We start from the raw sequence: 51,790 nt of genomic DNA, 5'->3' as shown, positions 1-51,790 counted from the left end.
CGATGATAGTGTGGCAGTTGCCATGTGAAAGTAGAACATCGCCAGGCACCTATTAAGAGAAAGCCCGATTCGAAAGAGTCGGGCTTTTTTGTTGTGTGCAAAATTGTCTCGTTGTCGTTAACCCTTTGCAACTATAAACCTTTTCATAAAAATAAATCTATCATATATGATATGAAACAATACGCTGGTTTCGGTTAAAAGGAATTGTAGTTTTGAAGGATGTTACAGTCACAATAGATTGGGTGCTAATTACAGGAAAGTTAATCGTATTATTTATTCTCTTACTTTGCTCTCAAGTTGGTATTAAAGAAATGTTGAGGGGAACAAGGTCAGCAAACTACATTGGGCAAACAGAGTTTTCAGTATTTGTCGTTGTTTTGATAAGTTTTTGTTTTGATTTTTTGGGCCGTTTTCTCTCTGAGGGGTTATTAACCGCAGATCTTAGTGCTGGGGCAAAACGTCAGTTATATTATCTGTTGTTTGCTGTACATGAGTTGTTGTGCTTAGTTTTGATCATTCATCTACATGAGAGACAAAAGCTCTCTTTGACACGCCACACAAGGATTATTTGCTATTTGATCGCAACAACCATCACTATGGTTGCGATGAGGTTTCTAGACCGCGTCATATTTGAAACTAATTTTCTTGGTTCAGTTTATACCTATTTCATAGTACTAATAAACACAAGCGTTGTACTGGTTATGATGAGTTATGCGCTGAGCAAAGCCATTAGACGGGTTTCCAAAAAATAATGACCTGACAGTGCGTATATTTGGGCACTATCTTTAATTATTTATGTTTACATTTAACCAATAGACTCGTCATGGCTTCTTTTTTTAGTTGCTTAGATTGCTCGTATTCTTCACGAGTGCACTTTACTTTACCGTAAACATCCTTTCTCAGCAGCGTTTCAGCCATTTGCATTTTAGGCTGGTAAATTTTCTTATAGGCGTTAAATACGCCTTTGCCATCTCTGCCGAGTTTAGCAATGAGTATGCTGATGTCTTGCTCGGTGATTAATTCACCTTTCATAAGGGCTTGTCTAATGGGTTCAATCGCTTCATTAAACTCGTTGCGTCTATCTCGACCTATGTTAAGTGAATAACCTAGCCAGGCACCTACAATCATTCCAATAAAGCCGCCAACAAGTAATCCGACTATCATTTTGGACATAGGAAAACCTCATGAGCCTTAGTTATGACTATCCACTCTTACCTAACAGTGTAATTGATAATGGGAATATTGCCCGAGCTTAATGTATTAGGCAGAATTATATCTTCTAAAGTACCAGTACATCTGGAAGTAAAGGTAGGTGCGTTAACTTTAAATACCAGTGCGTCAGAGTTCGCATGATGGACTCTTGATAGGGGGAAAGCATATATAAAGAAGCTGCAACAATACACACCTGTATCAAGCTTGCCAATGGGGAGTTGAGAGATAACGGTTTTAAGGCTGTGCCAAATGATGCCTTTAGCTCATTATTATTAATGTCGACGCTATAGCATTCATCCAGCGTCAAATGAATTAGCATACCAAGCGTTACACTGAGTGAAACGAGCAGTGCGAATTGAATTGTGCGACCAGCGATTAACGCCAGATTAGCAGCTAACAATGCACACATGAGTACATTGAGTAATGAATGACTTGCGCCCCTGTGTATGGTGAATTTTTCAAATAGAGGCTTTAGTAAATACATCACACCAACATAAACACTTATCGCGCCTAGCCAAATGCCGATTAGAGATTCAAACTCGATAAGCCTAGGAAGTGATATTGCGCCACATAATGCAAATATTGAGAACAAACTATTTAATGACTTTGAATTGTCGGCATCTAAATCAGGCAAAAGGCCTGCTAGACTGCCGATAATGAAAATGGTCAACGTGTCAGTCGTGCTGGCAATTGATGTTGCAAGGACTACTGAGCACAAGGCCGCGCTCGTGATCACAGATGCTTGCAAATGCGTTGAAAAATTTGCCATAGCTACTCCTTAATGCTGGCAATAAATATGCGGGTTAGGTCGAGTATTTGAAGTTAGTTTTGCGATGGATTTATTATGTTGTTGAAGAGAAAAGTTGGTAATTCTATTCCTTTATATCTTCAACAACATTGTTAAATGGGCTAAGCTTTATTTAGGTTGGGCGTCTAAAGATTGACCATTAATGCCAATTGAATCATCGCTCATTAGATACAAGTAGGTTGGCATAATGTCTTCAGGTGTTTTTAAAGAATCTTTATCTTCACCAGGAAATGCGGCGGAACGCATGCTTGTGTTGGTTGCACCTGGATTGATACAGTTAATGCGGATCCCTGTTTTGCCTACTTCTTCAGACCAAGTTTGCATCATACCTTCAGTAGCAAACTTAGATATTGCATATGGCCCCCAAAACTCACGTCCCTTCCTACCAACGCCAGAAGAGGTGAATACAACTGACGCGTTTTCAGCCTTTCTAAGAAGAGGAAACATGTACTTCGTGATCATAGCTTGCGCTGTTACGTTTACTTTCATAATATTTTCAAACGTTGATACACAAAAGTGTTCAAGCGGGCCCAATGAGCCTAATATAGAAGCGTTGTTGAGCAAACCATCTAATTTACCAAATTGCTGTTCGATTGTGGCTGCTAAATCGCGATAGTTTTGCTTGCTTGCTCCACGCATATCAAGCGGAACGATGGCCGGTTGTGGGTAGCCTGCGTTAACTATTTCATCATAGACGCATTCGAGTTTTTTAGTGGTTTTACCTAATAAAATTACGGTTGCACCGTGTTTTGCATAGGTGATTGCGGCAACACGGCCTATGCCGTCACCTGCACCAGTTATTAAAATTGTTTTATTCTCTAGGGCATTAGCCGGGGCATTATAATCGTGCATTTTTAACCTCAACTGGTAAATTTTGCACATTTTACCACAGGTTATCGCATTTATTGTAAATATAGGTGGCGAAAGGCTACACTTTACGTTAACTTTAACTGGTCTAATGTCTTATTAAAAACACTATTACATAGATTTAACGAATTAGAACATAAATAATAATAAGATTATGTCGGAGCCTAAAAAATGAAAAAAATGCTACTCTCACTCGCGATTTCTTCAGTCCTTGTTGGCTGTGGTGGCGGTGAAACTTTAGAAGATGTAAAAAAAGAAACAGCACCCGTATTACCTACAGCCGCAATTAAATTCGATCCGTCAAATAGCGTAATCTCCGTTCCAAATGACTTATTACTCAGTGGTACAAAAGATGGCACCCTTAACCTGCCTGGTGAGCTGGATGAAAATGGCAGCCCAGCAGTAACGCGTGCCCATTATGCTTCTCCATCATTAGCACTAGGTGCATTGGATGGTTGGTCTACACAAATGCCTTATGTCATTGATCTAAGTATACCAGCTGGCTATGCGATTGACGCTCAGTCTGTGAGTGACCCATCATCTGTACGCATTTTTGAAGTGGTTATGGGCGCGGATCAAAGTGATGAGCAGTGTAAAGATGAAGCCGCAGGTACTGCGTGTCGCTTGGTCGCTGAGTTAGAAAATGGCCCAACGGGTGATTTTATCGCGGCGCTCAACAGCACGGGCGATGGCATTGCTGTACAGCCTCTTAAGCCTTTTAAAGCAGGCAAAACTTACATTACTGTGTTGACTGACTCTTTGAAAATGGAAGATGGTCGTTCCATAAAGGCATCCTCAACGTATACATTACTTCGACAGACTGACAACTTAGTGACTGATACACAATTAGCGCTTCAAGCGGTAGTTAGAAGTTATGAAAAGGCGGTTACTTCTAATGGCAGCCTTTCGAAAGAAAACATTATTTACACTGCTGCTGCGACGATGCAATCAGTTGGGCCTGTAGTTGGCACAATTAAGAAGCTGATGGCAGCAAGCATAGCAACAGGGGCTAATCCTAAACTGACAGTGCCAGAGCAGCCTGTGATGACTGTATCGGACGCACTTGAAGCTACGATCCCAGACCCTACAGCACGGGCTCCTTTCCAAGCTGTTCAATATATGCGTGGTAGTATTCAATTGCCCATGTATTCTGCAAAACCGGCTTCTAAAGACCCTGCAAGTGCTGCTGATACATATTGGCGCGCACAGTGCGATAGCGCAGTTGCTGTTCAAGGTTATCAAGCTTTTGTAGGTGGTGTGTTGCCAGAGCCTCAAGCTGATACAAACGACGCAGCGTGTGCCGCAATGTCTGGTGGTGTTTTACGCGACTTTGGTTTAGATAGCACACGTTTCTTGACAAAATATAATACCATTCCACAAGTACAATGGTTGGCTAATGTACCTGTTCAAATTACAAAACCAATTCCAGCTTTGTTGGGAATAGAGCAACCTGCAACGGGCTGGCCTGTGGTTATTTTGCAGCACGGTATTACTACAAGCAAAGAAGCCATGCTTGGTTTAACGCTTGCGTTAAGTGCGCAAGGTTTTGCAACCGTAGCAATTGACCATCCTATGCATGGTGAACGTGGTCTAGATATTGACGGCGATGGTATTGATGATTTCAATGCGACAGATGGCAAAGGCTCGGTACTTTCATACATGAATCTATCGTCACTGTTAGTTGCTCGTGACAATCTACGTCAATCAGCAGTTGATTTGCTTGGTTTGCGTTTAGGTCTTAATTTTGTAAGCCCAACAGTTGGTTTAAATCCAACTCAAGTCAGTTTTGTTGGCCATTCATTAGGCTCGGTAGTAGCACCAAACTTTATCGCTCACGCAAACATGCCGCTTGATGCAAACGTTGATCCGTTATTTAAAGTTGAAGCTGCTGGTTTAGCGAGCGGTGGTAGCGGTATTGCTAGCTTCTTGGCAGAATCTGAAGAGTTTGGTCCATTTGTGCAAGGTTCGGTATTACTTGCTGCAAACAACCTTGCTTCTAAAGCATTTATCACTTATATCGCGACAGATGCTGCGTCTCTTTGTCCAGTTGAAGGCGTTGAAGTTAACCCAACGGATGCTCGTTATTTAGCGGCAGTGGCGCCATGTGCTTATAGCTATTACATTAAGCATTTAACTGAAACAAGTGATACTCAATCTCTTGCCGCTGTGAAAAGCATCATTCAGCAATTTGTTTATGCTGCTCAAACGGCATTAGATAGTGGTGATCCACTCAACTACGCAAGTGCCGTACAACAGCTACAAACACCTATTTACATGAGTGTTGTGACAGGCGGTGTAGATGGTAACAAGGCTGATACAGTAATTCCTCCAACGACAGCTAATCCATTATCTGGTAGTACTCCATTAGCACGTATGATGGGATTACAAACGGTATCAGCGACTCAAACGTCGGCTGCACCTATGAGCTATGTTGTAAACTTCAGCCAAGGTAATCATGGCTCAATTATTACAACATCGTTCCGTGAAAAAGCACTTGGCACACCACAAGGTCATGAAATGGCAACGGTTGAAATGCAAACACAGCTAGTTTCATTCTTGAAATCTAAAGGTTTGTATCTGCAAATAACTAACCCTGCAGTTATTGCTAATTAAGTGTAATTGATTCACTATGACAAGCCGCTGTTTAGCGGCTTTTTTTATGATTCACTGTTTATTTCTAGGAGTCTGCATTGGCATTTTTATATGAATATGGCTTGTTTTTAGCTAAAGCTCTCACCATCGTTGTGGCAGTTGGCGCGCTTATTGTGATTGCGGTGGCGGGTGCGAGCCAAAAGCCGAAAGGGGAGCAAGGTGAAATTGAACTCAAAGACCTTTCTGAGCAAATGCTTGAACGTAAAAACAGCTTTATTGAGCAAACGTTGGATAAAAAGGCACTTAAAGCCTACCGTAAAGCTCAGAAAAAGAGCGATGATGAAGAGCCTGAAGGTAAGGTGTTTGTGATTGACTTTATTGGCAGTATGGATGCGCATGAGGTTAAAAACCTCAGAGAAGAGGTCAGCGCTATTCTCAATATTGCTGATAAGAGCAAGGATCAAGTTTTAGTTAATCTAGAAAGTGGCGGAGGTGTTGTGCATGGTTACGGGTTAGCTGCATCGCAATTAGATCGAGTAAAAGGGTTTGGTTTGCCCCTGACGGTATGTATCGATAAAGTGGCCGCTAGCGGTGGATATATGATGGCCTGTGTAGCAGATAAGATCATTGCTGCGCCGTTTGCAATTGTTGGCTCTATCGGTGTGATTGCTCAGATACCTAACTTCAATAAAATTTTAAAGAAAAATGATGTCGACTTTGAGCAAATTACTGCAGGGGAATACAAACGTACGCTGACCATGTTTGGTGAAAACACTGATAAAGGTCGCGAGAAATTTAAAGAAGAGATTGAGCATACGCATGGTCTTTTTAAAACGTTTGTATCGGAGCACAGGCCCAAGCTTGATATTGCAAAGGTTGCTACCGGTGAGCATTGGTTTGCGACACATGCAAAAACCTTTGATCTAGTAGATGAAATTAGCACAAGCGATGACGTACTTATGTCTTTAGACAAAACGCACCAGCTTTATAAAGTAACTTATCGAAGCAAGAAGAAACTTTCTGAAAAAGTGGGGCTGGGTATGAGTACTGCATTTGAAAAACTAGGTTTATCAATTTGGTCAAAAATTAATGAAGCACGTTTTTAATTAAAGCACCGGAATAAAAAAGAGCGGTAAAAGCCGCTCTTTTTTATGCTTAAAGTACTACAGGGCGTACGTACTAATGATGCGGTATACATCATTAATGTTATCTCCCGCTTTAAACTCTTTACAGATTGGTTCGGGATCTGAGCCAACCCATATTTTTAGCTCTGAATCTAAGTCAAAATGGCCTGCACTTTCTTTACTGAATTTCGTTATCTTATTGTAAGGAATAGTTAGTATCTCTACTTTTGAACCGGTTACTCCTTGTTTATCAATAAGTAATAATCGCTTATTTGTGAACACGAACATATCTCTGATAACCTGATAGGCTTTTTCTACGTGTTCGTTTTCGGTGAGTGTGTTTTCGAGTAGTTCATCTAACTTGTCGTGATCTACTTCGCTTGCATTTCCTAAAATACCGCTTAAAAGTCCCATGGTTTAATCCTTCTCAAATAATTGATTTTCAAGAGTATGGCCATTTATTAACTGACGATATTGCCAGTGACGTTTGTAACAATACTTGAGTAAGTGTATATCAAATTGTTCAAACGAGGCTTGATACTCAATGATGAACTCTTTATTTTGGCTTTGCTTCACATAAAGTACGCCACTGAGTTGCTTGAGCAGCTCAAGCACATCCCGGTAGTTTTCGTTAAGCTGTAAGGTAATGAACTTACTCTGGGCGTTATCTGTGTTCCTGTTATGCGTCGTTAAACGGCCTTTTTCAAGATACAACACATGCGTACATAAGCGTTCTAACTCAGCCAAGTCGTGGGAACTTAAAATAAAACAAATGTCTTCACTCAATGAGGAGATGAGCGCTCGTATTTCTCGAGCGTTGATTGGATCAAGCCCTGCTGTTGCTTCATCGAGCAAGACGATTTTGGGCGAGCCAAGTAATGCTTGTGCAATGCTGACTCGTTTTCTCATACCGTGAGACAGCTCGGTAATATTTGAGCTGTGATTGTCTGCAAGGCCTACTAGCTCCAATACTCGGGATGTTTCTTTTTGTGCTTGTTGCTTACTATGGCCTTGTAGTGCAGCGTAAAAACTGAGTTGTTTGTTAATTGAGAAGCGAGGGTCAAGCATCGCATCTTGTGGAAGTGCGCTCAACTTTCCAAACAAAGAAGGGTGTCCTAGAGGTTGCCCCATAATCTTAACTGAGCCGCTGTCAGGTGTGAGATAACCACACAGTATGCTCATAAGAGTCGTTTTTCCTGCGCCATTGGGGCCAACAAGTGCTGTGGTGCTTTTATCCTCAATTGTAAAGCTTACGTTGTTTAACGCTGTGTTGCCAGAGAATGATTTAGATAACTGATTGACTTCTATTAATGTGCTCATAATGCGCGTCTCCTAAACAACCATAAACCAGTAGCTAAGAATGCGAATGTTTGTAATATGGGTATTAGCCAGTTGAAAAGTGAGACATTAACTTGCGGCGCGATGTCCATTAATTGCACGCCTGGAAAGACGTAAAACAGATAATCTAGAAGCGGCACATAGTATGAAAAGTACGAGAGCATAGCGCTACCTAAAGTGAAGACCAAAGTAGCAAGCACGATAGAAAGCCTTGAGGAGCTTGTAACGATATTGAGTATTGCCATCAATGCGACAAAGGGAGTACTAATAATACTGAGCTGAGCAATAAGCTTTAGTGCTAATGTAAATCCTGATAAGGTGAGTGCGGGATCTCGATACGCCATCACCAGTACAGTCGCCAAAGCCGTTAGCAATATCAAGCTTGTGACGATGATAAGCTGACCAAGAAAACGGCCAATAAATATTTCATCTCGGGTACAGCGTAGGCTGATAAATCGCAATGTTCCACGCATTCTATCCCCTACCGTTTGATCAGAGCATACGGATAGGGCAAAAACAGGAAAGCTGTACAGTGCAATTAGCCAGTAAATAACCAGTTCGGCTTGTGGCCAGCTGACTAATTCTCTCAAGCCGATATTGCCAGCGAGCTCTTGTGCTACTTCTGAAAACTCAGGGCTGCTCAAAAAGGGCACTGCTTGCCCGATGGGGTAGCGTAGTATGAGTAACCATACCATTGCAAAGGCGGCTAGCGCCAATAAACCACGCTTGGTGGCGAATAAACGAGTTAGCTCAAATTGCGCTAACTGCCACACTCTATTTAAATTCATAAGCTCTCCTTTGCACATACAGTAGCTTGTTATGCAAAGGAGATAAACAGCAAATGTGTTTCAGAGTGTGGCTGTTTGTTACATTTAGAGTATTAACACATTACCAGCCGCACTGACGGCCTTTATTTTGCTCATCTAAATATTTCTTTAATGGTGCAAAGTAATCTAGGATTGCAGTTGCATCCATTTCTTCTTTGCCAGTAACACTTTTCAGCGCTTCTTGCCAAGGACGACTGCTACCCATTTCAAGCATTGCATTTAGCGTTTCGCCTGCTTCTTTTGATTTGTAAATAGAGCAGCGGTGTATCGCTTCTTTATTGTCTGCCGCTTCACATAATGCGCGGTGGAAATCAAATTGTAGAATATGGGCTAAAAAGTAGCGTGTGTAAGGTACATTGCCAGGTACGTGATATTTTGCACCAGCGTCGAAGTCTGCTTCAGTACGTTCAATAGGTGCTTGAATACCTTGATACTTTTCACGTAAATCCCACCATGCTTGGTTGTATTGCTCTGGGCTGATCTCGCCAGAGAATACCTTCCAACGCCATTGGTCAACTAATAAGCCAAATGGAATAAATGCCACTTTGTCTAGTGCCATTTTCATTAATAAACCAATGTCTTTTGATTCATCAGGCACGTTATCCAATAGGCCAATTTCCTTAAGATAACCTGGTGTTACAGAAAGGGCGATAGTGTCACCAATTGCTTCATGGAACCCATCATTTGCACTGTCTTGATAAAAGATAGGTTGGTTTTTGTAAGCACGCTGATAGAAGTTGTGCCCTAGTTCATGGTGGATAGTTGAGAAATCATCGCCGGTGCGTTGAATACACATCTTGATACGAATATCATCTTTGTTATCCAGATCCCAAGCCGATGCATGGCATTGTACGTCACGATCACGAGGTTTCACAAAAAGTGAGCGCTCATAGAAAGTGTCTGGTAGTGGAGCAAAGCCCATTGAAGTGAAGAACTTTTCGGCACCGCGTACCATGTCTAATTCTGAATAGTCGTGCTCTTCTAGTAATTCAGTTACGTCATAGCCAGGATCAGCATTGTCTGGTGCGACTACATCATAGATGTTGGCCCACTGTTGTGCCCACATATTACCTAATAAATGTGCTGGAATAGGCTGGTTCTGAGGCACTTTATCTTCGCCGTATTGCTCACCTAATTTTGCTCTAACATGGCAGTGTAGGGCGTTATATAAAGGCTTGACTTGACCCCAAAGTCTATCTAGCTCTTTGCCAAAATCATCAGCAGGCATATCGTATTTACTACGCCACATTGCACCAGTGTCTTTATATCCTAGTTCTTGTGCCCCTTCATTTGCGAGTACCACTTGCTGTTCAAATAAGGGACGCATTGGTTTTGATACTTCTCTCCAGCCTTGCCAAATGTCGAGTAACTCGTTGTAATCTCGGCTAGTTGCCATTTTTGCAGTCAGATCGCCTAAGCTTTGGCACTGGCCTTCTTTACAGTAGGTTCCTTTTGCGTAGATGCCGTCAAGCTCAGCAAGTAAAGAAGCAAGTTCTTCCGATTTCTTTGGATCGGCAGGCGCCGCCATAGTTAGTTGTAACTTCAGCTTATTCATTTTACGACGGTTGTCATCGCTCAAATTCAATGAATCAAAACGCGCCGCTTCTGTCGCTAAGCGAACGATTGTATCCGTTGATTCTTGGCTTACGCTTGCAGCGAGTGATGCTGTGTCTTCAGTTACAAAATTTGCGTAGATCCATTGAGCTCGATTACCTTTGATACTGAGTTCTTCTAATGTTGCTTGTGCATTCGCGAGGAAAGTCTCTGCGTCTTTTTCTGTAAGCTTAGGCGTATTATTTGATGTGCTGTTACAGCCTGATAGTGAAAGCGCAGCGGCTACTACGCAAGCACCTAGACTTAGCTTAAATAGTGGTTTCATGGAGTTGTCACTTGTTGTTATATGAGCGCCGAATAATAGCAGCGCAGTGGCTTTGGAACAAATGTCTTGAGATCAAACAATCAGTTTAATTGAGTTTGAGCAAATCTTAAGCATACTTAGAGAACGAAGAACAGGAGGTTAGCATGAGTATTGTCGTATTATTGATTGTTATAGTGTGTATTATCTTTGCTATTCAGCCCTTGCGCTACAAAGTGATTACTTTGCCAGTTATGCGCTATTTTACGCGTTCTTTACCAGCGCTTACTCAGACAGAACAAGAGGCGATGGAAGCGGGGGGCACCTGGTGGGATGCTGAGCTTTTTTCAGGCAATCCAAATTGGCACAAATGGCACAATGTTGAAGCACCTAAATTGAGTCCTAGTGAGCGCTCTTTTGTCGACAATGAACTGAATACTTTGCTAAATATGCTGGATGAAGAAAATATACGCGCCAATAAAGACTTGCCGAAAGAGGTCTGGGCGTATTTAAAAGAGCAAGGTTTCTTTGCGTTCATAATTCCCAAAAAATATGGTGGAAGGGCGTTTAGTGCGCAAGCTAATTCGACCATAGTTGCAAAAATTGCGAGTAAGAGCATTTCTACAGCGGTAACGGTTATGGTGCCAAATAGCCTTGGTCCAGCGGAGTTGCTGCTGCATTACGGTACACCCGAACAACGCGAGGAGTGGCTACCCAAATTAGCCAGTGGAGATGCTCTACCATGTTTTGCATTGACATCATTGGATGCGGGATCGGATGCCGGCTCAATTCAAGATTTCGGGGTGGTATGTGAAAAAACCTTTAAAGGAAAGAAGGTACTCGGACTAAAAGTTTCTTGGTCTAAACGTTACATTACGCTAGCGCCTGTTGCCTCTGTACTTGGGTTAGCTTTTAAAGTGTATGATCCAGATGGACTGCTTGGAGAAAAGAGTGAGCTTGGCATTACCTGTGCGCTTATCCCGACAGAACATAAAGGGGTGAAAACTGGCCAACGTCACAATCCACTCGATCAGGGCTTTATGAATGGCACGACCGAGGGTAAAGATGTGTTTATACCACTCGATTGGGTGATCGGTGGGCAATCTGGTATTGGAAAAGGTTGGCGCATGCTTGTATCTTGTTTAAGTGTAGGGCGAGGGATATCACTTCCTGCACTGAGCGCAGGCACCGCTCATCTATGCACCCGGACGACATCAGCGTACTCATTTGTAAGAGAACAGTTTGGTTTGTCGCTGTGTGAGTTTGAAGGGGTTCAACAAAGTTTGGCCCGTATACTTGGTTTGACTTATAGCGTTGAAGCGTGTCGACAAACTACGGCGCAAGCAATTGATATGAACAAGAGCCCAGCGGTTATCACCGCGATTGCTAAATATCACCTTACTGAAATGTCTCGTATCGTCATGAATGATGCGTTAGATATTCATGGTGGTAAAGGGATTCAAAAAGGGCCAAATAATTACTTAGCAAATAATTATACGGCTATCCCAATATCAATTACGGTTGAAGGCGCTAATATCTTGACCCGAAATTTGATGATTTTTGGTCAAGGCGCAACGCGCTGTCACCCATACATTCTAAAAGAGATGCAAAATATCCAAAATCATGAAGGCGATGATGGGTTGCGAGAATTTGACAAGTTGCTTATGACACACCTTCAGCACTCAACAATGAATGGGCTAAAAGCGTTTTGGTTAGGGATAACTCGGGGGCATGGTACACGTGTTTCTATCTCTGGTTCTACACAAAGCTATTATAAAAAGTTGACTTGGTTGAGCACCTGCTTGGCCGTGAGTGCTGATATGGCGATGTTACTGTTGGGTGGTTCTTTAAAGCGCAGAGAAATGCTATCTGCGCGTTTAGGTGATGTGCTGAGTCACTTATATTTAGCATCTTGTGTATTAAAAAAATATGAGCATGACGGACGCCAGCAAGGAGATTTATGTGCTGTTGAGTATGCGTTGGCTCATCATCTAGATGCGGGCTTTAACGCTTTGGATGGTTTTATTGACAACTTCGCGAACCGCTTTTTTGCTCAGGTACTTAAAAGGTGGTTTTATTTGTTTGGTCATGGCCAAAAAGGGCCCAGAGATACTTTGATAGAAACGCTTTGTAGCAATGTAAACAAAGATAAGAATGCGCGCGAGAGAATAAGCCATTTATGCGTAGTTGAGTCATCAGGTTGTATTTTTGAGCTAGAACAAGCCTATCAAAGCCAAAAAGGACTCAAACAACTTCGTAAGAGAGTGAAGCAATGGCAAAAAGAGCGTCGAGCTGACGATTACGATAAAACATTCGAAAATGTTTTAGATGAAGCGCTGGCAAACCAAATTATCACAGAAGCAGAAAAGCAATCGCTTTTAGCGGCAGAAGTATTGCGTCAAAAGGCGATTGCTGTCGATGTGTTCTAGCGAGAGTGTTTTGCTCTGTGAGCTATTATTTTTGTGTAAAAACACCAAACAACACGCCGTAATACTTTATCGGGCAAATGGGTCGGCCAAAATTTTGTCGATGTACCATTTGCCTTTTTTCTTGAGCATATTAACGCTACGCATGTCATCAACCTTTTCGCCATTAAAATAGCCTGTAAATATGAGGTTTACTTTTGCATGGTCCCCGTATTGCTCGCGAAGGCTTGCATTGGTCATATCTATTTCAATTGTCACTTCATCAAAGCGCAGGTTAACAAGGTTTCGAGTAAATTGAGAAGCTGTACCATAAGAGCGCATGATCCTAGCTAATCGAGGTGTAGCATGCTCTAGGGCAAGGTTTAAATTATTTTTGTTATACAGTGCGTCAAAAAATATCGTCGCTGTATATCCAGGAGTATCTTCGTCACCACTTGGCTTATCTTGCTCACCACAACCCACCAAAAGCAGGCTCAATGAGACTAAAAATGCGTAGATTAGTTTCATAATAATTAGCAATGGTTGTCGATACATCTTAGTTTGTAAGCAAAATTGCAATAAGTAAAGCTTTAGGATGAGTAGATATAAAAAAAGCTCAGATATATCTCTGAGCTTTTTGGTTGGGAAGATACCGTAGAATTATGAATGTTGCTCTGTTGCTGCTGAGTGTGGTTTGGAAGATTTAAACCACTTTTTAAACAATGCTTTGATGTCTTCTAGCATGACATACTGACATGGGATAAGGATCAGTGTGATGACGGTTGCAAATAGAACCCCAAATGCAAGCGATACAGCCATAGGTATCACTATTTTTGCTTGCAGACTTGTTTCTGTAATGATGGGCACTAGTCCGATAAAAGTCGTCAACGAGGTAAGTAAAATGGCTCTAAAACGTTTACAACCAGCTTCTACAACAGCCTGTTTTAACGCGATGCCTTCAGCTCTTGCTTTGTTAACAAAGTCGACCATAACGAGTGAATCATTTACTACGACCCCGGCCACGGCAATAATACCGAAGAAAGACAAACTGCTCATTGTCATACCCATCACAATGTGACCGATAACCGCACCTACAACACCAAAAGGAATAACCGACATAATTAAGATTGGCTGTGAGTATGAGCGTAATGGAATTGCTAGTAGAGCAAAGATGATCATCATTGATAGCATGAAATCTCTGATTTGCTCGGCGACACTGTCCATTTCTTCTTGAATACGACCAGCAACGTTGCTTGAAACACCAGGGTAGTTTTTCAACAGCGATGGTAAATACTCGTCACGAATCTCTTCAGCGATTTTAAATGGTTCAGCTTGGTTAGTATCAACCGATGCCCACACATTCACGGTACGCTTGGCGTTTTCGCGACGGATACGGTTCACACCATCAACCAGTTTTACATTCGCAACTTCAATGAGGGGAACTTCAGCACCATTCGGTGTCATGATGCGCACATCTTGAATGTCACTGATTGAATTGCGATATTCTTCAGGGTAGCGGATCATTACTTTGATTTCTTCACCAGCACGTAAGATACGTTGAGCTTCCAGACCGTAGTAGCTGAAATTAACTTGTGATGCGATATCCGCTAATGTAAGCCCCATGCTATAAGCAAGTGGTTTCAATTCAAGTTGTACTTCGTCTGTGGCACTTTGAGTCGAGTCGTTGATATCACCGACGCCTTCAATGCTAGCCAGTTTATCTCTTAATTTGTTCGCCACTTCTTTTAGTTGATCTTTATCTTTGCCTTCTAAGCGGAAGTTAATATCACCATCGTCGCGGCCCCCATCCATGATGCTGTCGCGGATGTTCAGCGTTTTGACACCTGGCAGTGGTGGCATTTGTTCACGCCACAGAGCACTTAAAGCAAACGTATCGATAGGGCGTTCATCTGGTTCAACTAAAATAGCCATGATGTTGGCTCGTGTTCTGCCTCGTAAACTCACAGACAGATCTCGTACCATGCCTTTACCGTATTCAGCTTCAATTTGCTTATCTACCTCTAAGATCAGTGCTTCAACTTTTTGCGCAGTTTGTAACGTTGCTGATTCCGATGACGATAGATTCATTTCGATAGAAATTTCTGGAAAGTCATGGGGTATCTTAGGATTAGCAACAAACTTCACAAGTCCACCAGCAAACAAGCCACCAGTTACGATGATAATGGTTAAAAAGCTAACGAAAACAGTGTAACGGTAGTGAATACAGCGTTCGATAAATGGACGATATAAGTTTCCGATAAAGTGTTTTAAACCACCATCGAGTTTTTCGCGTAAACGATGAAACGGATTGTTCGGGTTGCTTGGCTTATCTTTCATGCCTGCTAAGTGGGCTGGCAGAATAAGCTTTGACTCAATTAATGAGAATATCAAACACAGGATGATAACGCCGCCGATTGCTTTAGAAAACGCTGCTGCTGGACCTGTTGCAAATGTTTGTGGTAAGAACGCAGCCACTGTGGTGAGTACACCAAATGTCGCGGGCATGGCCACACGTTTTACGCCTCGTACTACGTTATCTAAACTATGACCGTGCTTTTCGATTTCAGCATGGGCGGATTCGCCTACGACAATCGCGTCATCAACCACGATCCCCAGAACTAGAATAAATGCAAATAAAGATGCCAAGTTAATGGTAATGTCTAGGGCACCGATTGGCATCATCAAAAATGCGCCAAGAAATGACACTGGTAGACCCATCATTACCCAAAATGCCAGTCTCACGCGTAAGAAAAGCGCGAGCATTAACATAACTAAAATACCGCCTAAGATCATGTTTTCAATCATCATGTTCAGACGACCATTTAGGTAATAAGTGAGGTCAACTAGCGGTTCTATTTCCACACCTGCAGGCAATGTATTTGCACGTGCATCGAGGTAATTTTTAATTGTGGTCGCAACTTTAGTGATATCTTGATCTTTTGATGCTTGAATCTCAAAAGTTAAAGAGTTTCTGCCATTATATTTAGAGTATTGTAAGCCTTCTTCAAAGCCATCATGAATTGTTGCAACATCGCCTAAACGAATTTGAGCACCGTCTTCAAGTGTGATCAATGGCAGGTTAGCAAACTCATTGCCTCGGTAGGCTTGGTTTTCGACACGCATAGAGATGTAACCATTTTCTGATCGAATTTGCCCTGCTGACATGTTTGCCGAGAATGATTGCACAGCCTTTGATATATCTCTGAAGCTTAAACCAAACTCGCGCAATTTGTCTGGACTGACTTCAATCCCGATTTCGTAGTTAAGACCACTGTGAAATTCAACCAAGCTTATGCCAGGTAAAGCAAGCATCTCATCATGTATGGTGTTGCCTAGCTCTTTAAGATCTTTGTTGCTAAGGTCGCCGTTTAGAGATAGCCACATGACTTCTTGTTTGAATTTATCATAACTAACCACTGGACGTTCCATCCCAACTGGGAAGCTTGGAATTGAGTCAATTTGCATTTTGACTTCATCAAGCACAACCAGTGGTTCGTAGTGATCTTCCACTTCAATCCAAGTTTGTGAAAAGCCTCGGTTAGAGTAGGTAATGAGTCGCTTGATACCTTCGAGGCCTTCCATTGCTTCTTCGACCTTGATGGTGATACCTTCTTCAACCTCCTGTGGTGCGGCACCTGGGTATACAGCTTGTACGCTTAACCAATGGCTCTCAAATTGAGGGAACATTTGTTTTCTAATTGAAAACGAAGTAAGTAAGCCCCCAACCAAAATAAATATCATGAGTAAATTTGCGGCAACAGGGTTGCGAGCAAACCAGGCTATAATGCCTTTTTCTTGATGTTCGCTCATATCTTATTCCTCTTTCAACGCAAGCTGTGTGTTGGCCATTTGCTCAGTATCGCCATCTAGTCGTAATTGCATTCCCTCTGTCGGATACTGCAAAGCTGAGGTAATAAGTTGTGTGCCTGTTTCCATATCAGTTTGAAATATGGTTTGACCGTTGTGCTCTCGAAGCACATTCAGACTTTTAAAGCTGAGTGTTTTATCTGCGTTTAAGATAGCAATGCGACCATCCTTTACTAAATGTTGAGGCACCGCCGCCGCGTTTTGTATCGTTTTGCCGTTGATCGAGGCGTTTAGATATGTACCGAAACGCAGTGCTCGTTCGTGTTCAGAGTAAGGTTGTTCAACTTGAGCAACTAGGTAAGTCATGCGACTACGCTCATCAATTACACCTTCACTGCGTACAATTTTACCTGTCCACTGTGTTTGTTTACCGTGAACATGTGCTGTGAGTGTCACGTCAGCATTAATACCACCATTAACTAAGTATTGCAGTTCATTATCAGCAACAGGCAGGCGCACTTCAGCAACAGACACCGCGTTAAGTGTGCCAAATGTGCTTCCAGAACCTACCACGCTGCCTAAACTTACAGAGCGACCAGCAACAATGGCATCATAAGGTGCTTTTATATAGGTTCGTTCTAAGTTGCGCTTTGCGCGTTTTACGCTCGCTTGTGCCGCCCTAAAACTTGCTAGCTTTTCTGCAAGCTGTGGCTTACGCAAATAAAGCTCTGACGGAATGGTCTCATTGGCGTTGTCTTTGATGCGCTGCCACTCTGTTTTTGCTACATGGGCCTGCGCTTGTTCTATTTCGAGTGCTGAACTTGCTCGAGCCAAGTTGGCTTCGGCTTCTATCAACGCTGCTTCATAGTCGTTGGGGTCGATACGGGCTAAAATGTCGCCTTGCTTAACAAAACCACCTTTAACAAACTGCTCTGAGACGGAAATGACCTGACCGCTAACTTGTGCGATCAACTCGGTATTGTACTTAGGCTTTACGATGCCATAAGAGTCAACCTTGAGTTGCATTGGTGCAATCACAATTGGACTTGCTTCTACCAAAGGGTGAACAATTTGTTCTGGTTTTTCTTCAGGGGGGGCTTTCATTGCTGAAAAGGCACCTGCAATTGCAATACCACCGACGAGCACTGCAATGGGTAATATTATTTGTTTTTTACTAGCCACGTTAATCTTCCTTCCAACTGTTGATGTTGTTGTAATCGAGCATTGCTCAATATCACTATCCAAATATTAAACGAACAGATATGTCTAGGTGTTTATTAACGTAGGAAAGATGTAACAAAGCATTACATATTTGCTGCTTTGTAATAATTTGACGTAGTTTTATACAGGTAAGGAGGGAACTAATTGGAAACAGGCAATAAAAAAGGCCTCAGAGAGGCCTTATCTATTAAATTTACATGACTCGCATACCAGGCTCTGAGCCCTCATCTGGGTTTAGAATGTAAATCTCTTTTCCACCTGGTCCTGCTGCCAACACCATACCTTCAGACATACCGAAGCGCATTTTACGAGGTTTCAAGTTTGCTACCATCACGGTAAGTTTGCCTTCGATATCTTCTGGCGCGTAGGCAGATTTAATCCCAGCAAATACTTGACGAGTTTCACCGCCTAAGTCTAGCGTTAGCTTAAGTAATTTCTCAGCACCTTCCACATGTTCTGCTTTTGCGATACGAGCTACACGTAAGTCCACTTTTGCGAAGTCGTTGAATTCAATTTCCTCAGCGATAGGCTCTTTCGCAAGTGGGCTGTTTGGATCAAGTTTTGGCTTGTTAGCCGCTTCTAAGCTTTCTTTTGACTCTTCAACCATCAAGTTCACCTTATCCATTTCAACGCGTTGCATAAGTGCTTTGAATTTACCGATTTCATGACCAATTAATGGCGTTTTCGCACTTTCCCAACTGAGTTCTGTTTTTAAGAATTGCTCAACATTAGCGGCCATCGTTGGAAGCACGGGTTTCAAATAGGTAAGTAACACTTTGAATAAGTTAAGACCCATTGAACATACTTGGTGTGCTTGCTCTTGTGTGTCTTCATTTTTGATCAATACCCAAGGTGCTTGTGCATCTATAAACTGGTTGGCTTTATCGGCTAACGCCATGATCTCGCGAATGGCTCGACTATATTCACGGTTCTCATAATGTTCAGCAATGGCATCGGAAGCATTTTGGAACTCTGCTAACAGCGCCGGTTCCATAATGGTTTGGCTCAGTTTACCATCAAACTTCTTGGTGATGAATCCAGCACAGCGAGATGCAATGTTAACTACTTTACCAACAAGATCAGAGTTTACACGCTGTGCAAAGTCTTCAAGATTTAAATCCAAGTCCGTGATGCCACTATTTAGTTTGGCCGCGAAGTAATAACGTAAATACTCTGGATCAAGATGGTCTAAATATGTACGGGCTTTGATAAAGGTGCCTTTTGATTTAGACATTTTTGCGCCATTGACTGTAACAAAGCCATGAGCAAACACATTGGTTGGCTTTCTGAAGTTTGCGCCGTCTAACATTGCAGGCCAAAATAGGCTGTGGAAATAAATAATGTCTTTACCGATAAAATGATAAAGCTCAGCGTCTGAACCTTCACCCCAGAATGCATCAAAGTCAACACCCTGTTTGTCACAGAAGTTTTTGAAGCTGGCCATGTATCCAATCGGTGCATCAAGCCACACATAGAAGTATTTCCCTGGTGCGCCAGGGATCTCAAAGCCAAAATAAGGTGCATCACGGCTGATGTCCCACTGTTGCAGCCCTTCTGCAAACCATTCTTCTAGTTTGTTAGCCATTTCAGCCTGCAAAGAACCTGAGTGTAGCCACTCTTTCAACATGTCTTCAAACGCAGGCAAATCAAAGAAAAAGTGCTCAGAGTCTTTAAGCACAGGTGTTGCACCTGACATCACTGAACGAGGGTCTTTTAGTTCAGTTGGGCTGTAGGTTGCACCACATGCATCACAGCTGTCACCGTTTTGATCTTCCGCGTTACAAGTTGGGCAAGTACCTGTGACGAATCGGTCTGGCAAGAAAATGCTCTTTTCTGGGTCAAACAACTGAGAGATAGTACGCTTTTTTATATGACCCTTGTCATTTAAACGGTTGTAAATAAGAGCGCTAAGTTCTTTATTTTCGTCACTATGAGTACTGTGATAGTTGTCAAACTGGACATTAAAGTCAGCAAAATCACGTTGACGCTCGATGCTCACGTTCTTAACCATCTCTTCAGGCGTTATACCTTGTTTTTGCGCATTCAGCATGATTGGCGTGCCGTGGGCATCATCGGCACAAACATAATAAGTTTCATGGCCACGAAGCTTTTGGAAACGAGACCAAATGTCAGTTTGGATATATTCCAGCATGTGACCTAAGTGAGTAGGTCCATTTGCATACGGTAATGCGCTAGTAATGAGAATTTTTCTCTTAGTCATAACTCTTCCAAGATTGTCGCGTGGCTGCGGTTGTTTTTCAGCCAAAACGCTATGTTAAAGCTCACACTGTTTATTTACTTACGTGTAAAGCGTCAATAGACTGGTTTTAATGAACCGAATGTTACATAATTCCGTGGCCTTTTTCACCACTAGAGCACGTTTTATTTCTATGTTCGGCCTTGATAAGCTTTTTAAAAAAAAGAACTCCTTAGAAGAGATCATTTTCAAAGAACTTGCAAACTACAAAAGCAGTGTTTTTCCGCTCGGCATTGAAGCGCAATGGGTGAGTAAAATTAGTCAGTCCGAAGAGGGCATCACTGTGCAGATCACATTACCGTTTGCAGCTAAAAATATACAAGGTGCTTTAAGTGATTATTTGACACAACATTGCGCCCAACGCATAGCTGTAGAGGTTTTGACGCAGCTGCCAGCAACCTATAAATACAAAAAGATAAAGCACATTGTTTTGGTTGCTTCTGGTAAAGGGGGGGTAGGAAAGTCAACAACAGCGGTAAACTTGGCTCATGCCTTGGTTGAGGAGGGTGCCAAGGTCGGGGTGCTAGATGCCGATATTTATGGTCCGTCAATTCCTTCATTATTTGCAGCACAAGATGAAAAGCCCACAACGCAAGATAACAAAACTCTCAACCCGATTGTAAAAGAGCATATAAAAATTCAATCTATCGGCTTTTTAGTCCCTGCTGAAAATGCAACAGTATGGCGAGGGCCGATGGCATCTCAAGCGCTTAATCAGTTATTAAATGAAACCCAGTGGGGTGAGCTTGATTATCTCATCGTTGATATGCCGCCAGGCACTGGAGATATTCAACTCACTATGACTCAGAAAGTACCAGCAAGCGGGGCGCTTATCGTAACAACGCCACAAGATTTGGCGCTTGCTGATGCGCAAAAGGGCATTGCGATGTTTGAGCAAGTGCAATTGCCTTTGTTAGGGTTAATTGAAAACATGAGCCATTTTATTTGCGGTCATTGTGGCGAGAAAAATCATTTATTTGGTCAGCATGGAGGAGAACAATTGGCGATGCGTCATGGCGTTCCTCTGTTGGCTGAAATTCCTTTAAACACTCAGATAAGAGAAGCGTCTGAACGAGGACGCAGTGTTGCTGAACAAAACACAAGTATGTTTGAACATTACACTTCATGTGCACAAGTAATCAGTAGCATGCTTTATTATCAAACATTATCGTCGCCAGCAGTCGATATTGTTATTACGGATGACTAGTCAATGAGATTATCAGATACACATATAAAACAAGCACTCAACGAGAATAAAATTAACATTGAACCACCACCGAGTGACGAGATGATCTCTGGGATTACCGTTGATTTAAGGCTTGGTAATAAATTTAGAGTATTCCAAGATCATGCGGCTCCTTACGTTGACTTGAGTGGTCCAAAAGACCAGCTTAACGCGGCAATGGAATCGATCATGAGTGATGAAATTGTGCTAGAAGATGGACAGGCTTTCTTTCTACACCCTGGTCAATTAGCGCTGGCAATCACCTATGAATCAGTAACGCTACCAGCGGACTTGGTTGGCTGGCTTGATGGACGTTCGTCGCTTGCACGTTTAGGTTTGATGGTACACGTAACCGCACACCGCATAGATCCCGGTTGGTCAGGCAATATTGTATTAGAGTTTTACAATTCGGGTAAATTGCCTTTAGCTTTGCGTCCCAAAATGAAAATAGGGGCACTGAGTTTTGAAACTATGACCAGTGAAGCGCAAAAGCCTTACAATGTCAGAACAGATGCGAAATATAAAGGCCAAAACAGTGCGGTTGCCAGCCGAATAAGTGCTGACAATAATAACGACTAACGCTCAGCAAAGCGGTGTAGCGAGTCTACACCGCGTCTTCTCTCATTATTAAATTCTTAGAACTTCTGGCAATACCAAATAAAGCTTCCATACTCAATATTGGCTAAGTGCTTTTATTATGATGCTGTTCAAGGAGTCGAGATGTGTATCGCCCGTGTGGTCCATTCATTATTAATATCATATATGCTGCTTTTGAGTTGTGTGTGTAATGCGGCATCAAGCGCTATCTATTCAGATGTTAGTAATCAGGTAACGATTGAAGAATTGTTAGCAAGAAAAGTGGAATTCAACACGCTAACTGGTCAGTTACCCATAGCACAAAAGCTGGTATCCACATGGCTAAAAATTGACGTATCTAACACATTGTCTGAGGGGCAAAAGCAAGCAATTTACCTCGATAAACCCATTGACAGCCAAATTGTGTTCTATCTTGTGCAAAATAACTTAGTGGTAAAAGAGGTCAAAGTTGCCAGTGATAATAGCGCGCCAAGTAAATTACAAAGTATATACCCTCACATTTGGTATCCAACCAATGCATCCGATACACAGGTTTACATTAATATATTTGTACCTTATCAGGTTAAATTTGACTATTTAACTCAAACACAACAAGATTTTACTTCTCACAGCGAACAAAAATTATTTTGGTATGGTGTAGAACTTGGCTTACTGTACTTTTTCTCGTTAATTTTTTTAGTGACTGGTGTTATTAGCAAAAGAAAGTATTTAGTCATTTTAGCGGCATACATAGGTTTTCTAACCATTGAATGCAGTACAAACAGTGGTTCTATCTACTATTACCTACCACAGATAATTGCTCAGTTTCTCTCGCATTTCAATGGTACTTGGCTAGTTATTGCTTGTGTGATGGGGCTATTCTATCATCAACAGTTTTTTGCCGTGGCTAACAGCAAGAAAAAGCTTAATCAAGTTATTAAAGTAAGTGCGGCGCTGCTCATGCTTTCAGTCTTGTTTTCATTTGGTTTTTATACACCCTTGTCGATACAATTTCAGGCGCTGGCATCGATTTTGACAATTGCCTTGATGGCAATGACTTACAGACATTGCAAACAAGATTATCCCCATGAATCGCTGATTGTTGCAGCCGCTTGGGCGCCCATGTTTGTGTTAGGTATTGTTTGGATATGCATGCAGTTTGGGTTCGTGACCAATGGCAGCTTAATTGGCACAAGTAAGCTGGCGATTATGAGTCATGTAACTTTGTTGGCTTTTAGCGTTTATGCGCGAGATAAAAGACAAAAAGAAGCTTTTGTCTTTTATAGCCTACACGACCCTGATACTGGGTTGGCTAACCGCTTCTCACTGAATCAATATCTTGAATCTCTGTTACATAAAAACGCGCACCATACTTTGCTGTTGTTCAAACCGTTTGTGATTAAAACTATCCGTTTGAACTTAGGTACTGAGCAAGCAAATAGGCACTTGAAAAGTTTATTTGAACGACTTGCAGTGCAATTAGAGAGGTATGCGGCATATACAGTCGATGAGCAAAACGAAAAGACAGAAATTTTTCGTCTAGATGACAGTACATTTGCCATTATTTTACACGGAAAGCTCTCTCTTAGTCAGGTAGAGCAGTATGCTTGTATATTGTCGTCTGTTTTTGAAGAAGGCATTCTTTACAAAGGCACTCGATTAATTGACGAAATTGAAATTGGTGTAGCTAATTCACCAATACACGCCAAAACGGTGGACTGCTTAATTCAAAGAGCTCTACTGGCGCTCTCGAGTAAGTCTACGCTCAATGAACGATGGCAAATATTTGATTTGGCTAATTCGGTCATCTCTCAGCGGAAAATGCGCTTGGCTTCGGGGTTAAAAGACGCGTTGGATAACGACGGTTTTGCCCTATATTTGCAGCCACAAGTGAACTTAAATACAGGTAAAGTACATGGTTCAGAGGGGCTATTACGCTGGTTTCATCCAGAATTTGGGCAAGTACCTCCAGATGAGTTTATACCAATTGCAGAGTCTTCAGGGCTTATCCACTTACTGACGGAGATGGTTTTATTAAAAGGGCTTAATTATCAAAAGCGCATTGTAGAACAGTATCCAGGACATGTTTTATCACTCAACATATCTGGAAAGGATTTAGCCAGGAAAGAGCTTTTGGTACATCTAATTACATTGGTCAATGAGCTAAACCTCAATCCTTCACAAATTATGATTGAAGTAACTGAGTCTGTAACGATAGCGAATCAACACAAGTTAAAGAGTGTTTTAGATGACTATAAAAGTGTTGGTGTAAAGCTCGCAATTGATGACTTTGGTACGGGTTATTCGTCATTGGCATATTTAAGTTACCTTGGATTTGATGAGCTTAAAATTGATAAACAGTTTGTCATGGATATAGAAAGTTCTAGTAGCAATCAAAGCATCACTAAAGCGATGACGGACATGGCGCATAGTTTAGGGTGTAAAGTGGTTGCTGAGGGTGTTGAGAGTTTAGAGTGCTTTACTAGGCTTCAGCATTACGGTGTTGATTATGCACAAGGGTATTTCATCTCCAAACCGCTTGAGTTTGACGAGTATTTACCTTGGTTATATCAAGCAAGTCAAAGTGACGAAGCGAAGCGGTTTTTAGTGTAGTGCTCTCTAATACCAATCCACAATAACACTTAATCATTCAGGGGAATTAAACCTGATGATAGCGGCGTTAAAAATTTCTCATTTAGAACAACTAAAGAACGAAATTCTTACCTAGCCTATTTTGATGTAGGTACCTTGGCGATAGCAGGACGCGGTAGCGGAATGGTAATTTTGTACTAATTAGATATGATAAAACGCAACTGTGTTGGTTCTCTTTATTGTCTCCATTTTTTCACTGGTTTACCATTTTTCATGCTGGCGCCAATATTCGAGCTCTATCTGCATTGCAGCGCCTTACCCAAAGAAAAAAAGTAGCTAAATATACTTTTAGATAACGTATGTATTGTTTCGGGGGAAGGAAAGCCACCGCCATGCTGAAGAGGGCTGTTGTGAATACCGTTTACCAAGTAGTCATTACTAATATTATCATTGTAAAAGATACAGGCTTCAAATGCTCTGGCAGTCATTTCCTGAGGTCGGCTAAAATAAAATGAACCGTGTTGTTTATCGAGTTGTTTGGCATTTTCAAAGTAGTGACTAGGGCGCTTACCATCTTCGCTTAAAAAAGCTGTGCTGAAAAAGCTATCTAGATACAAGTTGAGAGGATGATGATTATAAATTGGTATTTCTAACCACAGGCTAGAGGCGAAACTCATTGGGCTTGGGGTATCAAACAGGTGTTTGCAAATATAATGATCAAACGCATGCCACCATTCGTGTGCAAGCGCGCCTGCGCCCGCATTTTTTGCCAACGCCAGTGTTCTTGTTGAGGGGGCATAATGTGCTTGCACGCCTTTTTGTCCACCCGTACCAAATGCGAAGTTTAATGTGTTATTGAGACCAATGACCGACGGCGGTACTGACAGAATTTGAGCGAGATCCGCAAGCGCATCATAAATTAAGTTTGCGCTAATATACTTTTCTTTGTCATTAACCCAGCTTCCAATGGTCATGGTTTTAAAGCCAAAGGTTTGTTTAATTTCTTGATAATCCACCTGATCGCCAAATCGATAATCTGGACCATGGCGAGTAAAACGGTCAGTTAGACGGGGAATGCGATTCATGGAAAATATCGGCTTTTTACATGCTCAGGCATCAGCTTAGTCTGTTGTTCAATCATGCCATTAAGCAGTGTGAGTAATGGAGTTTGATCGAGGCTTTCAAATTGTGCTAAAAATAGCCCGACGGCTTCTAGGGTGGATAAACTATAGCTTTGTTCTGCTTTGCGAATGCGATATTGATTGGTTGGTACATGGCTAAAAGTTAGCGCAGGAAATTCCAGCAACCAAGGGTTGAGCGCGATAATCTTGTTCGCCTTTTTCCAGGTACCATCAATGACGATAAGGGTATCGAGCGGTTTCAAGTTTTGTTTTGCTTGTTCTACAGTAAGTGCTTTTTCGCAGGGATAGAGAATAGCACAATGTGTATTTGCCAATGAGTGCTTAATTTCTTGAAAATCGGCCTCAGATTCGCCTACCACAATATTGATGTTGTTTAATAGGAGTGCTAATAGTCGCGCGGTGTTTTTAGCTAAGTTGGCTTCATCAGGGTGCTGCAAAACAAGCACCTTTGTTTGGTTTACAATTTTATCGTCAAGGTAACTGCATACACAGGTAACATTCGGGTAATGGCATTTTGAACAGCAATTTCTTTTCATGTCTAATTTTGCTATAACAACTTAAGGCTAAATCTTATCATAAATATCAAAATGTTTTGCTAACCAGGCTCGAATTGTCTAGCATTAGTTATCATGACCGTTAGAAGGGAATTTTATGACTGTAAGCATAGATACAAGCGCACTTGAAAATATGCAATCTTTGCTTGGTGAGCAATTTGAAGATACGCTGGTCTTCTGCTGCAGCGAGTTTGAACGATTGGAAAATGATTTAAAACTTGCCCTGCATTCCGATAAGCAGGAAGCAATTCGCCATGCCCATAGTTTGAAGTCAAATGCTGCACAATTTGGGGCTACCAGTTTAAGCAATACTGCTCGTGCGATAGAGCTCGGTTTGGTTAATGGTGATGAAGACATTGTGTCTCAAAATATCGCTCAAATTGCTGAGCAAGTTGTTGGCTCAAAACAGGAATTAATGGACTGGCTAGCGTCCGCATAATAATAACTAAATATATCAAATCTATCGAATAATCCCTTTGTTTTTAACTACTGGTTTGGGCTATGCTAGGCGTTGTAAATGGGGGGATAAATGTCAAAAATTACAAAAAGCAATAAACTACATGGCGTATGTTATGACATACGTGGTCCAGTTCTTACTCAAGCTAAAAAAATGGAAGAAGATGGGCAAAAAGTTCTTAAACTCAATATAGGAAATCCAGCAGCCTTTGGCTTTGATATGCCAGAAGATATGCACCGAGACATTATCCGTAATTTATATGCCGCGCAAGGGTACTGTGATTCTAAGGGCCTATATTCTGCTCGCGTCGCTGTATATCAGCATTATCAACAAAAATCTTTACCAAATATCAGTGTAGACAATATCTATATTGGTAATGGCGTCAGTGAATTAATTCAAATGACAACTCAAGCATTGCTAAACAATGGCGATGAAGTGTTGATCCCTGCACCAGATTACCCACTTTGGACGGCGTCGGTTAAGTTAGCTGGTGGTACACCTGTACATTATCGCTGCGACGAGCAGCAAGATTGGTTTCCTTGTTTAGATGACATTCGCAAGAAAATTTCAAATAAGACAAAAGCGCTGGTTTTAATAAATCCAAACAACCCTACAGGGGCGGTCTATGATGAATCGCTGTTACAAGGTCTTATCGATATAGCCAGAGAGCACCAACTATTGTTGTTGAGTGACGAAATATACGAAAAAATTCTTTATGATGGGGCTGAGCATACTTCTATCGCTGCAATGTGCGATGATCTTCCTGTGATCACCTTTAACGGCTTAGCGAAAACTTACCGAGCTGCGGGGTTGCGCATGGGCTGGATGATCTTAAGTGGTAAGGTCAGCGCCATGAGTGATTTAGCAACGGGGCTAGATATGCTCGCATCAATGCGTTTGTGTGCCAATGTACCAGCGCAATTTGCTATTCAGCAAGCGCTTGGAGGTGTGCAGTCCATAGATGCACTTATCGAGCCTGGCGGGCGGTTGTATGAACAGCGTAATATTGCGTATCACGGATTAAATAATATAGACGGTGTATCGTGTGTAAAACCTAAAGGGGCTTTATACGCCTTTGCAAAAATAGACACGGAAAAGTTTAACGTCAAAAATGATGAAAAAATGATGTTAGACCTACTAAAGCAAGAAAAAATCTTGCTTGTACATGGGCGAGCGTTCAACTGGCCTGAACCTGACCATTTTAGGCTGGTTTTTTTACCTCATAAAGATGAATTAGACCCAGCAATGGTACGCATGCAAAGGTTTTTTGATGGTTACCGACAAGGTTAATCGCTCAAAAGAAGGCGTAGAATAGCTCTGCGCCTTGATTTTTTATGGTTCACAAATGTTTGCTATGAACTGTTGGTAAAGTTCTGGTAGTTCTTTTAGCAAGCTATTTTTTCCGCAAACATCATGCTCCGATAGTGCATGCGCAATGCTTGAGATGGTTTGTTGCTCGGCAAGTTTAGACGAGATATTTAAATGACTGATGTGCCATGGCTCTTTTGCAACACCACCATTGTAATGTCGATATGGTTTAAAAAAACCGTAGTTTGACATGTTTTCATCAAGCCACTCGTTAAACTCAAAAAATGGACCTCCAGTTTGGTATTCCCAAGGTTCAAGCTGTAGTTTTTGATCAACTGCTAAACAGTTACTTGCGTATATATCTAGATCAGTTCCAAAGTGGTGTCTGCTACCACCTGGTATGGCCGAAAAGAGCATAATGGCGCGACACTTATCTAAATCGGCCAGTGCTGACAAATCGACTTGATTACCTTGCAAGTCAAATACTGGGCGTAAGCCTTGGAACTTATTGTTCCAAATCGATGCTTGGCGGTCAAAGCCTCGATAGGCTGATGCAACAGTTAGTTCGAAACCAGCCTTATCAGCTTCATCTTTTAGCGCATTTAGATCATTCGCCACTTCATTGTGAATAGCATGTTGTTGCCATCTAATTAAATGAGAGTCATCTAACCCACAGGCTATCTTAGACAGTGTCATATATTTCCTATGTCAGAAGTTTTTCCAAAATACGTTCATATATCAAGGCTAAGTTTTCGAGATCACTTATGCTGACACATTCGTCCACCTGATGAATAGTGGCATTTATGGGCCCAAGTTCAATCACTTTACAGCCGGTTTGAGCGATAAATCGCCCATCAGAGGTTCCTCCAGATGTTTCTGGTGTGCTGATCACGCCAGTAACTTCTTCTATCGCTGCCAAAGTGACATCGAGTAGGGGGCCTGGCTCGGTTAGAAATGGTAAGCCGTTTAAGATCCACTCAAGCTCATAGTCTAACTGATGAGCTTTTAGAATTTGATTGACACGTTCTTTTAACTCGTCTGCGGTTACTTCGGTACTGAAACGAAAGTTAAATTGCACATAAAGTGTGCCTGGAATGACATTGCCAGCACCTGTGCCACCTTGAATATTTGATATTTGAAAGCTCGTCGCAGGGAAGTAATCGTTACCAGTGTCCCAAACCGTTTCGCTCAACTCTGTGAGGGCGGGAGATGCCCTATGAATTGGGTTTTCAGCTAAATGCGGGTACGCTACATGACCTTGTTTGCCCTTCACGCGCAAGTGACCGGTGAGCGACCCTCGACGTCCATTCTTCACCACATCGCCTAATACATTCCTTGATGATGGTTCACCCACCAAGCACATATCTATTTTCTCATTTCGAGCTTCGAGTAAATCGACGACTTTGGTTGTGCCATTGATAAAAGGGCCTTCTTCATCGGAGGTGATTAAAAATGAGATGGAGCCACGATGATCAGGATGTTTTGTTACGAATCGCTCTGTTGCTACTACCATAGCAGCTAATGAGCCTTTCATATCGGCCGCCCCTCGACCGTGCAACATGTCGTCATTGATAGTGGCACCAAAAGGAGGAAACTGCCATGCAGATTCATCACCAGTAGGTACAACGTCGGTATGGCCTGCGAAGCAAAAGTGAGGGCCCTCAGTGCCTTTCCTTGCCCAAGTATTCAAAGTATCAACGAAAAAGTGTTCTTCAATGTTGAATCCGATAGCGGCTAAACGTCGATTCATCACCGCTTGGCAGCCAGCGTCCTCAGGAGTTACCGACGCCTTTCTAATTAAGGCTTGTGCCAGCGCCACAACTTCACTAGTCGCGTGTTTACTCATAAAGCAAAAATCTCTTGATATTGCTCTTTTTTAAATCCGATATGATATTGGTCATTGTGCAAAAGAATAGGGCGCTTAATCATCGCCGGTGATTCTAATAAGTATTGTTTTGCACTTTGCTCATCTAAGTTTTGTTTTTGCTCATCTGTTAAGGCGCGATAGGTGGTGCCGCGTTTGTTGAGTACATTTTCCCAGCCAAGTTGAGCACAAAAAGTGTCAATTAACTTCTCAGTGATGCCATCTTTTCGATAATCATGAAAAGTGAACTCTATGTTGTTATCTGCTAGTAGCTTTTTCGCTTTTTTTATCGTGTCGCAGTTTGGAATACCGTACATGATGGTCATATTTATGGCCTTAAAATATTGATTGTTTCGTAATTGTGATCAGCGGATCTTGGCCCGCATTCACTTGTTTTAGCGGATGATAACATGGCCCAAGCCTGTCCGCATTGAGGATAACTAGTGAGCCTAAAACTTTTGGCGTGTCATTAGGAATATCGAAATATGCCAGAACTTCACCTTGCTCAATGTCTTTTTTACCGAAAGCGTTAATTGGGTGCCTTTCTAGTGCCATGTACTCTTGTGGCAACTGAATATTGACGAGCAATTTTAATCCATTATTAGCAAGAATGATAAACTCACAGCCTTTGTGTCGCACTTGTTCCAACTGGCCTGTGACAGGTGAAGTGACTTTGTTACTACTCATTTCTACGCAAATGCCACGTCCTAGCATACCTTGTGAGAATATAGACTCAGGATGCACATGTAGTGGCAGCACTTTGCCTGTGAAAGGGCTTGCTAAATGCATAAGCAAGTTGTTTATCGTGGTAATCGGGGCGTATTCAATGGTTGGCGAAAATATCATTTATAGAACTAAATACCCATCTTTTTTCAAGGCTTTAACAGCAGTATCAATTTGTTGATGTTTAACCAATATATAATCTGTGTCGTATGTTGAAATTGAAAATATCGATACATTTGCTTTGGCTAGAACGCCTGAAATGTTAGACATAATGCCAGTTAACGAGAATCCCAAAGGGCCAATGACCTCTAAAGCGCGCCAATTATCTTCGGCTGCAAAACTATCAATTTCAATATTACTAGGGCAAACAATAGATAATTCATCTTGGGTTTTAGCGATGAAGAAAATATCGGCATTAACCACTTTTTCAGGCAACTTGGCATCGCGATCTAAACTGTGGATCGCAAATGTTTGACTGAGAAGCTGGAGAGTTTGTTTTGACATGCCGTAACTCTATTTGATGAACTATTTACATAGTATAGCTAAGAGTTAAGAATTAATAGTTCTTAACTCTTAGTAAGTTACAATTATTGTTGCTGGTCAGCAATTTGCTGCGCTTGAATTGCTGTTAAAGCAATCGTGTACACAATGTCTTCCACGAGGGCACCGCGGCTAAGATCATTAACAGGTTTACGCATCCCTTGAAGCATAGGGCCAATACTAATAAGCTCGGCACTTCTTTGCACTGCTTTGTAAGTCGTGTTGCCCGTATTGAGATCAGGGAATACAAATACAGTCGCTTTACCTGCAACTTTGCTGTTTGGTGCCTTCTTCTTAGCCACATTTTCCATGATTGCAGCGTCATATTGCAAAGGCCCGTCAATATCAAGGTCAGGACGCTTTTGCTGCGCCAATTTGGTTGCTTCGCGTACTTTATCGACGTCGGCACCTTGTCCGGAGGTGCCCGTACTATAACTGATCATTGCAACTCGAGGTTCTATGCCAAATGCCGCAGCTGAATCGGCTGACTGAATTGCAATATCTGCAAGTTGTTCGGCGCTTGGATCTGGGTTAATGGCACAGTCACCATAGACAAGCACTTGATCTGGAAGTAGCATAAAAAATACAGAACTTACCAGTGACGAGCCGGGTGCCGTTTTAATGAGTTGTAGTGGCGGGCGTATTGTATTTGCTGTGGTATTCACAGCGCCTGACACAAGGCCATCAACTTCACTTTGAGCGAGCATCATAGTGCCAAGTACCACGTTGTCTTGCAGTTGCTCTTGAGCGACGACTTCGGTTAACCCTTTACCTTTTCGAAGTTCAACCATGGGTGCTATATACTTGTCGATATTACAAGCTGGTTCTAGTATCGTTACATTTTTGTTGAGTTCAACGCCTTGCTGTGCTGCAATGCGTTCAATTTCTTCTCGCTCGCCCAGTAACACGGTTTTTGCAATACCACGTTCGCCACAAATAGCAGCAGCTTTGATTGTTCTCGGCTCATTGCCCTCTGGAAGCACTATGGTTTTATTTGCTTTTCGTGCCAAGTCGGTCAGCAAATAACGAAACGCAGGTGGCGAGAGTTTTCGAGTTTTTGCAACGTCTTTCGCTAACTCGTTAAGCCAATCAGGGTCTATATGGTTCGCATTGTGTTGTTTTACCTTGTCGATACGTTGTTCGTCGTCACTTGGTACTTCCATGTTGAAGTTGTGCAGTAACAATGAGGTTCTCCAAGTGTCTGCATCGGTCGCCAAAATCGGCAGTCCGGTTTCCATTGCTTGTTCACACAAGGTCATGATCCTTGGCTCTGGTTTAAAGCCGCCAGTTAATAGAATTGCACCGAGCTTTGTGCCATTCATTGCTGACAAACATGCCGCAACAAGTACATCGGAACGGTCACCTGGAGTGACTAACAAAGCGCCTGGAGTGAAGTGGTTGAGTATGTTAGACACGGTTCGCGCACAAAATGTGACTCTGCGTAAACGGCGGTGCATCATGTCACCTGCGTTAATCACTTCGGCTTTCATATAGTTACAAAGATCGATAACACGAGGAGCCACTAAATCGAAATCCCAAGGAATACAACCTAGTAGCATAAAAGGGTGCTTTCTAAAAATAGGAAGCGAAGCTAAGCGGTGCTGCTCGTTCTCTAACGCCTCTGGGTCGTGTTGCTCTACCAAATCGGCGCGCGCACGGCCTTGCTCGTCCAATGGCGCATTGACTTTATTGAAAATACATCCTAATACTCGAGAATGGTTGACAGTACCATAATTACCAGCAGCAATTTCTAACCTATCTTCCAATTGATCATTGCTGTCATTACCAGGCGTTAAAACAAATACGATGTCAGCCCCCAGCGTTTGCGCTATTTCTCTATTTACGCGTCCAGCATAGGGCTGCAATCGTGTAGGGACCATACCTTCTATGATGGCCACTTCATCATCTTGGATCACGCTTTCAAAGCGCTCGACAATTTCTTCGAGTAAATCATCACCCTTGCCATCGCCAATCATTTGCTCAGCGTAGCTCAGTTCAAAAGGTGTGGGTGGGTTAACGGCTGAACCTTGTTGCACAATAGCTGTTGATTTTTCGGGGCCGTGTTCATCTTTTCTTGGTTGCGCTATCGGTTTAAAGAAGTTAACTTTAACCGCTTTTTGTTCCAGAGCCCGCACCAAGCCAACCGAGACGGAAGTTAATCCAACGCCAGTTGATACTGGGATCAACATAATTCTTCTACCCATATTATTGCTCCTGCGCAATGCGTGCAGCGTCAGACGCGATAACCCATTCTTCATTGGTCGGAATGACAATCGCGCATGGTGAAGTACTTGATGTTATGACGCCCTCTTGCCCGAAACGTGCAGCTAAATTGTTGTCAATATCGAGCGTTAAGCCTAAGAATGAAAGTTGTGAAACGACTTTAGCACGGATCTCATCAGAGTTTTCACCTATACCGCCGGTAAAGACTAGGGCGTCCAATCCCCCAAGCGGCACAGCAAACGCAGCTATTTGTTTAGCAAGGCGATAGCAAAATATATCGAGTGCCAGCATTGCTTTTTCATGACCTTGCGCAGCAGCTTCTTCAATTGTTCGGCAATCATTTGATAACTCACTGATCCCCAGTAGGCCACTTTGCTTATTTAACAATACGTCTACTTGGGTTGGTGAATACTTTAATTGATTCACTAAGAACGAGAAGATCCCAGGGTCGATATCACCAGAGCGGGTTCCCATCATCAGGCCTTCAAGTGGCGTTAAGCCCATACTAGTATCAACCGAGTGACCATTTTTTATTGCAGTAACTGAACAGCCGTTACCTAAGTGGGCGCTAATAATTCTCGAATTAGACTCATCGAGCGCTAAAACTTTGTGAGCCTGCGCCGATACGTAGTAGTGACTGGTGCCATGAAAGCCGTAGCGACGAATACCGTGTTCTTTATACAAAGAATAAGGGAGTGCGTATAAAAATGCTTCAGGTGCCATAGTTTGGTGAAACGCTGTATCAAACACCGCAATTTGTGGTAGTGACGAAAATGCTTGTTGGGCAGCTTCAATACCCAACAAATTTGCCGGGTTATGTAAGGGAGCTAACGAGCTTGTATCGTTAATAGCATCTAAAACGTCTTGGGTGATCAGCACTGAATGTGTAAAGTGTTCACCACCATGTACAACGCGGTGACCAACGGCAATGAGGTTTTTGTCTAAATCGAGTTGCTTAACAAGCTCAACTAATCGTTCAATCGCAACTTGGTGTGCATCACCAGCGTTTAATAAAATGGTTTGCTTACTGCCATTGTGTTTGTATTTTATTAGCGGCTCTTGTTCAGCTAGACGTTCCGCGAGGCCAGATAAAACTTCTGAACCTGAGTTGATTTCGATGATGGCAAATTTTAAACTCGAGCTACCGCAGTTTAAAACTAAGACATGGGAAGATGACATAATGACTTTCCGTTTTGACAATAACAGTAAACGCGTATTAAGCTTAAAGTATAGTGGCATTTAAGCTACGCATTAGACCAAGGTATAATTGACTCATTTGATAGTAATTTTACCTGATTTTTTTATTAAAAGTTAGCACCTAGGAGTGACGATGCAAAATAGTCTAATTTCACAAGTGCAGCTTGGACGCCAGTACGCTAAGGAATGGCCAATGCGTAAAGAACTCGCTCCCATGTTTGCGGAGTTCCGAGTTATCAAGGCCACTGAATTTGCTTTGACAGTGATGCCTATCCTTGCAATCTTTACTGTGTTTTTTCAAACAAGCCAACTTGGCATGGACTATTTACCACAATCAATCGCGATTGCATTATTTTTTCTCTCGTTACCGGTACAAGGGCTATTATGGCTTGCTAAAAGGTGCGAAACGCCACTCAACCCGTCATTGAGCAGTTGGTACAACGAGCTATATCAAAAAATGGTTGCAAATGGCTATGATGTGCCGCTTACCTCACGTAAGCCGAAATACAGAGAGTTGGCTAAGCTGTTAAGCGATATGTTTAATAAAATGGATAAAGCGTTTACGAAAGAGCAGCTTTGATACTGCTCTTCTTTATCATTTATTTTTTGGCAAATTCGCTTAAGTAAAAAGATAGGGTAACTTCATGGTGGGTGGTTGCCCTAAGCGCTTCATAATGTGAATCTTTAAACTTCCAGGCAAATGGCGTCATTCTGATCAATTGCTCAATAACCTCGGTACTGATGTTTTGCTTTTCCTCTAGTAAAGTGTGTTTGGTTAATATAAAGCCATTCGGTGCCTCAGTAGCCGCGTGCAACTGCACTTCATCGTATATATGATTTTTCAATTCAAATAAATGAGTAGGCCCTGGGCTTACAATGATTACAGTTCCATTGTTATGAGACAAACGAGCCATCTCATGTTCAAATATCGGAGCGAATACGCTAACCAGTAAATCTGCGCATCCGCCAGCGAAAGGCGCTTGTTTCGTGGAGGCTACGCTAAAGTTTACATTTTTGTATCGCTTAGCGGCGTATTTAATTGCTGATTTAGAGATATCCACACCATAAACTTGACGTGTATCTTGAGTAAATTGATGTGTGTAAAAACCTTCACCACACCCTAAATCAATCACCACATTAGGTTGATACGAGTTAATCAGTTCAATCAGTGCTTGACGCAAGAATGCATAATGATCGGTTGCGAAAAATGCGCGCCTTGCTTGTACCATTTCCAAATTGTCGCCTGGTTGTTTGGATTTTTTATTTTGCACAGGCAACAAGTTTACATATCCTTCTTTTGCGTAATCAAATTGGTGTCGATTTTCACACAGTAGGCTTTGTTGATGATGTGTCAGCGGTTTTGAACAAATAGGGCAGTGGTACAAAAGGCTCATTTATCTAGGTATTCCTGATCGTAAAATGTTTTTACCCAATGAGGGCGATAAGTGATGAGTAGGGTTATAGCCATGCCATTGAGCATCGCTTCGGGAAACCAAATAATAACAGAAAAGAACATATAGTTATTGCGTAATGTTGCAAAATCATACGTTCCCAAAAAGTAAAAATAGCCACTACTAATAAGGATCTTCGCAGCGCCGATACAGCCACCAACAATAAATGCACATACAAAAATATAGATGAAGAAGTGTTTTGGTAGAAGTCGATGGCAAAGTAGATATGCACAATAGCTCAAGTAAACTGGAATAAGCCCTGTAAAGACAACAAACTCACTAAAGGTATCCCAGCTTAAGCCTGTGAATGCCAGTAATAGTAAGCTTGCAAGAATAACGCACAGACAAGCCAGCCGCCAGCCCATAATCAGTGTCACAGCAGTTATACCCAGTATATGAATGTCTAACTGTGGAAGGATCCCTGCTTTTATTTGCCAAAGGGTTGCCAATACCAAAGCACAAGCAAACACGCCAGTTTGGCGTGCAGGACGTTGAAGCAAAGTGACATAGGCTTGCCTATTGAACGAGGCGGCAAACAATGCCGCCATAAAAACGCTAATCAGCATAATTTATAAGTTAAATGTCGCCCAAATTGGCGCATGATCTGAAGGTTTTTCGATACCTCTCAATTCGTAGTCAATGTCACTTTCAATGCATTGTTTCATCAGAGAATCTGTTGCCAAAATCACATCGATACGCAGGCCTCTGTTGTCGTCAAATCCACGTGAGCGATAATCAAACCACGAGTATTGCTGTGTATCTTCAGGTTTTAACTCTCTAAATGTGTCTTTCAAGCCCCATGTTAACAGGGTATCGAGCCATTGGCGCTCTTCTGGTTGAAAAGAGCACTTACCTGTTTTTAACCAGCGTTTGCGATTCGCCTCGCCAATACCGATATCTAAATCAGTTGGCGAGATATTAATATCACCCATGACAATAAGGTGTTCTGATGGCTGACACTGCGTGTTTAAGTGTGACATGAGATCTGCGTAAAATTGTCTTTTGTAAGGAAACTTTGTTTCATGGCTAATGTTGTCCCCTTGGGGAAAGTAACCATTCATAACAGTCACTTCTTTGCCTGAATCACTTTCAAAGGTGCCAATGATCATGCGCTTTTGCGATTCTTCTGTGTCAGTGGAAAACCCTTTTTGAATCACTTTAGCTGGCTTTTTCGACAATAAAGCCACGCCATAATGTGCTTTTTGGCCATGAAAATAAACCTGATACCCCATCGCTTCAACATCTTCAACTGGAAATGCCTCATCATGTACTTTAATTTCTTGAAGACCAATAACGTCAGGTTGATGTTTATCGATCAAAGCCTGAAGCTGATGAAGTCGCGCTCTAAGTCCATTGATGTTAAAAGAGATAATTTTCATATTATGATTATGACCTTATTATTCCGATAGGATTACTGATATTTTTTTAGCACTATTTGGGCACTTGAATAATAACATTCATTTGCAAATTGCTAAATGGCTTTGGGGCGTAAGTTTACACTGAATACTCGAAAGAGCTGTCGCTGCACTAGATAATAAAAAAGCGCCTGAAAAAGGCGCTTTAGGACACTGGCAAATGATTAAAACACAAAGTCGACACCCATGGTGATGGTGCGAGAATCTCCATGGTAAGCCCAACCTGTTGGTTTGTGGCCTTGGTCTACAAACTTATCATATTGAATTTTGAAAGCCGCCGTTGGTAAGAAGTTGTATCTTAAGCCAACGCCCAGCATATAGTGCTCTTCTAGATCTTCAGTTACATTAAGTTTGCTTTGCTCATGGTCCGCTTTAGAGTAAGAAATATATGGCTGAAAATCGTCCCAATTATAAACCAACGACACGAGATAAGTGGGGTACTCTGTACCAACTGCGTCGTCGTACTCTACATAGTTCCAGTCAAAGAGTAGGGTAAACTTGTCAAGAGATACACTTCCCCCAACCCCTAGGAATGTTTGAGAGAAGGGTGTGTAGGGATCAATACTACCATCTTGCTGTATGGTTTCCCTATCACGGTCGTTCTGAAAATACACAAAACGTATATCAAAGCTTTCGCCTGAAACATTCCAGTTAAAGCCAGTAATATTTTCCCAAAACTCGTTTACAGTTCTAGCTGTGCCACCGTAAAGCTTATCGTAATAAAGCATTTCAACGTTGTCGTCGGAATATTCATTGCCATAAAAAACAGTAACGGTATTTGAGTAGTCACCTAGCTCAAAGTCATACATCGCGTGTACGCCATTGAACTGAGTTACTTGCCACCAGTAGAGGTTTGCTGGCGGTCGCATCCATGGGTAGGCGTAACCCACTTCTGAGAATTCTGAAAAATAATACATTGGAATATTACGGCGGCCTGCCATTAAGGTCAGATTATCAGTTGCTTTGTAGGTTACGTAATACCAATCAAACTCGGGCTCGAAGTCATCAACACCTTTGGCAACCAATTGAGCGGTGACCGTGAAGTTTTCAGCCAAGTCCATCACCCCTTGAACGGCAAAAATGGACTCTGCTTTAAATGAGATATCGTTGTCGTATTGCCCAACGTCATAAAAATCGGCAGTCAGTATCTCATCCCTAGTTTGCCCGGGGTTTAACGGATCATCCACTGTGCCCAGTGTTTTACCTGCGATGATTGAACCATAGCCACTAATTTTAAGATCAGCATAAGCGTTAGCCGACAGTAATAAAGGTATGCATGTAGTAACAGCTAAGAGAGTTTTCATAATTTGCCCCTTTAAAATTTAGCAACAACTTTGACCGCGTCGGTTGCGGCGCCCGCGTCAACATAGCCAATGGCATCGGGATTAGAAGACACGGCAGAAATGACATCTGCCGCAGAGTCCATTTCTTGCGGCGGTGTGCCTTTGCCTGTAAACAAAATCTTCGACCAGTACGCTTTGACTTGGCTGCTGGATTTACCAATCACTTTGGTGTTGAACTCATCCGTAGCAGGGTCGCTTGAACTGGCGCTTATCAAAATTGCAGAACGCCCGTTTGAGAAAGACTTGGCTTTCCCCAAAAATATTTTCTTTATAGTGCCTTGGTCAAAGGTTGAAGCGTTACTAGGGTGGACGATGATAGCTACGTCGGCATGTGCTTTAGATAGGCTGAGTATGCAAAATGTGGATGCAGCAAGAACAACTTTCCACGTTATATTTTTTACCGAAAATAACATAGGAGGTTCCTTATGTGATTAGCAAAGAGTACAAACTAATTGTTTGGTATATCAAAATAAAAATAGCTGTCATTAACGTATATGCAAGTATTTGTAGCTAAAAAGTTATTATTAAAAAAGAGTGAAACCGATAGATAAATGGGTTGTTTAAGAAAAAGGGAATATGTCCTTGACCCAATTTGAACCGGTATCGGGTCCTTCTAAAGAAGTACTTTTATGGGTGGATATGTGGAGTTATTGAAGGTGATAGGTTGGTTAATAACACGACATTCATTGTTAAAATATGAACAGTTGTTAGCGGCGAAAAGCGAAGGTTTTGCATTGATGTAAATAGTCTATTAAATGAACAAAAAAGGTTGTTTTTATCATTTACAAAGTAAAAGTTGGTTATATAATGCGCGCAAATTCGTTCATATTAGGTATATTATGTTTAAGTCACTTTCACTTGTAATCGCGTTATCTTCTGTTTCTGCACAGGCTGCTACTGTTGAGTATACAGCGGCAAACGCATCACCTGAGTCTAAGCTATGTGTTATTGCTGCACAGCAAGGTTTGAGTGCTGCACGTGTAGAAGCGCAAAGACATGGTATTCACATTTCTCGTTTTTCAAAAACATTAGTATGTAATGGCGAAGATATCCGTGACATCGCTAAAAATGCAGCTAAAGAGACGCATAAAGATGCGCAAAAACATGTCGCGCTAGTGGCTAAAACAGAAAGTACAGAAACTGAGCTTTGTATCAAAGCTGCAAAAGATGGTGTTTCTAGCACTGTGTTGAAAGGCTTTAAAGCTCGTAACTTGCGTTGTAACGACATGCCAGTAAAAGAGTTTGTTAAGCAGTATGGGAAAACAGCTATCTAAATTGTTTTCTTTCTGTAGAACAAAGTTTCAAGGCCAGGCTTATTAGCTTGGCCTTTTGCGATTTATTCGCTATCAAAAAGTCGCTTGTGGGTTCGGCGCGCATATTCGTCAGTCATGCCACTCAAATAATCGGCTAATACCCGCATTTGCGCGTTATTATCTTCCGCTTTTACATACTCTTCTTGTGTTGTGTATGGCAGTAAACGCATTGCGTCACTCGCTAACGCACTGAATAAATCGATAAGCAAATTTTGGCCGCTGAATTCAATTTGTTGCATCTTTGGCTCTTTTATCAAGCGTTCAAATACAAACAGCTTAAGAATATTTAATATTTGCGCGAATTCATCATCAAGTGACACACTGTATTTTAATAAAGGGGAGTCAAAGTCCTCAGACTGTATACTCAGTTTGCTGTTGATAATAAAAAGATTTACAAGCTCGCCGATGGCGTCCTTTCTATAGGCCTCGTCTCTAGAAAACAAACGACTCGTCAATTGTGATAGGTTGTCTTGCAACCAAGCTGAGGGGAGCGCGGCGAGCTTAGGTTCTGCATACAGTGTCCAGTCTGTATAAGTCAATGTATCTGTGGCAATGGCGTCTTCTAGGTCATGTACGGCATAGGCAATGTCGTCAGCCAGTTCCATAATAGAGCAATCAAGGGACTTATAGCGTGTTTTACATCGATACTGATCAATGACCTCATGCTGTTGAAATAAAGCCCGATCTTTCTCACTAAATGGGCTCAAAATCCAATCAAAAACATCATCATCGCACTGATAAATTCCTTTTGCAGGCAGCCAGTCGGTTGCCTTGATAAACCTTTGTGCGGGGTCATGAAGTGGCTTGTTGTACCAAAGTGTGTCAATTATTGCTGGATACTTAATAAAACCAAGTAAAGTTCTGCGCGTCAGGTTCATGCCAAACCCTTTGCTATACGGTTCTAGTTTGGACACAATACGCAAGGTTTGTGCATTTCCTTCAAACCCTCCAAAGTTCTTCATTAAATAATTAAGCGCGGTTTCGCCCCCATGACCAAATGGTGGATGACCGATGTCATGGGCTAAACATAAAGTTTCAATTAGGCTTGTAGTCGGAAAGTGTGCAAAGTTTGGATTTTCAATTTTCAAGTGCCTTAACAGGCCACTACCAATTTGTGAAACTTCAAGAGAGTGAGTGAGGCGAGTGCGGTAAAAGTCGTTTACGCCAATACTCATGATTTGCGTTTTTGCCTGTAGTCTTCTAAAGGCTGCTGCGTGAATTATACGGGAGCGATCAACCTGCCAAGGAGAGCGGTTATCGTTAGGGCGGTGTTTATTTTGTTCAAATCTTCGTTGCTGCCAAACTGTATGCATGTATGCTCCGTATCAAATTCATAACGCGTTCCGATACTCGATAAACTAACATAAATTCGCGTTTGATTACCCGTTTAAGTATAATATGGCGCTAATTTTAAGGCGAAAAATAGTATGTTACGTGTATAAGCTGGGATGAAATCTTATATTTTCAGCAAGAAAAGCCAGGAAAGGGAATATGGTTGGCACAAAAACATAGAGGATGAATATGCAAGCTAGATTAATACAAATTGTTATTTTTGTTATTTCCGTATGGGCGATAAGTTACCCTTTCTTGTTTAAGCAAACGCCTCAAATAATAGAGGAACCTAAAGTTGAACGAAAGAAGGTAAAGCCAAAAGTAACGGAGAAGCCATTACACAATGTCAAGCTACCCGATTTTGCAAATATTAAAGATATAAAACAGAAAAAACAGCAGTTCTTCGACTTTATCAAACCACATGTGAATGCGGAAAATAAGAAAATCGAGGGGCAAAGAGCCGCGCTAGAAATTGCTTTAATGATGTTACAGGCAGATGCAGAACTGACAGGCACTCAGATTAAAAAGCTGAAAAAAATCTTTGCTTACTATCGACTTGATAGTTCAGAGTTCACAGTAGAAAGCATTCAAGATGCATTAACGCATGTCGACATTATCCCTAAAGAGTTAGCTTTAATGCAGGCCGCGAATGAGTCTGCTTGGGGCACATCTCGGTTCGCAAGAATAGGTTTGAACTTTTTTGGGCAATGGTGCTACAAAAAAGGCTGCGGCTTGGTCCCAAAAAGACGCGATGATGAGGCTGAACATGAAGTTGCTGCTTTTAAATCAGTCGGAGCCGCCGTTAAGTCATATTTCAGAAACATCAATACGCATGAAGCTTACGCACAGTTACGTGCACAACGTGCGCAACTAAGGGCAAAAAAGTTGCCAATTGACCCAACATTACTCACGCGTGGACTTGTTTCATATTCAGAGCGAGGCGATGCGTATGTTGAAGAGTTGAATGATATGATCCGCCACAACAAGGACTACTTTGATGAAGAATAAATGCTTTGCGGTTTTAGTCGCATTATTGGCGAGTACGACCACAGTCAGCGCAAAAGAATTTGTAGTATCTTATGACGGCTTTTATGACAGATTAAAAGTGGTTGAAAAGGGCGCTTTTGAATTTGCTCGTGTTAATTTTTATGTGGTTGATATAGCGACTCTAGAGCCATGTAAGATCGCCAAAGGTCAAATTGTAACAGAAAAATCAACCGCGCCCTTAACTTATACAGAGCAAGCGCAGTTACTTCTGCCTTATGATAAACAGCTTGATCAAGATAAAGCTGTGATCGTCATTGAACCTCAAAATCCAAAGCATGATTGTCAGCTTAAATTTCAAATCGAGGCGGAGCATTTTACTTCAGATAATTTGAATAAACATGACATCTATCAGTTACACATGGAGTTTGATGAATTACTTTCAGATCTATCAGGCTTTTTTGTTAGTAAGTTAATGGGCTTTTTACTACCAGAACAAAAGGGTGTGAAAGTGATATTCTCTAATAAGATGAATTTCACGGATAACGGCGTTGAGTGTCGCGAAAATAGCTGTAATTTTGCCATTGCTGAAGATTGGGAAAACAATAACGAGCGTTTAACGAGCACAAATGCAAGCGTTAATATTGAGCAAGTTGTACCTTGGATCAGCAAATAGTATTTGTTTGAAGAAGTGATGCATTAATTTACATCACTTTTTACATTTCTCCCGCCAACTCCGTACTTCATCCATCATGTTACAGAGCCTTCTGTGGCTAAATAGTAGATTGAACTAGTTCAACACTAAAAAAGTCCGTATAATTGCCGCCCTCTAATTCCCTTTGAAAAGTAGTCATTGTGATTGGCGATGTGAGTAGCAAAATGAGTCAAACAGATACACGAAAAGAAGTTTTTGAATTAAATAAATTACAAAAACGACTGAGAAGACAGGTGGGTAACGCCATTACCGATTACGGTATGATTGAGCAAGGTGATGTTGTTATGGCCTGTATTAGTGGCGGTAAAGACTCGTTTGCGATGCTCGATATACTTTTACAGTTACAAAAAGTTGCGCCTATCTCTTTTGAAGTCGTAGCGGTTAACTTAGACCAGAAACAGCCCGGTTTTCCTGAGCATATTTTGCCTGAGTACTTTGAATCTTTAAATATCCCTTACTACATCGTAGATAAGGACACGTATTCCGTTGTAAAACAAAAAATTCCTGAAGGCAAAACAACGTGTGGCCTTTGTTCACGATTACGCCGTGGTACTTTGTATTCATTTGCAGAAAAGATCGGTGCAACGAAAATTGCGCTTGGTCATCACATGGACGACATGGTTGAAACATTGTTTCTAAACATGTTTCACGGTGCGCGACTCAAAGGCATGCCGCCTAAATTACGCTCTGATGATGGTCGTAATGTGGTTATTCGCCCGCTAACCTACTGTAGAGAAGATGACCTAATTCGTTACGCGGAGCATAAAGCGTTCCCAATTATTCCTTGCAACCTGTGTGGTTCTCAAGAAAACTTACAGCGTCAAAATATTAAAGCGATGTTGGTTGAATGGGACAAGAAAACACCGGGCCGAGTAGAGAATATTTTTAAATCGATGCAAAACGTGAGCCCGAGTCAGTTGGCTGACAGGGCGCTATTTGATTTTGAAAATTTGCCTTTGGATAGAAGTGAAGACCGTCAGGAATACGAATTCAGTGAAGCAGTGGTGTCTTCAACAAATATTGATGAGTCACTATTTATTGATGTGACAAACATTTAGCAAAATTAAATAAAAAAATCGCCACTATGAATGAATCATAATGGCGATTTGTCCTAGGTTAATAAGCCTGTTACTTTTTGAACATATTTGGTAAGTCACCAAAGTTTGCAAGAGTCGGGAAAATTTGCCGTAATGTTTGCTGTTCAACGCCAAGCCACGCGCCTAAACTGGCGGCGTATTGATCTACCGACATGGTTGGGATCAATCGGCCATGGCCTGCATCTAAAGCATGGTCTGAAACAGGTTCGGGAATATCGCCAAAAATAGTGCCACCATTAATCGCGCCACCCATAATGAAATGGTGGCCACCCCAACCATGGTCAGTACCATCACCATTAACAACCAGTGTTCTTCCAAAGTCTGATGCGGTAAACAAAGTTACGCTATCCGATAGCCCCAGTTTTTGCATTGCTTGGTCAAATGCACTGATAGACTCGTCCATCGTTTGTTGAAGCTGAGGTAAAGAATTAGCTTGATCTGAGTGCGTATCAAAACCGCCCATCGCTACAAAAAATACTTGTCTTTTTTCGTCCAACTGATCTCTGATGGCAATTGCCTTACTGACTGTTTCAAGCTGCTTTCCTAGCTCAGAATTGCCAAAAGACGGTAGGGTAATTTGCGTGTTTTCCATCGCAGCATTGAACTTTTGATTCGCGTCAAAAGCGCTATTCATCTGACTGGCGACGTCTTGTTCAATGAAATGGGTACTTTGATTAGTAATGGCACTAAAGTGTTGTTTTAACAGACTTGACTCATCAAACTCTTCAAAAATCTCAATGTTAGCTGCACGACCATTACTGACATGATAAGGCGTTGTTTTATCGCCTGTAATGAGTAAGCCCGAGCCCGAGGTAGTAATTGCACTAAAGATGGTTGGCATGTTTGTACCTTGCGCTATCAAAGCATCGTTAAGCTTGCCTGCCCAACCAAATTGAGCCCCTTCAGTTTGACCTGCCAGCCAAGTAGATTGCTGGTCGTTGTGAGAGAACAATCTCAAGGGCAGTTTGGCACTTTCCTGTTTGAAGGTAGTCGCATTGGTTGGTTCAATCAAAGGACCCACATTGCCGACGACCGATAGCCTGCCTTGTTGATATAGTTTAGCCATGTTTGGCATTTCAGGTGGCAGTGCAAATTGTCGATTGCCAAAACGAGTAGGTGTATTTAGTGGGATTAAATTATCTCGTGCACGTTTATTATTGTATCTAGGTAGCAAAGCGCTGCGTGCCGTTGCCCACTTTTGATAGTTTTGCGTGTCATAAGGGATCACTGTGTCATGGCAATCCATGCCACCATACAGAAAAACGCACACGATTGCTTTGTAATCTTCTGAACTATTTATTTGCGTATTTGCTAGGGCATGGCCAAGGTTCAAAAGCGAAGTGGCTGCAGCTGAAGCCACACCGGCTTTTAGAAAAGAACGACGATTCATCATGTTTATCACTCCTATTTTTGAACCAAGTAATCTGGGCTGGTCATGACCAGTAGAACCGCCATCTTGATGCGTATGTTTTCCTCTTCATCGTCATCATCAAGAGGCAGGGTATTGAGTACTTTTGCAATGTGCTGTTTGGTTGAGTCGGTCATTTGCTTGGCAGTAAGCAGCAAATCTAATTGTTCTATGAGCGCTTGGCTATTGTGAGCAAGCGGTGACAATGCACGATAGTTGACCAAAAAGCTGTTTCTAAGTGCATCAATATCTAAGTCGACGTTGCTTTCTTCTAACAGCTCTCGAAACTCCTCAGCGTCGGCTTCTTGTGCAAAGCCCCAAATATAGTAAGTCATAAAGTTTGTATAGCCCACGATAGTGCTTGCGTTGGTTATTTCAAGCTCAGGTGCAACTAAGCCATTTTGGGCGCTAATTGAACCGGGAGCTTTATAACCGGGTCGATAGAAGTTGAACACGCTTGGAGAGCGATACGGGTGCTGGCTTAAACGAGTGACCAAACTGGTATCCCAAAGCATCGGTTGAAAGCGAGGGGTAATGTTTTCGACTGAAAAAGCGCGCGCCCATTGAGTGAACCTAAGGACCGGCTCTTTTAGCTTGCCACCACGGGGAGTGGCAATATTTCTTGCTTCAGGATGAAACAAAATGGCGGCTAGGGTTGCATCTAAAGCACCTCTTTTACCATTACCAATAATGGAGCCGTCTGGCAGGGTAAACTTTCCTAGGTTGAACGCAGTTGCCACACTGCTTACATAACTTTTACTTGGATTAGAGCTAACAAGTCTCTGGATCAGTTGTTTGCCAATAAAAGTGCCTAAATTGGGGTGTGCAAAAATGTGATCTAATGCCAAATCAATAGAAGTCTGAGCGTTTGTATTGGCTGGGATGGTTAAACCAAGAAATGATTTTTCTTTACTTGAGTGTTCTTCAGGCGTTGCAACCATGGGTATTGCGTAAACTGCGTTGAAGTAAGTATCGTCACTTTCACCTCGCTCATAATCATAGTCTAACCCAGTAAAGACACGTGCTAACCCAGTAATATCTTGATTGTTGTAAACTTCAATTGCTTGACCTGTTTGATCAAGTTTAAGTGACCCATCTAAATTGAGTGCTGTTAGACCAATTGTGAAAAGCTGTAGCAGTTCACGGGCGTAGTTTTCGTCGGGTACTGTGCCTTTATCTGGATCGCCTTTTACGTTACCAAGGTAGGTTAGGTAATAACCCATAGCTGGCGAGTAGGTGACCGCTTCGAGTAAATCTCGATAGTTACCAAAAGCGCCTCGAATTAATATGTCTTGAAAACTTGCGACCATCTCAGGGTGTTCGCTTAATTCATCTCCGGCGCCATTAGACACCACGAGTATTTGCGATAGTGCGAATGCCATCCGTTGTCTAAGTTGATCCTCAGCGGTAATGGCGTTTTGCCAAAAAGCAATACTGGTTGATTCTAAATAGAATGGGCTGTAGGCATTTTCATCATCCATACGATACTTGTTCCCGAGCTCAATCACCTTAGGTAATAGTAAGCTGGGCTTGAGTTGTAATTGTGCATTAAACCAGTTTGAAGCAGATGTGCCTGCAAGTTTAGATAGCTGTTCAGGTTGTGGGCCGAAAGTGGACTGTTGTAAAAAATGCACCACTTTTTGCTTGCTGGCAAAGCCATCGTCTAAGCTAATACTGCCCTTACTTAAATGTTTGGTGTTGAATTGAGGCTGTGAACTTGCTTCATTGCCATAGCCGAGTGTGGCAATAACGAAAACAATGCAGAGGTAGTCACATATTTTGGTTGTTATTGGCATAATTTGTCGCCTCCATAATTAATCTTGCATTTAAGTTTAACCCTTTTCACTGCGTGCTTTGTATACAAGCACGCCTTGATAAGGTTACAAATTTGTATGATTTACACCTTTAAATTTGGCAGCTCAATATTGAATACGGCACCACTTTGGTCTTTCAACAAGGTTATTTTTGCACCATGGATGTCACATATTGCTTTAACTATGCTTAGCCCCAATCCATTACCCGGCGTTGTTCTGCTGTGATCAGCGCGAAAAAATCGTTGAAAAACTTTTTGGTGAAGTGCTTTTTCAATGCCAGGGCCACTATCGCCAACTTGCAATAGTGCACCCGTTGTGTGGCTTTGCAGTCTCAGCCATACTTTCGCCTCGGGGTTGCTGTACTCCAGTGCATTTTCCAGCAAGTTAAAAATCAACTGATTGAGCAAGTCAGCATCACCAAAGCAACGGACCTTGTCTGTTACAGATATTTCCAGCTGTTTACCCGCATCTGAAAATACGGGTTCAAAACTCTCACCTAACTCAAGTACAAGTGAAGATAGGTCTAAGACTTTAAACCCTTCTTTGTGTTGTCCAGACTCAATCGCATTGAGCCTTACTAAGTTGTTAAAGGTGTTTATGGTTGAATGCAGATCTGTGCTTACATGCTCCAAATGCGAAGTTAATAGTTCTGGACAGTTAATGTCTTGATGCATACTTTGAATGCGGTTTGCGACACGTGTAAGTGGCGTTTTTAAATCGTGTGCTATACCAACAGACATGGTTTTCATATTGGTGTGTAGGTGTGTTATCTCATCTAACAATTGATTGATTGCATTTGCGACTTGAGTCAATTCGCTGTCTTGGGCTATGGAACTTAGTCGCTTTGAATCAGGAGATTTCGCAATGGTAGAAATTTCTTTTATAAACTTATTGGTGACACGTTTTTGTCTTGTGTTAGCAAATAATATAAAGCCAATAATGATAGGTAGACTGATGCAAATATACATGAGCGTGAGTTTGTTAAGAAAAGCGTTCGCGACCGCTTTTCTTTCTGACTCAGCTTTTATAAAAATGAGAGAGTAGTCTTCATCCAGCCGGAACTCTATACGATAGCCTTGCACCGCTTGCTGTTCGTTATCGGTCAGTTTAAATTGTGTCACTTCAAAAAGACCGTTAGGTTTGAGCAACTGACTGCCAGCGATTAATGCTTGGTTGTTATAAAGAGCGAATAAGTAATGTTCCTCGGTTAGAAGTACGATGCTTTGATTTTGGTTTAAAAATTGTCCGCGCTTAAACTCATATTCGTGCTCCAAGTGTGCAATGCCATCTTCTTCGTATAGTTCAATTAACTCCTCTTTAAGCTCAAAGAGTGAATCTTTCTCGTGTACTTCAAGTTGCGCTTTGAGCACAGCGCTAAGTGCGATGAGTAGCAAAGAGGGCGTAAGCCAAAAGTAAAGGAGGGTTTTTATTTGCTTAATTGGAAATACCATATGCTTAACCTGAAATAATATAACCTTGCCCGCGTACTGTTTTGATAAGCTCCGTGTTAAAAGGCTTATCAATTTTATTCCTAAGGCGGCTGACATGTGTTTGTACTAAGCTCGTTTTGGGATCGAAACTGAATCCCCAGATTTGTTCAAGTAACATGGTTTTGGTAATAAGCTGTTGTTGATTGAGCATAAGGTATTCTAAAATTTGATACTCTTTTGGCATCAACTCAATGTTTGTATTTGCTCTGATGACTTCTCGCGTTGTCCTACAAAGCGTTAAGTCCGCAACCGACAAATTTACTTGGCTGGTCTGAATAGGTGGCCGACGAGCTAACGCGTACACTCTCGCGAGTAGCTCGGAGAATTCGAAAGGTTTAACGAGGTAATCGTCGGCACCGGCATTTAGACCTGCCACTCTATCCGCCGTTTCACTCAGTGCAGTTAATAAAATAATGGGCGTCTTTACGTTACTTTGTCTTAATATACGCACCGCATCCATGCCATCCATATTGGGTAGCATGCGGTCAAAGATGATCACATCAAATGCTTGTGTGGACGCTTGTATCATGCCTTGTTCTGCACTTTGACTGTGTAGCGGGCTGTGCCCGTGCTGTGCAAGACCTTTACAAATAAACTCTGCTGTATGGCTATCGTCTTCGACTATCAATACCTTCAAGGCAACCTCAAGATTGGAGTCAAAAACTCATCATATAAGAAATTTGTGATGGTGTGTTATACAATTTTGTATGGTATAGCGCTCTGATTCTAACCTGCAATAACACAGATTCATTTTTAGAGATTAAAGCAGGTGCTAGTGATGATAAAAACTTCTCATTTAGAACAACTAAATCACTCAATTTTTGCTTGCCTAAAGATAGATCACTTAGTTGAGTAGATTGGCATAAATAAAAACCCGCATCAAGACGGGCTTTTATTTGAGTGTGTTTATTCTGCTAGGGGGCTCACATAACCATCTGGTTTTAGTGCTAACACGTCGCAATCTAGGCTGTCGATAACATGCTCGGCTGTGTTGCCAATTAAGGCTGCGCTTAATCCTGTTCTGCCGACCGTGCCAATAACAACAAGCTCAGACTTTTTATCTTTGGCAACCATAGGAATAACGTCTTCTGGTAAGCCTTCTTTTATGATGCAATCATTCGCTGTGATTGAAAACGATTCTGCAAGTGCATATGTTTCATCTTCATGATGCTTTTTAACAGCCTCATTGTAATGAGTTGGATTAAACTCTGGAATTTCAATCGCAATATTAACCGGTGTTGCAGGGTAGGTATTGACTAAGCTCAGCTGTGCATTGGCTAGCTGGCAAATAAACTGTGCATCGCTAATGATTCTGCGGTTTAGTTCAAGGTGCTGCTCATTATCACTTACTGCGTTAACAGCTGCTAATATATGACCTTGCTCAGGCCAATCTTGATCTTTAACTAACAACACGGGCGCTGGACATTTTCTGATCAAGTGCCAATCAGTTGGTGTAAAAATAACTGACTTTAAAGTATCGTGCTGATGAGTGGCTTTAATCACAAGGTCATAGCCTTCGCTTAAGACGCTTTTAATGATGGCTTCATAAGGGCGGTTATGCCAAACGACTTTGCTCTGTACCTTGATATCAGAAATATTATCAACAAGGTCATCTATCCAAGCTTCTCTATCTTTAATGACCGCTTCTCGCATTGCTTCTCGCTCGTCTTTTGAGAGCATGGTGGTCATTTCATAAGAGAAATCGTAAATAGATAAAAAAGCGGTAATTTCAGCACCAGTTTTTTTTGCAAGTGTGATTGCGCGTTGCAAACTATTTTGCTGCGCCTTTGTTGGGTCTATAACGGCTAGAATGCTTTTAATATTGTCCATTGCAAATTCCTTATCGTGCTTCGTTAGCTAAATCAGTTATCTTTAAGTGTAACTGATCTAGCCAAAGGTTAAAGAATTTGCAAACAATTCGTTGCTTTAGATCAAAGAGATATCGCTGCGGTGCGAGCTAAAGCTGGAATGTCTAAGATAGTGATGAACTTGCCTTCAACTTTGATGATTTCAGACTTTTGGAAACGGCTTAGCAAACGGCTGATGGTTTCAACCGTAAGGCCTAAGTAGTTGCCAATTTCACCACGAGTCATCGTAAATCTAAACTCTTTACGCGAAAAACCACGCTCACCAAATCGGTTCGATAGATTAAAGATAAAGGTTGCTAAGCGCTCTTCAGCGGTTTTTTTGTTAAGCAGCAGCAACATTTCTTGGTCATAGTTTATTTCGTTACTCATTAAGCGCATGATTTGTTGGCGAAGCTTGGGTAGCTTTCCTGCCAAATCATCAAGCGTATCAAATGGGATTTCGCAAACCATAGAAGTTTCCAACGCTTGTGCAAAGCTTTGGTGCTGCATTTTGTTGATGGCATCAAAACCAACCAAGTCACCAGCAAGGTGGAAGCCTGTGATCTGTTCATCGCCTTGCTCGGAGAGGGTATATGATTTGAATGAGCCAGAACGCACAGCAAAAATTGCATTTAGCTTTGTGCCAGACTCAAAAAGGTAGTCGCCTTTATGTAATGGTTTTTTCCTTTCGATGATCTCATCTAGCTTGTCCATTTCTGTGCCGTTTAAAGAAAATGGCAGACAAAGCTGGCTGATACTGCAGTTGTTGCAACTAATTGTGCACTGACTTTTGCCACGTTGCTGATTGCTTAAATCCATAATTTTTCCATCCAATATAAGACGTTTGGCCTAGGTTAATGTACTAAT

The 51,790-nt window shown here is 41.9% G+C and carries 47 protein-coding genes (1 of these 47 running past the window's edge); 14 read left to right on the top strand and 33 right to left on the bottom strand.

Annotated features, from left to right (window positions below; all coding sequences use genetic code 11):
- Positions 1-212 precede the first annotated feature (212 nt).
- Positions 213-752 carry a hypothetical protein gene (locus ACW689_RS06310; RefSeq protein WP_476289445.1) on the top strand — a complete coding sequence of 180 codons (540 nt, stop codon included), beginning with the start codon at positions 213-215 and terminating at the stop codon, positions 750-752.
- Positions 753-789: 37 nt separating this feature from the next.
- Here the strand turns inward: ACW689_RS06310 and ACW689_RS06305 are convergent, their stop codons facing one another.
- From ACW689_RS06305 to ACW689_RS06295, 3 genes are all read right to left on the bottom strand, one after another.
- The gene (locus tag ACW689_RS06305; protein WP_476289443.1) at positions 790-1,173 is read right to left on the bottom strand and encodes a hypothetical protein; all 384 of its coding nucleotides are present in this window, start codon (positions 1,171-1,173) and stop codon (positions 790-792) included.
- A 106-nt stretch (positions 1,174-1,279) separates the two neighbouring features.
- Positions 1,280-1,981: a metal-dependent hydrolase gene (locus tag ACW689_RS06300; RefSeq protein ID WP_476289441.1), complete on the bottom strand. Its 702-nt coding sequence runs from the start codon at positions 1,979-1,981 to the stop codon at positions 1,280-1,282.
- A 147-nt stretch (positions 1,982-2,128) separates the two neighbouring features.
- Complete coding sequence (locus ACW689_RS06295) at positions 2,129-2,872, bottom strand: YciK family oxidoreductase (RefSeq protein WP_476289439.1); 744 nt, start codon at positions 2,870-2,872, stop codon at positions 2,129-2,131.
- 186 nt (positions 2,873-3,058) lie between these two features.
- Here ACW689_RS06295 and ACW689_RS06290 point away from each other — a divergent pair, with 186 nt between their 5' ends.
- Together ACW689_RS06290 and sohB are read left to right on the top strand one after the other, a co-directional pair.
- The gene (locus ACW689_RS06290; RefSeq protein ID WP_476289437.1) at positions 3,059-5,500 is read left to right on the top strand and encodes a VolA/Pla-1 family phospholipase; all 2,442 of its coding nucleotides are present in this window, start codon (positions 3,059-3,061) and stop codon (positions 5,498-5,500) included.
- 77 nt (positions 5,501-5,577) lie between these two features.
- Positions 5,578-6,585 (top strand): protease SohB, encoded by a 1,008-nt coding sequence (gene sohB, locus ACW689_RS06285; protein WP_476289435.1) that lies wholly within the window; start codon positions 5,578-5,580, stop codon positions 6,583-6,585.
- Between the two features lie 57 nt (positions 6,586-6,642).
- Here sohB and ACW689_RS06280 read toward each other — a convergent pair whose 3' ends face one another.
- From ACW689_RS06280 to ACW689_RS06265, 4 genes are all read right to left on the bottom strand, one after another.
- The gene (locus tag ACW689_RS06280) at positions 6,643-7,017 is read right to left on the bottom strand and encodes a PH domain-containing protein (RefSeq protein WP_476289433.1); all 375 of its coding nucleotides are present in this window, start codon (positions 7,015-7,017) and stop codon (positions 6,643-6,645) included.
- Between the two features lie 3 nt (positions 7,018-7,020).
- Positions 7,021-7,923 (bottom strand): ABC transporter ATP-binding protein, encoded by a 903-nt coding sequence (locus ACW689_RS06275; RefSeq protein ID WP_476289431.1) that lies wholly within the window; start codon positions 7,921-7,923, stop codon positions 7,021-7,023.
- Positions 7,920-8,729 carry an ABC transporter permease subunit gene (locus ACW689_RS06270; protein ID WP_476289429.1) on the bottom strand — a complete coding sequence of 270 codons (810 nt, stop codon included), beginning with the start codon at positions 8,727-8,729 and terminating at the stop codon, positions 7,920-7,922. The genes ACW689_RS06275 and ACW689_RS06270 overlap by 4 nt, the downstream gene beginning before the upstream one ends.
- Before the next feature lie 100 nt (positions 8,730-8,829).
- Positions 8,830-10,647 carry a M2 family metallopeptidase gene (locus ACW689_RS06265; RefSeq protein WP_476289427.1) on the bottom strand — a complete coding sequence of 606 codons (1,818 nt, stop codon included), beginning with the start codon at positions 10,645-10,647 and terminating at the stop codon, positions 8,830-8,832.
- A 143-nt stretch (positions 10,648-10,790) separates the two neighbouring features.
- Between ACW689_RS06265 and ACW689_RS06260 the strand changes: the two genes are divergently transcribed.
- Positions 10,791-13,052: an acyl-CoA dehydrogenase gene (locus tag ACW689_RS06260; RefSeq protein WP_476289425.1), complete on the top strand. Its 2,262-nt coding sequence runs from the start codon at positions 10,791-10,793 to the stop codon at positions 13,050-13,052.
- Positions 13,053-13,118: 66 nt separating this feature from the next.
- Here the strand turns inward: ACW689_RS06260 and ACW689_RS06255 are convergent, their stop codons facing one another.
- The 4 genes from ACW689_RS06255 to metG all read right to left on the bottom strand — a co-directional run bounded on the left by ACW689_RS06255 (position 13,119) and on the right by metG (position 20,277).
- Positions 13,119-13,556: a hypothetical protein gene (locus ACW689_RS06255; RefSeq protein WP_476289423.1), complete on the bottom strand. Its 438-nt coding sequence runs from the start codon at positions 13,554-13,556 to the stop codon at positions 13,119-13,121.
- Between the two features lie 132 nt (positions 13,557-13,688).
- Positions 13,689-16,838 (bottom strand): efflux RND transporter permease subunit, encoded by a 3,150-nt coding sequence (locus ACW689_RS06250; protein WP_476289421.1) that lies wholly within the window; start codon positions 16,836-16,838, stop codon positions 13,689-13,691.
- Between the two features lie 3 nt (positions 16,839-16,841).
- Positions 16,842-18,017 (bottom strand): efflux RND transporter periplasmic adaptor subunit, encoded by a 1,176-nt coding sequence (locus ACW689_RS06245; protein WP_476289419.1) that lies wholly within the window; start codon positions 18,015-18,017, stop codon positions 16,842-16,844.
- A gap of 232 nt (positions 18,018-18,249) precedes the next feature.
- Positions 18,250-20,277 (bottom strand): methionine--tRNA ligase, encoded by a 2,028-nt coding sequence (gene metG, locus ACW689_RS06240; RefSeq protein ID WP_476289417.1) that lies wholly within the window; start codon positions 20,275-20,277, stop codon positions 18,250-18,252.
- A 169-nt stretch (positions 20,278-20,446) separates the two neighbouring features.
- Here metG and apbC point away from each other — a divergent pair, with 169 nt between their 5' ends.
- The 3 genes from apbC to ACW689_RS06225 all read left to right on the top strand — a co-directional run bounded on the left by apbC (position 20,447) and on the right by ACW689_RS06225 (position 24,727).
- The gene (apbC, locus tag ACW689_RS06235; RefSeq protein WP_476289455.1) at positions 20,447-21,520 is read left to right on the top strand and encodes an iron-sulfur cluster carrier protein ApbC; all 1,074 of its coding nucleotides are present in this window, start codon (positions 20,447-20,449) and stop codon (positions 21,518-21,520) included.
- 3 nt (positions 21,521-21,523) lie between these two features.
- The gene (dcd, locus tag ACW689_RS06230) at positions 21,524-22,117 is read left to right on the top strand and encodes a dCTP deaminase (RefSeq protein ID WP_476289415.1); all 594 of its coding nucleotides are present in this window, start codon (positions 21,524-21,526) and stop codon (positions 22,115-22,117) included.
- 141 nt (positions 22,118-22,258) lie between these two features.
- Positions 22,259-24,727 (top strand): EAL domain-containing protein, encoded by a 2,469-nt coding sequence (locus tag ACW689_RS06225; protein ID WP_476289413.1) that lies wholly within the window; start codon positions 22,259-22,261, stop codon positions 24,725-24,727.
- 275 nt (positions 24,728-25,002) lie between these two features.
- Here the strand turns inward: ACW689_RS06225 and ACW689_RS06220 are convergent, their stop codons facing one another.
- Together ACW689_RS06220 and ACW689_RS06215 are read right to left on the bottom strand one after the other, a co-directional pair.
- The gene (locus tag ACW689_RS06220; RefSeq protein WP_476289411.1) at positions 25,003-25,791 is read right to left on the bottom strand and encodes a CLCA_X family protein; all 789 of its coding nucleotides are present in this window, start codon (positions 25,789-25,791) and stop codon (positions 25,003-25,005) included.
- Entirely contained in the window at positions 25,788-26,384 is a 597-nt protein-coding gene (locus tag ACW689_RS06215; protein ID WP_476289409.1) for a tRNA-uridine aminocarboxypropyltransferase, read from the bottom strand. Before ACW689_RS06215 ends, ACW689_RS06220 begins: the two co-directional genes overlap by 4 nt.
- Before the next feature lie 115 nt (positions 26,385-26,499).
- Between ACW689_RS06215 and ACW689_RS06210 the strand changes: the two genes are divergently transcribed.
- Positions 26,500-26,841: an Hpt domain-containing protein gene (locus tag ACW689_RS06210; protein WP_476289407.1), complete on the top strand. Its 342-nt coding sequence runs from the start codon at positions 26,500-26,502 to the stop codon at positions 26,839-26,841.
- Between the two features lie 90 nt (positions 26,842-26,931).
- Positions 26,932-28,149, top strand: a complete 1,218-nt coding sequence (locus ACW689_RS06205) for a pyridoxal phosphate-dependent aminotransferase (RefSeq protein ID WP_476289405.1) — start codon at positions 26,932-26,934, stop codon at positions 28,147-28,149.
- 42 nt (positions 28,150-28,191) lie between these two features.
- Here ACW689_RS06205 and ACW689_RS06200 read toward each other — a convergent pair whose 3' ends face one another.
- From ACW689_RS06200 to ACW689_RS06170, 7 genes are all read right to left on the bottom strand, one after another.
- Positions 28,192-28,863, bottom strand: coding sequence for a M15 family metallopeptidase (locus ACW689_RS06200; RefSeq protein WP_476289403.1), 672 nt, complete (start codon positions 28,861-28,863; stop codon positions 28,192-28,194).
- A 7-nt stretch (positions 28,864-28,870) separates the two neighbouring features.
- Positions 28,871-30,013: a succinyl-diaminopimelate desuccinylase gene (dapE, locus tag ACW689_RS06195; RefSeq protein ID WP_476289401.1), complete on the bottom strand. Its 1,143-nt coding sequence runs from the start codon at positions 30,011-30,013 to the stop codon at positions 28,871-28,873.
- Complete coding sequence (locus ACW689_RS06190; RefSeq protein ID WP_476289400.1) at positions 30,010-30,357, bottom strand: ArsC family reductase; 348 nt, start codon at positions 30,355-30,357, stop codon at positions 30,010-30,012. The genes dapE and ACW689_RS06190 overlap by 4 nt, the downstream gene beginning before the upstream one ends.
- Positions 30,358-30,367: 10 nt before the next feature.
- Positions 30,368-30,877 (bottom strand): PTS glucose transporter subunit IIA, encoded by a 510-nt coding sequence (locus tag ACW689_RS06185; RefSeq protein WP_476289398.1) that lies wholly within the window; start codon positions 30,875-30,877, stop codon positions 30,368-30,370.
- Entirely contained in the window at positions 30,878-31,258 is a 381-nt protein-coding gene (locus ACW689_RS06180) for an ACT domain-containing protein (protein ID WP_476289396.1), read from the bottom strand.
- A gap of 83 nt (positions 31,259-31,341) precedes the next feature.
- Complete coding sequence (pta, locus tag ACW689_RS06175) at positions 31,342-33,498, bottom strand: phosphate acetyltransferase (RefSeq protein ID WP_476289394.1); 2,157 nt, start codon at positions 33,496-33,498, stop codon at positions 31,342-31,344.
- Position 33,499: 1 nt separating this feature from the next.
- Entirely contained in the window at positions 33,500-34,696 is a 1,197-nt protein-coding gene (locus tag ACW689_RS06170; RefSeq protein ID WP_476289392.1) for an acetate kinase, read from the bottom strand.
- Positions 34,697-34,847: 151 nt separating this feature from the next.
- On the opposite strand from ACW689_RS06170, the gene yfbV reads away from it, so the two are divergent.
- Positions 34,848-35,294 (top strand): terminus macrodomain insulation protein YfbV, encoded by a 447-nt coding sequence (gene yfbV, locus ACW689_RS06165; protein WP_476289390.1) that lies wholly within the window; start codon positions 34,848-34,850, stop codon positions 35,292-35,294.
- Positions 35,295-35,313: 19 nt separating this feature from the next.
- Here yfbV and ACW689_RS06160 read toward each other — a convergent pair whose 3' ends face one another.
- The 5 genes from ACW689_RS06160 to ACW689_RS06140 form a co-directional block, all read right to left on the bottom strand.
- The gene (locus ACW689_RS06160) at positions 35,314-36,108 is read right to left on the bottom strand and encodes a putative RNA methyltransferase (RefSeq protein ID WP_476289388.1); all 795 of its coding nucleotides are present in this window, start codon (positions 36,106-36,108) and stop codon (positions 35,314-35,316) included.
- The gene (locus ACW689_RS06155; protein ID WP_476289386.1) at positions 36,105-36,713 is read right to left on the bottom strand and encodes an energy-coupling factor ABC transporter permease; all 609 of its coding nucleotides are present in this window, start codon (positions 36,711-36,713) and stop codon (positions 36,105-36,107) included. The genes ACW689_RS06160 and ACW689_RS06155 overlap by 4 nt, the downstream gene beginning before the upstream one ends.
- A 21-nt stretch (positions 36,714-36,734) precedes the next feature.
- Entirely contained in the window at positions 36,735-37,544 is an 810-nt protein-coding gene (gene xthA, locus ACW689_RS06150; RefSeq protein ID WP_476289384.1) for an exodeoxyribonuclease III, read from the bottom strand.
- 200 nt (positions 37,545-37,744) lie between these two features.
- Complete coding sequence (locus ACW689_RS06145; protein ID WP_476289382.1) at positions 37,745-38,884, bottom strand: porin; 1,140 nt, start codon at positions 38,882-38,884, stop codon at positions 37,745-37,747.
- A gap of 11 nt (positions 38,885-38,895) precedes the next feature.
- Entirely contained in the window at positions 38,896-39,336 is a 441-nt protein-coding gene (locus ACW689_RS06140; protein ID WP_476289380.1) for a type 2 periplasmic-binding domain-containing protein, read from the bottom strand.
- 426 nt (positions 39,337-39,762) lie between these two features.
- On the opposite strand from ACW689_RS06140, the gene ACW689_RS06135 reads away from it, so the two are divergent.
- On the top strand, positions 39,763-40,197 hold the full coding sequence (locus ACW689_RS06135; RefSeq protein ID WP_476289378.1) for an exonuclease III: 435 nt from the start codon (positions 39,763-39,765) through the stop codon (positions 40,195-40,197).
- Between the two features lie 62 nt (positions 40,198-40,259).
- On the opposite strand, the gene ACW689_RS06130 is transcribed toward ACW689_RS06135, so the two are convergent.
- Positions 40,260-41,549: an anti-phage deoxyguanosine triphosphatase gene (locus ACW689_RS06130; protein ID WP_476289376.1), complete on the bottom strand. Its 1,290-nt coding sequence runs from the start codon at positions 41,547-41,549 to the stop codon at positions 40,260-40,262.
- A gap of 208 nt (positions 41,550-41,757) precedes the next feature.
- Here ACW689_RS06130 and ACW689_RS06125 point away from each other — a divergent pair, with 208 nt between their 5' ends.
- The 3 genes from ACW689_RS06125 to ttcA all read left to right on the top strand — a co-directional run bounded on the left by ACW689_RS06125 (position 41,758) and on the right by ttcA (position 44,325).
- Positions 41,758-42,576, top strand: a complete 819-nt coding sequence (locus ACW689_RS06125; protein ID WP_476289374.1) for a glucosaminidase domain-containing protein — start codon at positions 41,758-41,760, stop codon at positions 42,574-42,576.
- Positions 42,566-43,228, top strand: coding sequence for a DUF2987 domain-containing protein (locus ACW689_RS06120; protein WP_476289372.1), 663 nt, complete (start codon positions 42,566-42,568; stop codon positions 43,226-43,228). The genes ACW689_RS06125 and ACW689_RS06120 overlap by 11 nt, the downstream gene beginning before the upstream one ends.
- 203 nt (positions 43,229-43,431) lie before the next feature.
- Positions 43,432-44,325 (top strand): tRNA 2-thiocytidine(32) synthetase TtcA, encoded by an 894-nt coding sequence (gene ttcA, locus ACW689_RS06115; RefSeq protein WP_476289370.1) that lies wholly within the window; start codon positions 43,432-43,434, stop codon positions 44,323-44,325.
- Positions 44,326-44,395: 70 nt separating this feature from the next.
- On the opposite strand, the gene ACW689_RS06110 is transcribed toward ttcA, so the two are convergent.
- From ACW689_RS06110 to ACW689_RS06080, 7 genes are all read right to left on the bottom strand, one after another.
- Positions 44,396-45,757, bottom strand: a complete 1,362-nt coding sequence (locus tag ACW689_RS06110; protein WP_476289368.1) for a DUF1501 domain-containing protein — start codon at positions 45,755-45,757, stop codon at positions 44,396-44,398.
- 11 nt (positions 45,758-45,768) lie between these two features.
- The gene (locus ACW689_RS06105; RefSeq protein WP_476289366.1) at positions 45,769-47,568 is read right to left on the bottom strand and encodes a DUF1800 domain-containing protein; all 1,800 of its coding nucleotides are present in this window, start codon (positions 47,566-47,568) and stop codon (positions 45,769-45,771) included.
- Positions 47,569-47,669: 101 nt separating this feature from the next.
- Positions 47,670-49,037 (bottom strand): sensor histidine kinase, encoded by a 1,368-nt coding sequence (locus tag ACW689_RS06100; protein ID WP_476289364.1) that lies wholly within the window; start codon positions 49,035-49,037, stop codon positions 47,670-47,672.
- A 4-nt stretch (positions 49,038-49,041) separates the two neighbouring features.
- Positions 49,042-49,713 carry a response regulator transcription factor gene (locus tag ACW689_RS06095; RefSeq protein ID WP_476289362.1) on the bottom strand — a complete coding sequence of 224 codons (672 nt, stop codon included), beginning with the start codon at positions 49,711-49,713 and terminating at the stop codon, positions 49,042-49,044.
- Between the two features lie 269 nt (positions 49,714-49,982).
- Positions 49,983-50,906: a universal stress protein UspE gene (gene uspE / locus ACW689_RS06090; RefSeq protein ID WP_476289360.1), complete on the bottom strand. Its 924-nt coding sequence runs from the start codon at positions 50,904-50,906 to the stop codon at positions 49,983-49,985.
- Positions 50,907-51,007: 101 nt separating this feature from the next.
- Positions 51,008-51,742: an FNR family transcription factor gene (locus ACW689_RS06085; protein WP_476289358.1), complete on the bottom strand. Its 735-nt coding sequence runs from the start codon at positions 51,740-51,742 to the stop codon at positions 51,008-51,010.
- A 35-nt stretch (positions 51,743-51,777) separates the two neighbouring features.
- Positions 51,778-51,790, bottom strand: partial view of a sulfite exporter TauE/SafE family protein gene (locus tag ACW689_RS06080; protein ID WP_476289356.1) — the 3' portion only. The gene runs 659 nt beyond the window's last position; 13 of the gene's 672 nt are visible here — the last part of the coding sequence; its start codon lies beyond the right edge, outside the window; it ends in the stop codon at positions 51,778-51,780.

This window comes from Pseudoalteromonas sp. ABE4_541 (genome assembly GCF_056312285.1).
The sequence above is the reverse complement of the archived record's forward strand: the minus strand, read 5'-3'. Positions and strand labels throughout refer to the sequence as shown.

Bases quoted from the DNA above. Each gene is read 5' to 3' on its own strand.
- ACW689_RS06085 (WP_476289358.1), bottom strand. From the start codon at position 51,742: ATGGATTTAAGCAATCAGCAACGTGGCAAAAGTCAGTGCACAATTAGT.
- ACW689_RS06305 (WP_476289443.1), bottom strand. From the start codon at position 1,173: ATGTCCAAAATGATAGTCGGATTACTTGTTGGCGGCTTTATTGGAATG.
- ACW689_RS06250 (WP_476289421.1), bottom strand. From the start codon at position 16,838: ATGAGCGAACATCAAGAAAAAGGCATTATAGCCTGGTTTGCTCGCAAC.
- ACW689_RS06185 (WP_476289398.1), bottom strand. From the start codon at position 30,877: ATGATATTTTCGCCAACCATTGAATACGCCCCGATTACCACGATAAAC.
- ACW689_RS06190 (WP_476289400.1), bottom strand. From the start codon at position 30,357: ATGACCATCATGTACGGTATTCCAAACTGCGACACGATAAAAAAAGCG.
- dapE (WP_476289401.1), bottom strand. From the start codon at position 30,013: ATGAGTAAACACGCGACTAGTGAAGTTGTGGCGCTGGCACAAGCCTTA.
- ACW689_RS06100 (WP_476289364.1), bottom strand. From the start codon at position 49,037: ATGGTATTTCCAATTAAGCAAATAAAAACCCTCCTTTACTTTTGGCTT.
- ACW689_RS06125 (WP_476289374.1), top strand. From the start codon at position 41,758: ATGCAAGCTAGATTAATACAAATTGTTATTTTTGTTATTTCCGTATGG.
- ACW689_RS06260 (WP_476289425.1), top strand. From the start codon at position 10,791: ATGAGTATTGTCGTATTATTGATTGTTATAGTGTGTATTATCTTTGCT.
- ACW689_RS06290 (WP_476289437.1), top strand. From the start codon at position 3,059: ATGAAAAAAATGCTACTCTCACTCGCGATTTCTTCAGTCCTTGTTGGC.
- dcd (WP_476289415.1), top strand. From the start codon at position 21,524: ATGAGATTATCAGATACACATATAAAACAAGCACTCAACGAGAATAAA.
- ACW689_RS06300 (WP_476289441.1), bottom strand. From the start codon at position 1,981: ATGGCAAATTTTTCAACGCATTTGCAAGCATCTGTGATCACGAGCGCG.
- ACW689_RS06105 (WP_476289366.1), bottom strand. From the start codon at position 47,568: ATGCCAATAACAACCAAAATATGTGACTACCTCTGCATTGTTTTCGTT.
- ACW689_RS06155 (WP_476289386.1), bottom strand. From the start codon at position 36,713: ATGGCGGCATTGTTTGCCGCCTCGTTCAATAGGCAAGCCTATGTCACT.
- pta (WP_476289394.1), bottom strand. From the start codon at position 33,498: ATGGGTAGAAGAATTATGTTGATCCCAGTATCAACTGGCGTTGGATTA.
- ACW689_RS06215 (WP_476289409.1), bottom strand. From the start codon at position 26,384: ATGAAAAGAAATTGCTGTTCAAAATGCCATTACCCGAATGTTACCTGT.
- ACW689_RS06110 (WP_476289368.1), bottom strand. From the start codon at position 45,757: ATGATGAATCGTCGTTCTTTTCTAAAAGCCGGTGTGGCTTCAGCTGCA.
- ACW689_RS06135 (WP_476289378.1), top strand. From the start codon at position 39,763: ATGTTTAAGTCACTTTCACTTGTAATCGCGTTATCTTCTGTTTCTGCA.
- apbC (WP_476289455.1), top strand. From the start codon at position 20,447: ATGTTCGGCCTTGATAAGCTTTTTAAAAAAAAGAACTCCTTAGAAGAG.
- ACW689_RS06220 (WP_476289411.1), bottom strand. From the start codon at position 25,791: ATGAATCGCATTCCCCGTCTAACTGACCGTTTTACTCGCCATGGTCCA.
- ACW689_RS06200 (WP_476289403.1), bottom strand. From the start codon at position 28,863: ATGACACTGTCTAAGATAGCCTGTGGGTTAGATGACTCTCATTTAATT.
- ACW689_RS06130 (WP_476289376.1), bottom strand. From the start codon at position 41,549: ATGCATACAGTTTGGCAGCAACGAAGATTTGAACAAAATAAACACCGC.
- ACW689_RS06275 (WP_476289431.1), bottom strand. From the start codon at position 7,923: ATGAGCACATTAATAGAAGTCAATCAGTTATCTAAATCATTCTCTGGC.
- metG (WP_476289417.1), bottom strand. From the start codon at position 20,277: ATGACTAAGAGAAAAATTCTCATTACTAGCGCATTACCGTATGCAAAT.
- xthA (WP_476289384.1), bottom strand. From the start codon at position 37,544: ATGAAAATTATCTCTTTTAACATCAATGGACTTAGAGCGCGACTTCAT.
- ACW689_RS06120 (WP_476289372.1), top strand. From the start codon at position 42,566: ATGAAGAATAAATGCTTTGCGGTTTTAGTCGCATTATTGGCGAGTACG.
- ACW689_RS06170 (WP_476289392.1), bottom strand. From the start codon at position 34,696: ATGTCATCTTCCCATGTCTTAGTTTTAAACTGCGGTAGCTCGAGTTTA.
- ACW689_RS06265 (WP_476289427.1), bottom strand. From the start codon at position 10,647: ATGAAACCACTATTTAAGCTAAGTCTAGGTGCTTGCGTAGTAGCCGCT.
- ACW689_RS06295 (WP_476289439.1), bottom strand. From the start codon at position 2,872: ATGCACGATTATAATGCCCCGGCTAATGCCCTAGAGAATAAAACAATT.
- yfbV (WP_476289390.1), top strand. From the start codon at position 34,848: ATGCAAAATAGTCTAATTTCACAAGTGCAGCTTGGACGCCAGTACGCT.
- ACW689_RS06205 (WP_476289405.1), top strand. From the start codon at position 26,932: ATGTCAAAAATTACAAAAAGCAATAAACTACATGGCGTATGTTATGAC.
- ACW689_RS06160 (WP_476289388.1), bottom strand. From the start codon at position 36,108: ATGAGCCTTTTGTACCACTGCCCTATTTGTTCAAAACCGCTGACACAT.
- ACW689_RS06225 (WP_476289413.1), top strand. From the start codon at position 22,259: ATGTGTATCGCCCGTGTGGTCCATTCATTATTAATATCATATATGCTG.
- ACW689_RS06140 (WP_476289380.1), bottom strand. From the start codon at position 39,336: ATGTTATTTTCGGTAAAAAATATAACGTGGAAAGTTGTTCTTGCTGCA.
- uspE (WP_476289360.1), bottom strand. From the start codon at position 50,906: ATGGACAATATTAAAAGCATTCTAGCCGTTATAGACCCAACAAAGGCG.
- ACW689_RS06255 (WP_476289423.1), bottom strand. From the start codon at position 13,556: ATGAAACTAATCTACGCATTTTTAGTCTCATTGAGCCTGCTTTTGGTG.
- ACW689_RS06210 (WP_476289407.1), top strand. From the start codon at position 26,500: ATGACTGTAAGCATAGATACAAGCGCACTTGAAAATATGCAATCTTTG.
- ACW689_RS06280 (WP_476289433.1), bottom strand. From the start codon at position 7,017: ATGGGACTTTTAAGCGGTATTTTAGGAAATGCAAGCGAAGTAGATCAC.
- ACW689_RS06180 (WP_476289396.1), bottom strand. From the start codon at position 31,258: ATGTCAAAACAAACTCTCCAGCTTCTCAGTCAAACATTTGCGATCCAC.
- ACW689_RS06145 (WP_476289382.1), bottom strand. From the start codon at position 38,884: ATGAAAACTCTCTTAGCTGTTACTACATGCATACCTTTATTACTGTCG.
- ACW689_RS06270 (WP_476289429.1), bottom strand. From the start codon at position 8,729: ATGAATTTAAATAGAGTGTGGCAGTTAGCGCAATTTGAGCTAACTCGT.
- ttcA (WP_476289370.1), top strand. From the start codon at position 43,432: ATGAGTCAAACAGATACACGAAAAGAAGTTTTTGAATTAAATAAATTA.